Genomic DNA, 56344 nt, shown 5'->3' with positions numbered 1-56344 from the left:
CGGATGGCGCGGGCCGGTGCGTCGTTGCTCGACGGACAAGGGCGGGTACGCCCGTCCGTCGTGGCCGAACTGGCCAGGCGGAGCGCGAGTCTGGACCGGACCGAGAACATCCACCGGCTGGACGTCCTCGACACCGCGTACCGGAAACTGGGCGGCAGATACGCCGAGTTCGCCGGCCTCCTCGGGCAGCGCCGCGAACGCCTCCTGGACGAGGCACGCGGCGACATCGAGGACTTCGCCCTCCTGGTGGAGGCGTGGGAGCCGCTGGTGCGGGCGGCCGCGCTCACGTCCGTACCGCAGCGGCGGTGAGGGCGACGATGGCGCACGAGTCCGCACCGCTGCGCGCCGCGCTGGCGGGCGCCACCGAGGACCGGATCTTCTTCGACCTGACCGGAATCGAGAGCCGCTACGACACCCTCCGGCGCGAACTGCCCGGCGTCGCCGTCCGTTTCGCCATGAAGACCTGCCCGGTGGACGAGGTGCTCGCCCATCTGGCCCGCAAGGGCGCGGGGGTCGACGGGGCGAGCCCCCGCGAGCTGGAGCAGGCGCTGCGCGCGGGCGTCCCGGTCGAGCGGACGCACTACGGCAACACCGTCAAGTCCGACCGGGACATCGCCGATGCCCATCGCCTCGGCGTCCGGGACTTCGCGACCGACAGCGTCGAGGACCTGGCGGCCGTCGCGGCCCATGCCCCGGGAGCCCGCGTGTTCTGCCGGCTGGCGACGAGCGGCGACGGGGCGCTGTGGGGACTGAGCAACAAGTTCGGCTGCTCGCCCGCGGACGCGGTACGGATCCTGCAGACGGCACGGGAGACGGGACTCACGCCCTCCGGACTGTCCGTGCACGTCGGCTCCCAGCAGATGACGGCCGACGCCTGGCACAGCGCCGTCGAGTGCCTGGCGGACGTGCTGACCGCCCTCGGCCGGCGCGGGATCGTCCTGGACCACGTCAACCTCGGCGGCGGGCTGCCGGCCCTCGGCTACCTCGACCGGTACGGCCTGCCGCTGGAACCCCCGCTGGACAAGATCTTCGCCGTCATCCGCGAGGGGATGCGCCACCTCAGAAAGGTCCACGGCGAACACCTCGCGTTCGTGATGGAGCCCGGGCGCCACCTCGTCGCCGACCACGGAGCCATCCGCGCCCATGTGGCCCGCCTCGCCGAGCGCCGAGGACCCGACGGCGAGCGCCGGCACTGGCTCTACCTGAGCTGCGGCAAGTTCAACGGCCTCTACGAGATGGACGCGCTGCAGTACCCGCTCGTCTTCCCCACCCACCCCGACGCCGAGTACGTTCCCGCCGTCCTGGCCGGTCCCACCTGCGACAGCGACGACGCCTACCCCCAGGGACACGCCCTCGTCCAGGTCCCCCGGGAACTGGCGTCCGGCGACCCCGTCTGGCTGCTCTCCACCGGCGCCTACGCGATCAGCTACACGACCCAGGGCTTCAACGGCTTCGCCCCGCTCCCGTACACCTGCGTCGGCGGAGGACACCCGTGAGCGGCGACGGCGTGGGCATCCGCCCCATCACCGACGCCGACTGGGACGCCATCGCCGCCATGGAATCCCGTGCCTACACGGAACTCGGGCTCTCCGAGGGGCAGGCGGCCCTGAGGGCCAGGGCGGACGCCTCACCGGAGACCTGCTTCGTCCTGGACGTCGACGCGCGGCCGGCCGGGTACGTGCTGGCCCTGCCGTATCCGCCGTTCAGTTACCCCGGTCTCGAACGAGCGGAAGGGGTCGAACGGGCTGAGGGCTTCGTGCGGGCTGAGAGGTCCCCGGTTCCCGCGCACCGGCCGCGCAACCTGCACCTGCACGACATCGTCGTCGCGGAGCGGCTGCGCGGCGGGGGACTGGGACAGCGTCTCCTGCACCACCTGACCCTGACCGCCGGGTCGCGCGGCTTCGAGCGGATCTCGCTGATCGCCGTGGGCCGCAGTGAGCCGTTCTGGACGAGGCGCGGGTTCACCGCGTACCCGGGGATCGCTCCGGGCGGATACGGCGCGAACGCCGTCTACATGTCCCGTCCGCAGGTCCGCGGCGACGGCCGAGTCGACGAAACGAGTTGATGTGCGTGTTCCCTGTCCATGACCCCTTCCAGCGCGGCCGGCTGGCCATCGCCGCGCTGTTCTGCTCCCTCGGCTTCCAGTACGCCACCTGGGCCGCGCGGATCCCCGCGATCAAGGCGGACCTCGGGCTGACCGCGGCCGAGGTGGGGGTGCTGCTGATGGCGGCCGGTATCGGCGCGGTGGCGTCCTTCCCGCTGGTGCCGGTGCTCATGCGGCGGCTGGGCTCGGCACGCCTGGCCCTGCTGTCGGCCCTCTGCCTGGCCCTGCTGCTCCCGGCGCTCGCCCTCGCGCCGGACTATCCGGTCGCCCTGCTGGTCATGGTGGCCGACGGGGTGTGCGTGGGATGCCTGAACGTGGCCATGAACGCACAGGGAACGGCCCTGGAGACCCGGTACGAACGCACCACCATGGCCAAGCTGCACGCCACGTTCAGCGCCGGCTCGCTGCTCGCCGCGCTGCTCGCCTCCGGCATGAACGCGGCCACCTCCTCCGTCACGGCCCACTTCGGCGTGGCCGCCGCGGTCCTGGTCCTGCTGGCGGCCGTGGCGCGCACCGGTCTGCTCGTGGACGAGGCCCCGGCGGCGGAGAAGCAGAGCAGGAGCCGCACCGGCTGGAGCCTCCCGTCCCGGGTGACGCTCTGGATGTGCTGCGCCATGGCCTTCGGCACGGTCACCGAGGGCGCCATGAACGACTGGTCCGCCCTCTACCTGAGGGAAGTCGCCAAGTCCTCGGCGGAGTTGGCGCCGATGGGTATCGCCGTCTTCTCCGGCATGATGGTGCTGGCCCGGCTCTTCGCGGACGGCTGGCGCAACCGCTGGGGTGACGGGCGGGTCGTGCTGTTCGGCAGCGCCCTGGCCGCCGCCGGGCTCGCCTTCGCGCTGGTGAGCGGCGGAGTGGTGGCCGCCCTCGTCGGGTTCGCCTGTGTCGGACTGGGCTGTGCTGCGGTGACCCCGTGCGTGTATGTGGCCGCGGCGAAACAGGGCTCGGAGGCGCTGGCCCTGGTCGCCGCCATGGGCACGACGGGTCTGCTGGCCGGGCCGCCGCTCATCGGTTTCGTGGCGAACTCGAGCAGCCTGGTGTGGGGCCTGGGAGTCGTCGCGACCGCGGCGGTCGTGGTCTCCCTGTGCAGCACCCGGATCCAGTGGACACCGGCGAGCGGCTGACAGGTGTCCCGCCCCGGTCGGTCAGGCCGGCTTGCGCCACACGGAGATGTGCTTCGAGGAGTCGTGCACGAACGGGGACCCGTCCCAGTCCGCGACGCGCCGCTCCAGCTCCAGGCCGGCGAGCCGGGCCATCAGGTCCAGCTCCGCCGGCCAGGCGTACCGGTGCCGGGAGTCGTCACGGCGGTAGCGGCCGTCCTCGCCGTCGCGGGTGAGGTGGTGCGAGACGAGGATCTGCTCGACCAGGTCGAAGGTGTCGAACCCGAGATGCCCCGCGGAGACGTCGAACGGCACCGCGACCTGGCCGGGCGGCAGCAGCCGCAGCGGCGGCACCCCCAGCTCGATCACGAAGCGGCCCCCGGGCACCAGATGCCGGGCGGCGTTGCGGAAGCACTCGACCTGCTCGTCCTGGGTGAGCAGGTTCGAGATGGTGTTGTACACGAGATAGACCAGGGAGAACTCACCGGGCACGGTGGCCCTGGCCATGTCCCCGATCACGACCGGCAGCGTCTCCTCGTCGGCCTTCCGCCGCAGTACCGCCGCCATCGGCTCCGAGTACTCGATGCCCGCCACGGGCACCCCGCGCTCCCGGAGCGGAACTCCGACCCGGCCGGTCCCGATGGCGAACTCCAGCGCCCGGCCGTCTCCGGCGAGTCCGGCGAGGAAGTCGACGGTCGGCCCGAGCACCGCGGCCGAGTTCATCCCGGTCTCCTCGGCGTCGTAGCGCTCGGCCACGGCACGGCTCCACAGCTCACTGGTCGTCATGATCGCCCACTCTGCCGGGTGCCCGAGGAGACTGTCCACGCGATTCCCGGCCGTCCGGCGTTGTCAGTGGCGCCCGGTACGGTCGTGGCAAGTCGATCGCACGGCCGGATCGGCGTTCGGAGCACATCGGGCGGGGAACATGACCACAGTCGACATCTCGTACGCGGAGGGCTGGGACGCCGCGACCCGCCGGGCCCACCGGCCGCTCTCGGCGGCGGGGGCACGGCGCCGGGACACCGCCGGCGAGCCCTATGTGGAGATCCACCGCGAGCCGGGCCGCGCCGAGCCCGTGGAGGTGTACCTCGTGGCCTGGGCCGACCTGCACGTCGGGCACTGGATGTACGACGAACTGGGCCGCCGCACCCGCGAGTTCGACCTGCGCCTGCTCGAACCTGACCGCCTGTTCATACGCGAGGTCGTCGAGCGGCGCTACTCCTCACCCGACCAGCCCGACCGCGCCCGCGACGCCTGGCTGACCAGACTGACCCTCACCCCCGGCAAGAAGGCCAAGCACGTCGTCCAGGAACAGGGGGAGTTCGGCTCCAGCCGGCACGGCTGGTCGGACCTGCCGGAAGCACAGTGGTGGATCCCCCGCGCCGCGTTCGGCGTCGGCGCCGCCGACGACCAGGACGACTCCCGGGCGCCCGGCCCCGACGAGCCCGAGCCCGAGTCCGAGCCCGAGTCCCAGTCCGAGCCCGAGTCCGAGCCCGATGGCCCACCGGAGCCCGATGGCCCACCGGAGCCGCCGACGTCGCTGTGGAGACCGCCCCGGCCGCGTCGACCGGAGTTCGACGTGCAGGAACTCCTCCGGCCGGGGAACAGGTTCCACCACGACGACTGGGGCGAACTGACCGTCGACCGGGTCGAGGACGTCACCACGGTCCGGGTGCCCAGCGGCCGGCTGGTGGTCGCCGATCCGCTCTACCCGGCCGCCCCCAGGGAACTCACCGAGCCGATCCCACCGGGGGAGTACCGCCTGCAGACACCCGTACTCGTCGGCGAGGGTGACTACCACGGTGAGGGTTTCCCGGTGCAGGAGGAGCCCCTGCTGCGCCTGCTGATCTCCGACGAACCCGCGGTCACCTGGGAGATGGGGCTCGGCGCGGGTGAGGATCCCCGGCTGCTGCTCGACGGCGAGGCCTACGGCTTCGTCACCGACGCCGCGCACGGCGCCTTCGCCGACGCCTCCGGCTGGGACCCGCTGTCCGGAACGTTCCGGCGCTACTACGACGGCGAAGGCGACCACGGAGTCGAGGAGGTCAGGACCGGCACCCTGCGCGTCGCCGACCGGAAGACCGGCGGCGACCTGGTGACCTTCTGCACCGTCGGCGACGGAGCCTGGTCGGTGTGGCTGGGCCGGGCCGCGTCCGGGGACGTGGTCTCCGTGGTGGTCCTCACCGACTGGCTCTCGGACTACCAGCCGATGTGATCCCCGCCGGCCGCGCGCCGCCTGCCGCCCGGCGGGCGGTCCGGTGCGGGCACCAACCCCAGCCGCTGGGCGTGCAGGACCGTGCCGAGGCGGTCCCGCGTGCCGAGTTTGCGGTAGATGTTCTCGATGTGCTTGTGCACCGTGCGCGCCGAGATGCCCAGCCGGCGGCCGATCGCGTCGGCGGTCAGGGCATCGGTGAGCAGGAGCAGGATGGTGAGTTCCCGGGGAGTCAGCGCGCAGTCCGCCGCGCGCTCCTCCGGCGCGTCGGCCGCCGCCGACAACCGGCGCCACTGCTCCAGGAGTTGCCGCTGCTGCTCCACGGCGGCCAGCAGCGGCTGGGCGTGCTCCGCGATCCGCACCTGGTCCTCGGAGAAGTCCGCTCCGGAGCGGTACACCAGACACCCCGTGATCGGCGCGACCGTCCCGGGCAGCGGGAGCGCCAGCACCTGGTCCAGATCCAGGGCGTCGCCCAGCACCCGCGCGGTCTCGCTCGCCGACCAGGCCCGGTCGGCGATCCTGCGGGCCGTGACGGGGCTACGGCCGAGACCGGTCGCGTAGTGGTGGGCGAACGGGTAGCCCGTGCGCAGCACGCTCAGCGCCTCGTCGTCCAGCCGGCCCAACTCGACGGCCGCGGCGGGCGCCAGGCCGAGGGTGCCCTTGCCCTCGCTCCAGTCGTCCAGCTTGTAGATCAGCGTCTCGCCGCCGCACAGGCCGGTCAGCGCGTCGGCGAGCAGCGGCCACAGCCGATCGGGCTCGCGTTCGTGCAGCGCGGCCACGGCCAGCTCGGTGAGACGCTCGTAGGCCCTGTCCAGCCCGTGTAACACGTGTTCCTCTCTGCCCCTGCCCCTACGCAGTTATACGCATACCCAGGCAACGGTCAGGTGCCGCATGCTTCAACCGGGCACCGGGATCGGGTGCGACGACTCCGGTCGTGCGGGCCGCCGGCACGGGGGAGCGGCGGCCCGCGACCGGTCGTCGACGGCGGGGCCCAGCCGGTGCCGACGGCGGCCCCGGGGCCGGCCGGTACGACAACGGCCCCGGACCGCAGGCGGCAACGCCTGGACCGGAGCCGTAGGACCGTCTCGCGGGCCGGGACGTCAGTCCTGCCCCTCCTCCTTCTCCCGCTGCAGGTTCTTCAGCCGCGCGCCCTCCTTGCGGACCTCCGCCTGGGTGGTGCGCTCCTTCTCCAGCCATGCGGGCAGCTCGCGCTTGAGCTCCTCGATCTGCTCGGTGGTGAGCGCCTCCGTCACCCCGCCGCGGGCCAGCCCCGCGATGGACACGCCGAGCTTGGCCGCGACCACCGGACGCGGGTGCGGCCCCTTGGCCCGCAGTTCGAGCAGCCACTCGGGCGGGTTCGCCTGGAGCTCGGTCAGCTCGGCGCGCGAGACGACACCCTCCTGGAAGGAGGCGGGCGTGGCGGGCAGGTACACCCCCAGCTTCTTCGCCGCGGTCGCGGGCTTCATCGTCTGGGCGGTCTGGTGCGAACTCATGAGGTCAAGGGTATCGGCCGGGTGCGCGGGCCCTGACCACCGCCGGTTAACCTGGTCCGGTGACAGGCTCGGAGGAAACACCGTCGTTCCGGCTCGCGTACGTCCCCGGCGTGACGCCCGCCAAATGGGCTCGGATCTGGAACGAGCGCCTGCCGGACATCCCGCTCACCCTCCACCAGGTCACGGCCGCCGAGGCGCCCGAGCTGCTGCGGGCGGGCGACGCGGACGCCGGTTTCGTACGGCTCCCGGTGGACCGTACGTTCTTCAGCGCGATCCCCCTCTACAGCGAGACCACGGTGGTCGTCGTCCCCAAGGACCACGTGATCACGGCGGCGGAGGAGGTCACCGTCGCCGACCTCGCCGACGAGGTCCTCTTCCACCCCCTCGACGACGTCCTCGACTGGGACGCGCCGCCCGGCGAGCCCGCTTTCGAGCGCCCCGCCACCACCGAGGACGCCGTCGAACTGGTCGCCGCAGGGGTGGGCCTCCTGGTCGTCCCGCAGTCCCTGGCCCGACTCCACCACCGCCGGGACCTCACCTACCGCCCGCTCACCGACGCCCCACAGTCCACCGTCGCCCTGTCCTGGCCCGAGGAGGCCACCACGGAGCTGGTCGAGGACTTCATCGGCATCGTCCGCGGCCGCACGGTCAACAGCACGCGGGGCCGCCAGGCGGCACAGCCGTCGCAGTCGGCCCAGGCGGCACAGGGTTCGCAGGACAAGCCCAAGCGGGCGCAGAAGCCGGCGGCCGGCAAGGCGACACCGGCCGGCCGCACCGCGCGCGCCCGCGCCACCGGCGCGAAGTCCGCCAAGCCCGCGAAGCGCGGAAAGCCCCGCCGCCGGTCGTGACCGGGGCCGGGCCCCACGCCCGCTCCCGATCTGCTCCCGCGCGCCCCGATCACCCTCCCCGATCCAGGGCCCCCGCGATGTCACGATGCCTCCGGACAACCCGGACATTCACCGCTGGAGGCGCCCGTGAGCACTGAAGCAGCCCCGGACGAAGCCGTCGACCCCCGTACGTCGTCCGCGTTCCTCGTCAACGAATCGCTCGGCTACCTCGTCCCGGCCGCGCTGCGCGCCGCCGCGGTCGTCGGGGTGGCCGATCACCTGGCCGACGGGCCCCGCACCCCGGCCGAACTGGCCACTGCCACCCGCACCGACGCGCGGAACCTCCACCGGGTGCTCCGGCTGCTCGCCACCCGCGGCATCTTCGAGGAGGACGGCAACGGGCGCTTCCGGCTCACCTCCGTCGGCGACACCCTGCGCAGCGACGCCCCCTGCTCGGCGCGCACCGCCGTCCTGATGAACACCGACCGCAGCATGTGGCTGCCCACCGCGGACCTGAGCCGCTGCGTCAGCGAGGGCACGTCCGCCTTCGAGCACCTTTTCGGGCTGCCGTTCTTCGAGTACTTCGCCCAGGACGAGGAGACCGCCGACGTCTTCCACTGCGGCATGGCCGCGATGTCCGACGCGGAGAACGAGCCCATCGCCGCCGCCTGCGACTTCCCGCCCACCGGGACGGTGGTCGACGTGGGCGGGGGCCACGGCGGCTTCCTGCTGGCGGTCCTCGACCGCCACCCCGGTCTGCGCGGCATCCTGTACGACCGCCCGCACGTCCTGGCCGGCGCCCGGCTGGACACGCCCGGGACCACCGGTCGCTGGTCCACCGCGTCCGGGGACTTCTTCACCGACGTACCGGAGGGTGACGTCCTCGTGCTGAAGCGGATCACGCACGACTGGGAGGACGACCAGTGCGTGACCCTCCTGGAACGCTGCCGGGCCGCGCTGGCGCCGGGCGGGCGGATCCTGGTCGTCGACGCGGTGGTCCCGCCCGGCAACGCGCCCCATCAGGCCAAGGCCCTGGACCTGCTGCTGATGGCGGCCCTGGTGGGCCGGGAGCGCACCGAGCCGGAGTTCGCCGGGCTGTTCGAGGCCGCCGGTCTGAAGCTGTCGCGGGTGGTGCCGACCTCGACCGTGCTCTCGGTGGTGGAGGCGGTCGCCGCCTAGGACACCCGGGACCCGGTCTCCCGCTCCGACCCGGCCCCCGGTACCGGCTCGGCCTCCGGTGCCTTCGTCCGCTCCCGCAGATCGGCGACCGCCAGGCACAGGGCCACCAGGATGAACCCGACGGACGTCAGCAGACCGAGCTGGAGCGCCTCGGTGGCCGGGCCGCGGTTCGCGAGGTGGGCGAAGTACACCGAGCCCACCACGGCGATCCCGGCCGCCGAGCCGACGCGCTGGCCGGTCTGCAGCACCCCGCCGGCCGCACCGGCCCGCTTCACCGGGACCCGGGTCAGGGTGAGCGTCGTGTTGGGGGAGACCGTGATGCCGGAGCCGAGCCCACCGACGATCATGGGCACCACCGTGGCCCACCCCAGGCTCTCCATCGGCACCAGCCGCACCACCGCGACGATCCCGAGCAGCCCCAGCGCCACGCCGCTCAGACCGATGACCACCAGCTTGCGCCCGTGGCGGACCACGAGCCGGCCCCCGAGGGCGGCGCCGACGGCCGAGGCGACCGCGAACGGCAGCACCGTGACACCGGCGGCCAGCGCGCTGTATCCCGCCGCGTTCTGCAGGAACAGGGCCATGACGAAGAAGACCGTGGTGAAGCCCGCGAAGTAGCTCAGGCTGATCAGCGCGCCGAGCGTGAAGGACCGCAGCGAGAACAGGTTCAGGTCGACCAGCGGGGCCAGCCCCAGCCGGCCCTGCCGCCGCTCCCACACCCAGAACAGACCGAGCAGCAGCGCGCCCACCGGCAGCAGCGCCCACTTCTCCCGCCCGGTCCACTGCTGCTCCTGCACCAGCGGCAGCATCAGCGCGATCACCCCGCAGCCCAGGAGCAGCACCCCGATCGGGTCGAACCGCTCCCGTCTGCCCGCCGTCCCGGGGAACCGGGGCAGCAGCCGCAGTCCCGCCGCGAACGCGACCACACCGATGGGCAGGTTGACGAAGAACACCCAGCGCCAGCCGTCGGCCGTGCCGACGGCGTCGATGATCAGACCGCCCGCCAGCGGGCCCACCGCCGTCGACACCCCGATGACACTGCCGAGCAGACCGAAGGCCTTGGCCCGCTCGTCGCCCTGGAACATCTGCTGGATCAGGCCCGAGGTCTGCGGTGCGACCATGCCCGCCGCCGCGCCCTGCACCAGCCGGAACAGCACCAGCCAGTCGGGGCTCGCGGCCAGCCCGCAGGCCACCGAGGCCAGCGTGAACACGGCGAGCCCGAACAGGAAGGACTGGCGCCGCCCGCGCATGTCGCCGAGCCGGCCCGCCGGGACCAGCGCCAGCCCGAAGGCCAGGGCGTATCCGGAGACCACCCAGGACTGGGCGGCCTCCGTGGCACCCAGCCCGTGCTCCATCGAGGGCAGGGCCACGTTCACGATCGAGGTGTCGAGCAGCGAGATGAAGCCTGCCGTCAGGCAGACCCCGAGCGCCCGCCACCGCCGGTCCTCGGTGGCCGGTCGCTGCGGTTTTGCCCAGGTCGTGGTCATACGGCCACGCTATGCAGTCAGGCCTGGTCCCGCGCGGGGAGCGGGGCGATCGAATGCCTGTTTTGGTCCGACCGGGTGACGGCCGCTTCCGACGGCCGCCCCGTCCCGGCCTCAGCGCGCGTACGACGCCTGCCGCGCCGTGGCCACGATCCGCTCGCCGTCCGCCCCGGCCAGCAGCCCGCCCGCCACCCACGCGTCCACCACCGACCGCACCCGCGCCACCAGCGCCCCCTTGTCCCGGAACGGCGCCCCGGCCCAGACCTCGTCGAGCAGCGAGCGACCGTCGGCCCCGACCGGATTGGCGACCCCCGAGTCGACACCGCCGAACACCACCGTCGGCTCCGCGCGCCGGAAGTAGGCATGGGTCGGGTCCTCGGTGCCCTCGTGGAAGGGTGCGAACTCGGTCCCGTCCAGGGTGAAATGGAGCGGGGTGCCGGCCACCGGGGACAGCGACGGCAGCAGGTCGCCGGAGAGCCCCGCGTTGCGGTACAGCCCCAGCTCCAGGTACTCCGTCGCCGGGCTGCGGCCGACCAGGTTGACCGGCCCGTAGAACAGGGTCTGGACCGACGGATCGTCGAGCGCCTTCTCGACCCGCAGCCGGAACGGGACCGACACCCGCACGGTGTCCCCGGGCCGCCAGGTCCGGGACACCTCGAAGTAGCTCCCCGGCACCGGCGTGCCCGGCACCGCCCGCCCGTTGACGGTCACCCGGAACCCGTCCCTCGCCCACGCCGGTACCCGCAGCCGCAGCGCGAAGGCGGCGGACCGCGCACTCCCGCCGACGGTGAGCGTGCTGCCCTGCTCCCGGGGATAGCCGGTGCGCTGGCTGACCGTGACGCCCTTCTCGGCCCAGGTCAGCGTGGACGGGCTGTAGAGGTTGACGTACAGGGCGCCGCCGTCGTCCGCCGCGCAGTACACCGAGTCCTGGTACTTGGTGGCGGACTCCATGCCCGTGCCCTCGCAGCAGGTCGTGCCCTGCTTGGGCGTGTAGTCCCGCACATGCCCGGGCGTCAGCCCGATGAAGTACGTGACCAGCGGCTTCTCGGCGTCGGCCCGGTCCTGCTTGGAACCGAGGACCTGGTTGTACAGCGCCCGCTCGTAGTAGTCCATGTACGCCGGATCCTGCTCGTGGAAGAACAGCGACCGGCTCAGCTTCAGCATGTTGTACGCGCAGCAGCTCTCGGCGGTGGTCGCGCTGATCGTCCCGGCGATCACGTCCCGCGCCTTCCAGAACTCGGTCGTGCTCGTGCCGCCGATCCCGTACATGCGATGCGGTACGACCATGCCCCAGAAGTTCCTCGCGGCCGCGAGGTAGCGCTCCTCGCCGGTCGCGTCGTACAGCCGGACCAGGCCGGTGAAGATCGGGATGTGCTGGTTGGCGTGGAGTCCGTCGAGCGTGTCGGTGTCCGCCGCGCAGGCGTCGATGAGGCTGTCGAGGTCGAACAGCCGGGCCAGCGCGAGGTGTTCGGCCTTCCCGGTGAGTTCGTGCAGATCACAGATGGCCTCGACGATCCCGCCGAACTCGCCGCTGGAGAAGATCCCCCACATCCGCTGGCGCGTGGCGGCGGGCAGCACGGACAGCCGCGCGTACATCCAGTCGCCCATCCCGGAGGCGAGGTCCAGCGCCCGCTCGTCGCCGGTCGCGGTACGGGCGTCCAGCAGCCCCCGAAGGATCTTGTGCGCGGTGTAGTACGGCGCCCACACCTTCGTGTAGTCGCTGCCGGTCATCGACTCCAGCAGGATGAACTGCGTCTCCGGATACGCCGCGAGGAACCCGGGGTGGCTCGGCCCGCCCCAGGTGCGGCGGAGGACGGCGTCGAGCCCGCGCCCCGACCCGTCCGCGAGGTCCGGCCCCGACGTCTCGTCGAAGGCGTACGAGACGAGGTCGCCGCGCGCCCGCACGCTCCGCAGACCGGCGATCTCCTCGTCCCCCAACGCCCGCGACCACACGTCGAACCCGCCGAAGGCGCCCGCGAAGACCGGGTCGCCGGCGTACAGGGAGCGCCCGAGCCAGTGATGCGCCAGCGCCCCCAGCGCGGCCGGAGTGAGCGACATGGCCGTGTTCCGGGCCACGGCCGAGCCGTTGACGTACAGCGTGCCGGTGCCGTCGGCGATCGTCACCGCGAGGTGGCTCCACTGGTCCACGGGCAGCGCGGCCGTACCGTCGAGCCCCTGCTCGCCGCCCGCCCCGCCGGTGGTGATCGCGAAGCGCGGCACCCCTCGCGCGTTCCGCGCGGCCAGGTAGAGATACCGGCTGGTGTCGTTCCCGAAGTCGAACACCCGTGCCCAGGCGTCCGTGTGACCGGGCTTCACCCACGCGGACAGCGTGACGGCCGAGGCGCCTTCGAGCACACCGGCCGGCAACTCGACGTACTGGTACGACCCTCGCTCGTTCTCGACGGCACGCCCGCCGAGGACCCCGTCGACGCTCAGCACGGAAGGATCACCCCGCAGCGCCTCGCGCACCTCTCCCAACGCACCCACCATCGTGCGGACCTTCGCCGCGAACACCTCCTCGCCGGTGCTCGCGTACGCCTGCGCCAGCATGGTCAGGAAGTGCCCCGTGTAGTGTCCGCGCAGGTTCCCGTTGGCCTCCCCGTCCAGCCCCTCCCAGCCACCCGGCGCGACCACACCGCCCGTGTCCAGGCCCGCGTTGGCCCGGAACACCTGCAACAGCCGGTTCTCGTCGTAACCGCGCGCGTGGTCGAGCATCAACGCCCGCTTGTCGGCGAACAGCCCCGGTTCGAGCGCCACCTCCCCGAGCCCGAACGGCCGTACCGTTCCAGCCGCTTCGGCCGCGGCCGCCTCCCCTCCGACGGCGACACCGGCCCCGGCGGCGGCCAGCGCCGTCACCTGGAGGAGGGTCCTTCGGGAGAGGGAGTGCGCCATGGGCTCCTCGTTTCAGGTCTGTTTGGTATATCGAACATCGTTCGGTAAGCCGTCCAGAAGATAGGGAAGGGGCGCGGGGGCGTCAACGGTTCGGACGGGATTCGCGGTCAGGGGTGGTGGGGGCGGGGGACGCGGGCCAGTGCGGCCCTGATGGTGTCGGCGGGGTCGGGGAGGGGGACGCCGAGCCGGCGGATGAGGGCGACGACCTCGCGGATGCCGGTGCGTTTGCGCAGGGCGGTCTTGTGGAGGTATTCGAGCGGGAAGTGCCCGACGTCCGGCAGCTCGCCCTCGGGTAGTTCGTCCACTCGGAGGAGCCGCAGGGCCTCGCTGAAGACGAGACCCTTCGGGAGAGTGTCGTGCGAGGTGGGGATGTTGCAGGCGTGCAGCCGTTTGGCCACCGCCGTGGGGCTCGCGCCAACCTCGCGGGCGGCCAGCAGGACAGCGCTGAACGGTACGACCCGGCCCTTCACGGACCACCAGTTGACGGGACTGTCTGCTTGCAGAAGTTCCTTGTCCAGCCTGTTGAGGCGGATCGGCGCCTTCATGGGGACGTCGATACCGAAGGCCCGCATCCTATTGATCTTGTACCTCAACCCCGGCAGGTCCTGGACCTGATGGAAGAAATTCGCGTAGTGGGGAGCGCTCTGTGGCGTGAGCCAGTCGCGACGAACCTCGTCCCACAGCAGCCAGATGTCGTCCTGGTGGGCGTCGGCGGGAAAGGGCTTGGGCGGCGCGAACCCCAGGGATGCGAACCGGGCCAGTACTTGTCGGGGCTTCAGTCCGAGTTTCTCCGCCGCCTCCAGAACATGTCCCGCCGGCACCGATGTGCCCGTCAGCCAGGGGCGTGTGCCGTCGGCGTTGACACTGAGCAGGAGCAGGGTCTCGTCCGACGGATGCGCCGGCAGCCGGCCGGCGTCGGCCCGCAGTCCGCGGGCCGCGAGTCTGCCGCGCACCTCGGGCACGGGCAGGCCGAGCTTGACGCTCAAGTGGGCGATGTGGCCCAGGGGAACCGGTGCGTCGGGGTCCAGGCAGCCGACGGCTCTGCGCTCCGGAGCCAGCCAGAACAGGTCGTCCTTTTCGGCGGCCTCGCCCAGCGCCACGACACTGTCGGCGAGGCGATAGCCGAAGCTGCGCAGGAACGCGGCGGTCGATGTGACACCTGCGCCGGAGCGCCGGGCCGCATGTACGAGATCATCCAGCGTGAGGGCGTTCTTGCGGTTCAGGTAACCGACCGTAAACGTACGGGAGTTGCTTGTGGTGAGTTCGGCGTCTTCCGACCACTGCCGGGGGTCGCTGTCCTCGAAACCGAGATCGGCGAGGCGGCGTGCGGCCTCGCGTCCCGTGAGACGCAGCCTGCTTGCCGACCGGGCGACAGCCGGCAGGCTCGGGGCTCCCCGCCATCCTCTGCTTCTGTTCTCCGACAGCAGGAGCCACTGGTCGGACAACGTGGGCGTGTATACGGGACTGGGAGCCTCGATCTCTGGGCACACCTCGACCAGCAACCGCAGCGCCACGCGTGGTCGGCGAGCGAGGACCCGCCACAGATAGATGTGATCCAGGGCTTCGCCATTGATACTGGTCCAGCCGGGCCGCCGGGCGTACGCGCCGCCTTCCTGGTGCCGGTCGCGCGGCACCAGAAACACATCGGCCGGGAAGAAGCCCACGTGTCCGTCACCGAAGGCCATCCCTCGGTAGGTCATCTCCCGCGCCGCAGTGGCGAACGCGGACGCAACGATGTCGCCCAGTACAGGGCTGCCCTCCGCGACGTCGCAGAGCCACGCGAAGTCCGCCCAGCGGTCGTCGCCGTCGGTCAGCACGTCGGTGGCGGCGCCGAGCAGGTCCCGCACGGGCCCTGCCATGTCGTCGACGATGTTCCGGCGATCCACCGAGAGCCGCGCCGGGGCCGATTCACCGCTCAGGTTGACCACGGCGCCGACGAGGCCGGAGCCGCCTGGCGAGAGCACCCCGTCGCGCCCAGTGGGTTCCACGAGCAGACCGTCCACCAGCAGCGCGCCGCCGTGCTCGCACCAGATGACCTGGGGGTCGGCGCAGTCGCGAGGCCAGTACGCCTGACGCCCATGGGCGTTGAGCGCGAAGGCCTCGGTCCGGGTTCCGGCTTCCCGCTCCTTGAGTTCCCCCACGGTCCACGTGCTCGTCCGCCCGCCGTGCTGTGCCGACACCCGGAACTCTGCCAGGGCCAGCACCCGTTCCAGGACGTCCACGGCCGACCAGGACGCCGGATCGATGTCGGACCGCAGATACAGCCGTACCCGCGTCCCCGGTTGCCGGCCCCGGGCCGCGGTCTTCACGATCCGGAACAGATGGCCCGGGCCGCAGATCGACACCTCCAGGACCGCCCCCGGCAGGCCGTCGGTGTCCATCCGGCAGGTCGTGACGCGGATCTCCTCGGCGAGCATGAAGTAGCTCAGCACGCCGATCCCGAAACGGCTGTTGGGATACAGCTTCACCGGCGGATCGAGCGACTCCCATCTCGCCCGTTCCAGCTTGAACTCCAGTTGCTCCGCGAAGCGCGCGCCGGCATGCGAGAAGACGCCGCGGAGTTCGGCCTCGCCCATGCCGATGCCGTCGTCCACGCAGTCGAGGTAGGCCCGGCCGTCGTCGTCGAGCCCCTGGACGAAGGAGATGCTCCCCGTGTAGGGCTCGCCCGGTGAACCGGTGGTGCGGTCGAGGTACTCCTGCCGGGCGCGCCGGTAACGGCAGGCGTCGAGCGCGTTCTGGTACAGCTCGCGGACGGCGAGATCGCGGTCCTTGTACAGCTCGATCCCCATGGCCAGATCGAGGACACGGCGACCGTCGCTGCGGAAGCGCGCGTACCCGTCGAAGGTGCCGCGACTGGGTACCACGCCGTCGGCGGACAGCCGGGTCGGCAGCTCCGGCACGGGTTGGTTGACGCGTTCGCGCACGGTGCGCCGCACGGCGTGCAGCAGGACGTCGGCCCGTCCGGTGTACTCCCGCAGCCCTTCGACGACCGCCTCGTGGTGGCACTCGGCGCGGAGCACCGGGAGATCGTGCGAACCTCCCCAGTCCGCGTCGGCGAGCGTGCGGCGCAGCTCGTCCAGGTTCACCGGGTAGGGGATGGCGAGGTGTTCGGCGACGATGTCCGGCAGCGCCGTCATCTCGGCGGACATGCCGTACGCGAGAGCCAGGAGCAGGGCGACCCGCTGGAAGCGGATCTGCTGGTGGCCGGGACCGCAGCGGACCCGGTCGTCGCTGGGGAGGAGGTTCAGGAACTCCGGGTGACAGACGTCGGGTCCCCGCCGGAGCCCGTGCAGCAGGGCGGTCACCCGGTCCGCCGCGAGCGCCCCGCCCAACTCCTCGGCGGCCGGGCCCAGTTCTGCCAGGAGGCCCGGAACCGAGGTCGCGTCGGTGAACTCCTCGTGCCGGGTCAGCCAGCGGTGGCAGAGCCACCAGCCGACCAAAGGCTCGGCCGCCGGGTCCCGCAGCGCCCGCTGGACCAGCGCATCGCTCTCCTCCGTGAAGACTTCGTACGCCCGCCGCAGCGCCCCGGCGTCCGGCTCGGTCCGCAGTGACCAGGGCCGGATCTCCATCAGCTCCGCCGTCCGCAGCAGGGAGTGGACCCGGTGGAGGAAGGGGAACAGCACGAGGAGAGCGGCTTCGGCCGGATAGAGGTCGAGGCCGGCCGGCTGCGCCTGGTCCGGGCGCTGTTCCCGGGGAGGCTCGCCGAGCAGCAGGCCGATGTTGTCGAGGAACGCGGTCGCGATGCGCGCGTCGCACCAGGGATCCTGTTCCAGCCGCCCTTCCAGGTCGTCGCGCAGAGAGGCGAGACGTGCGACGGCGGCCGCGACGTGCCGGCGGTGGTGTGCGCTGTCCCGGCCGGACGGCACATGCCCCCAGACCCCGGAACCGACGGCCTTGCGCACCCAGGCGTCCGCGTCAGGTACACCCGCCTCGGCCTCGGCCTGCGGGGACGAAGCCTCCGGGTGCACGTTGATCTGGCCGATCGATCCGGCCTGGATGACCGTCGTCGCCGTCGTGTTGCCGCCCACGATGTTGTTGTGGGTGCCGCTCTGCGTCAAACCGCCGCCCCCCTCTGGCACTTCTCAGGAATCTAGACGAGCGCCCTCGTGAAATGGTCGGTTTTGGGCAGCTGGGGCCGGTACTCCGTTACGGCCGTGCCGCCCGGCCGATCGACTCCACCAGCGGCAGCAGCCGGTGCGGAACGCGTTCGCGCAGGGCCACCTCGGTACGGGTGCGGACGACGCCCGGCAGGCTGATCAGCTTCTGGATCACGTCCTCCAGATGCGCGTTGTCCCGCGCCACCACCCGGGTCAGCAGATCCCCGCCGCCCGTGATCGAGAACGCCTCGACGATCTCCGGTACGGCGGCCAGCGCGTCCCCGACGTCGTCCAGGTGGCCCTGGGTGACCTCGATGTGCACGAAGGCCAGCACCGGGTGGCCGAGCGCGGCGGGGGAGAGGGCGGGGCCGCTGCCGGTGATCACACCGTCCCGCTCCAGCCGGTCCAGCCGGGCCTGCAAGGTCCCCCGGGCGACACCGAGGACCCGGGCGTACTCGCGGACGCTGGTGCGCGGCTGCTCCAGCAGCAGCCGCAGGATGCGGGTGTCGAGCTCGTCCACGGTCATGATGTACGACTGTACCAATGGCTCACGCGGCCTTCCCTCCGACCTGGGCCATTGGTGTGCTCAGCCCTCGACCATTCGTTGCCAGAGCGGGCCAATGGCACAGTGAAATGGGTGACGGTTGAACCAGTGGGTCGCCCGATGCTCTCATGGGTACGTCGATGGCGCTGCGGATCCCCGCGGCGCCATTTCTGTGCCGTCCGTGGGAGGGGAAGCAGTGCTGAAGAGGGTGTTCGTGGCGCCGGACCCGGGGCGGGTGCGGCTGCGGTTCGCCGCGCGGGCCGTGCTGGGCATCGGCCTGGCCGTCGTGGTCTGCGGTCTGGCCGGACACTCCCTCGCGGGCGCCGTCACCGGCGGGCTCGCCGCGCTGCTCGCCCTGTTCACGGTCGCGGACCCGACGGTGCGCGGGCAGGCCGTGACCACCGCGCTGCTGCCCGCCGTGGGCCTGCCGGTGCTCGCCGCCGCGGCCGCACTGCACGCCGTGCCGGTCGCCCGCGACCTGGTCTTCCTCGCCGTGGTCGGCGTGGGCGTGTACGCGCGCCGCTGGGGGCCGCGCGGCCACAGCCTCGGTGTGTTCGCCTTCATGACCTTCTTCGTGGCCCAGTTCCTGCACGCCACCCCCGGAGAGCTGCCCGAGCTGTCCGCCGCCGTCCTGCTCTCCGTGCTCTGCGCGGCCGCCGTCCGCTTCGGACTGTGGTGCTACGAGCGTCGTCTGCCCCCGGCGCCCGTGCCCGTGCCGCCCGCCGGCACCGGCCTCGCCCGGGTGACCACCCGGCAGGCCGTGCAGGCGACGGCGGGCGCCGGTTTCGCCCTGGTCGTGGGTCAGCTGGTGTCGGGCCAGCGCTGGTACTGGGCGGTCGGCGCCACCTGGTGGATCTTCGTCAACACGGCCTCGCGCGGCGAGACGCTGGTCCGTGGCTTCCGCCGGGTCCTGGGCACGGTCATCGGCATCGGACTGGGCCTGCTCCTCGCCGTCCCCGTGCACGGGGCCCCCGTCCCCACCGCCGTCCTGGTCGCGGTCGCCGTCTTCGGCATCTTCTACTCGGCCGCCGTCTCCTACACCTGGATGATGCTCTGGGTGACCTTCCTCGCCGAACTCCTCTACGGCCTCCTCGGCGTCCTCAGCCCCGGCCTGCTGGCGCTGCGGCTCACCGAGACCGGGGTGGGCGCCCTCGGCGCCGCGCTCGCCGTGCTGTTCGTGCTGCCGGTCACCACCCACCTCACCACCGACGCCTGGATCCAGCGGGCCCTGCACTGCGTCCACGCCGGAACCGCCGAGGCCGCCGCCCGGCTCGCCGGGTCCACCACCGCCGACCCGGCACCCCGGGTGGCCGAACTGGAGCAGCTGCTCGGCCGGGTACGGCTCTCGGTCGCCCCGCTGGTCCATCCGCTCAACCCGATGCTCGGCCGCAAGCGCCGGGCCCGCCGCGTCCTCACCCTGCTGGACGACTGCGCCCGGGAGATCCGCGGCCTGGCCGCCGTCGCCGCCGACCCGCAGGCCTCGCACGACGCCCGGCTGGCCGCCGCCTGCTGGCGGGTGGAGGCCGCCGTCGAGGCGCTCACCAGGGGCTCCGCACGCATCGCGGGGCCCGCCGAGCCGCCCACGGAACCCGCCCTCGCCCATCTGCACGGCCTGGAGCGCGCGCTGGCCGAACTCGCCGAGCCGCTGCGCACCCCCTCGGGCTCTCCCCTGGTCGGCGCCTGAGCCACGCCGACCCGCGCATCCTGGTCTAGACCGCAAACTGCTACCGTCGGCCCGGGATCGGCTCGTGCCGACTCGTACCGGCTTGTGGCGGGACCTGCGGCGAGACTTGTGTCGAGGCTTGTGTCGAGAGGGGACAGCGGTGGCAGACGGCGGCAGGCGGCGGAGGGCCTTCATCGGGTCGTTCACGGCGGCGGGCGGGCCCGGGGTCGTCACGGCGGCGGTCCATCCGCACAGCGGCGCCCTGGCCCTCCTGGAGAGCGTCGACGGCGTCCCCGACCCGTCCTACCTCGCGCTCTCACCCGGCGGACGCACCCTGTACGCGGTCAGCGAGACCGCCGACGGCGCGGTGGCCGCCTACCACGTCCACGACGACAAGCCGAGGCTGGCCGGTCCGCCGGTCCCGGTCGAAGCGAGCGGCCCCACCCACCTCAGCGTCTTCGACGGCCATGTCCTGACCGCCAACTACGGCTCAGGCAGCGTCTCCGCCGTCCCCGTCCGCCCCGACGGCACCCTCGCCCCCGTCCCCTCCGGACTGCTCCAACACACCGGGTCGGGTCCGCACGAACGCCGCCAGCGCGGTCCGCACGCCCATCAGGTGCAGCCCGACCCCAGTGGCCGGTGGGCGGTCAGCGTCGACCTCGGCACCGACTCGGTCCGCGTCTGCACGCTCGACGGCGGTATGCCCGCCCTGCACCGCGAGTTCGCCCTGCGCCCCGGCTCCGGCCCCCGCCACCTGGCCTTCCACCCCGACGGCCGGTACGCCTACGTGGTCAACGAACTCACCCCGACCGTCACCGTCTGCCGCTGGGACGCCGCCAGCGGCACCCTGCGGCCCCTGAGCGAGACCCCGGTACTCCCCGGAGCCCCCGCCGGCGACGCCTACCCCTCCGGCATCGCCGTCTCGCCCGACGGCCGCTTCGTCTGGACGGCGACCCGCGGCGAGGACGTCCTCACGACGTTCACCACCGACGAGGACCGCCTCCACCTCACCTCCACCGTCCCCTGCGGCGGCCACTGGCCCCGCGCCCTCACCGAGTCCGACGGCGTCCTCTACGCCGCCAACGAGCGCTCCGGCAACATCACCTGGTTCACGATCGACCAGCAGACGGGCCAGCCCCGTTACGACGGCTCGGTGGAGGTCCCGGCGGCCTCCTGTGTGATCTTCGGCTGAACAAGCGCCCCTTTGGGGGCGCGGGGAACTGCGCGCTCAACCCCCACCGACCCGCGGTCGGGACCCGACCGCACCCCCGAAAAAACCGACGGGGCCCTCGAAGAAAGGACCCCGTCCGGAAGAAGGAACGGCACGCGTCAGCGAACCGGCGCCCCCTGCGGCTGCTGCGGAGCGATCCCCAGCGCCGTCGTGTACTTGGCCAGCGCCAGCTTCCCGATCGCCGGGTACGGCCCCAGCGGTTCCGCGGTGGCGCACCCGGCCTCCTCCGCGGCGGCGGTCAGCAGCGCCGCGTCGATCTCCGGCCCTATCAGATACGGCGCCAGCGCCAGCTGCTGCGAACCGGACCCGCGCAGCTGCTCGGCGACGGAGGCGATCGAACCCTCCTGGTCCAGCGCCGCGGCCATCACCGGCACGGCCAGGCGCGCGGCGAGCAGCATGCCGGTGATGCCGGCGGCCTGCACCGCCTCGTCGCCGCCCACGGACGCGAGGATGATGCCGTCCGCGGCCGTGGCCACGGTGAACAGCCGGGCGCGGTCGGCGCGGGCCAGACCCGCCTCCGACAGACGCACGTGCAGCGCCTCGGCGAGCAGCGGGTGCGGGCCGAGGACATCGGTGAGGTCGGCGGCGACCTTGCTCTCCATCACGGCCTGGCGGACCTGGCGCAGCAGCGCGCTGTCCGGACCGGCCAGCAGCGGCACGACCACGGCGACCGGGCCGTCGGGCGCCTTGAGCCCCTCGACACCGGCGGCGACGGCCTGCTCGTAGCGGGCGGTGCGCTCCTCGGCGGCACGGGCGAGGACGGACTGGAGGGTGGGGAACTCCGCGTCGTCCCCGTCCAGGTACCCGATCCGGGCGTCCAGGCCGGGCAGCTCGGAACGGGCGATGCTCACGACCTCTTCGGCGAGGCTGCGCGTGGCCGCGCTGGGCGTACCCGGGACCGCGAGGACGAGCGCGGGCGCGTCCTCGGGCGCCACCAGCGGCTCGGGGCGGCGGTGCCGTCCGGGCTGGCGGGGGCGCGGCATTCGTACTGGCAGGCCGGCGGGCCCAGTGGGGGAGCTCATGGCGCCGCATGTTACTGGCTTATTGGGCTCCCTTGTTCGGGGAGGGTGCAGGTGAGCGGTATCCGTCCGGTTTTGTCTGATGAGTTACGCATGATTCGGAGGTGATCCCATCAGCTGTCGGACACTTCATGTCTCCATGGGATCAATCACCTTTTGTGTGCACCACGGAGAACATCCGTTCATCACTCGGCAGAGTGAGCCGCCCGCTGACCAGGTCACTCGCGACGCGTACCGCTCCGTGCAGCGGATCGCCCTCCGCCGGGACCTGCTCGGCCCGGGGCAGCCGCCGGGCCAACTCCTCGGCCAGCGGCAGGAGAAGCGGATCGCCCAGGTATGTCAGGCCGCCGGTGAGGGCGACCCGCGGCTCTCCCGAGGTGGGGCAGACGGCCGCGGCCGACTCGGCGATGTGCCGGGCCGCCGCGCGCAGGATCCCGGCCGCGACCGGGTCGTGTACGGCGCAGTCGGCGACCTGAGGCGCGAAGGAGGCCAGTACGGCGGGCCGGTCGGTGCGCGGGTAGAGGAGCCCGGGCAGCCCGGGCAGCGGCCCGAACCGCTCCTCGGCGCAGGCCCGCAACGCTGCGGAGCCGCCGTCCCGCCCGTCGAAGGCGCGCAGCGCCGCCTCCAGTCCCGCCCGGCCGATCCAGGCACCGCCGCCACTGTCGCCCAGCAGATGGCCCCAGCCGTCCGCCCGCCGCCAGCCGGTCAGATCGGTCCCGGTCGCGATCAGTCCGGTACCGGCGGCGACCACCGCGCCCGGGCGCGGACCCAGGGCGCCGACGTACGCCGTCACGGCGTCGGCGGCCAGCACGACCGTCCCCACTCCGAGTTCCCGCGCCAGCGCGCCCGGCAGTTCGGCCCGCAGCGCGTCCCCGAGAGTGGCCAGCCCCGCCGCGCCGACGACCACCGCCGCCACCCGGTCCAGCCCGTACTCGCCGGTCAACGCCCGCGCCATGGGCAGGAGTTGCCGCATCAGATGCCCAGGGTCGATACCCCGCGTCCCCGTACGCACCGGCTCCCCCGACTCCCGCGGCACCGACGGCTCCCGCCCCGGCACCCCCACCACGGCCCGCAGCCCGGACCCACCGGAGTCGACCGCGAGAAACCCCCGCCCGGAGGCGCGGGCGCCGACGGCGGGCAACCCTGCCCCGGAGCCCCCGGAGCCCCCGGAGCCCCCGGAGCTGCCGGCGGGCAACCCTGCCTCGGAGGCATCGGAGCCGTCGGCGGGTGACCCCGCAACAGGGGCCCCGCCGCCCGCCGCGGTCACGGCAGACGCCAGTCCACCGGCTGTCCCCCCTGCTGGACCAGCAGGTCGTTGGCCCGGCTGAACGGGCGTGAGCCGAAGAAGCCGCGGTCCGCCGACATGGGCGAGGGGTGCGCGGACTCCACCGCGGGCAACTGGCCGAGGAGCGGGCGGAGATTGCGGGCGTCGCGGCCCCACAGGACGGACACCAGCGGCTTGCCGCGGGCGGCCAGCGCCCTGATCGCCTGCTCGGTGACCTCCTCCCAGCCCTTGCCCCGGTGCGCGGCGGGGCTGCGCGGGGCCGTCGTCAGCGCCCTGTTGAGCAGCAGGACGCCCTGCTGGGTCCAGGGGGTGAGGTCGCCGTTGGACGGCTGGGGCAGGCCCAGGTCGGTGTTGAGCTCCCGGAAGATGTTGATGAGGCTGCCCGGCAGCGGTCGCACCTCGGGCGCGACCGAGAACGACAGCCCCACCGCGTGCCCGGGGGTCGGGTAGGGGTCCTGGCCGACGATCAGGACGCGGACGTTGTCGAAGGGCTGCTGGAAGGCCCGCAGAACGTTCGGCCCCGCCGGGAGGTAGGTGCGTCCCGCGGCGATCTCCGTACGCAGGAAGTCGCCCATCTCGGCGATCTTCCCGGCCACGGGTTCCAGGGCCTTCGCCCAGCCCGGTTCGACGATTTCATGCAAAGGTCGTGGTGCCACGGCGTCACCCTACTGCCGTACACGGGTCGGTGATCAAGCCGCGGTCGAGGGGCGACCGAGGATGACCGGACCGTCGGCACGGATGACGGAAACACCCCTCCTTCCGGGGACCCGGAGGCGTCGGACTCAGGCGACGACCGCCGCCCGTACGCACAGCACGTCCGGCAGATGGGAGGCCAACTGGCGCCAGCTGTCGCCGTCGTCGGCCGAGGCGAACACCTCGCCGTTGCGGTTGCCGAAGTACACCCCGGCCGGATCCGCGTCGTCCGTGCAGAGCGCGTCCCGCAGCACCGTGCCGTAGTGGTCCGCGGCCGGCAGCCCCGCCGACAGCGGCTCCCAGGTAGCGCCCGCGTCGGCGGTGCGGAAGACCCGGCAGCGGTGCTGCGCGGGCACCCGGTCCGCGTCGGCGTTGATCGGGAAGACGTACGCGGTCTCCGCGCGGTGCGGATGGGCCGCCGCCGCGAAGCCGAAGGTGGACGGCAGGCCCGCGCCGATGTCGGTCCAGTGCGCTCCCGCGTCGTCGCTGCGGTACACCCCCCAGTGGTTCTGCAGGTACAGCCGGTCCGGACTGCCCGCGTCCTGGGCGATCTTGTGCACGCACTGGCCGAACTCCGGGTCGGGGTCCGGCAGGAACACCGCGGACACCCCGGAGTTGGACGGCGCCCAGCTCGCGCCGCCGTCCTCGGTGCGGAACACCCCGGCCGTCGAGACGGCGACCGTCACCGCCTTCGGGTCGCGCGGGTCCGTGACGACGGTGTGCAGGCCCTCACCGCCGCCGCCCGGCACCCACTGGCCGCGCGTGGGGTGTTCCCACAGCGGCCGGACCAGGTCGAAGCTCTCCCCGCGGTCCTCCGAGCGGTACAGCGCGGCGGGTTCCGTGCCCGCGTAGACCACGTCCGGTTCGGCGGCGGCCGGATGCAGCTGCCAGACCCGCTCCAGCGAGGCACCGGTGTCCTTGGGGAACTTCACGGCGGGCCGCGCCGGTTCGGTCCAGCTGCGGCCCAGGTCGTCGGAGTGGAACACCGAGGGGCCCCAGTGCGCGCTGTCGCCGCCCGCCAGCAGGCGGGGCCGCTCGCCCCGGGTGTCGATGGCCACCGAATAGATCGCCTGCGCGTTGAAGTACGGACTCTCGTCGAACTCCCAGGTGTCACCTCGCCGCCGCCCGAGGAACAGACCCTTGCGGGTCCCCACGGCGAGCAGTACCTCGGTCATGCCGATCACCTCCATGACGTCCTTGTCACAGCCAGCACTCAGATATCCGCCAGTCTGCACCCCACCACTGACAGCCACCCGCCCGACCGTGTCCGCGCAGGTCGGAGCCGTCGTGTCGGCGGGTCGAACAAGGCGGCGGAACGCGTTCCGGAAGACGCCTGCGCGAGCGGGGCCGGTCGTGCGACCGTCGACTCGGAGGTTCGCCGTGAGCAACGGGGCGGCCTCTCCCGTATGGGAGGGCGGTCCGGGCTGTCCGTGCGCGCGTGAGGAGGATGCCTTTGAAGGCGTTCCGTGGTCCGAAGGTCTGGCTGTGGCGCTGGCGGCGCAACCCGCTGAAGCGTCGCGCCGACACGGTGGAGGCCTGGGTGCTGCTCGGCGCCTGGCTGTTCACCTTCCTGGCCGGGGTGTTCGCCGGGCTGGCGGCGGCCCGGTCGGTCGAGGGCGGTCTGGCCCGGGAGCGCGTCGAATGGCGACCGGTGGTGGCGCACGTCGTCGAGAAGGCCCCGGGGACGTCCGGGCAGCAGGCCGGCTCCTCCGGCGGTGAGCGGGTCTGGGCGAGGGTGGGGTGGACCGTCGAGGACGGCTCCGCGCACTCCGGCCAGGCCCGGGTCGCGGCCGGCAGCAAGGTGGGCACGCCGGTCACCGTGTGGACGGATCCCCAGGGCCACCTGGTCACCCGGCCCGCCACCGTCTCCGAGGCCCACCTCCGCTCCGCGCTGATCGGCGGCCTGGTCGGGCTGAGCACGGCCGCCGTCCCGTTCGTGGCCGGGCTCGTGGTGCGCGGCCGGCTGGAGCGGCGGCGGATGGACCGCTGGGACGCCGAGTGGTCGCGGCTGGGCCCGCAGTGGGGCCGGATGACCGGCTGAGGCACGCGCCGGCCCGGGGCCGCTCGGTCACCGGCCGGCCAGCGCCGTGCGGCAGTCGGCGAGCAGCCGCTCGTCCTGGGCGATGTCGTGGCTGCCGTACCCGCCGGGGCGGGCCGTGTGCCGCCGGGCGGTGGCGAGTTCGGCCGTCAGCAGGTCGTGCAGCGGCGCGCCCGCCGGGCCCATCGCGGCCAGGCACGCGGCGATCGTGCCGCGGGTGTACGGGTTCTGCGACCAGGCGGACCGGAACACCGGCAGCACGGGTTCCGGATCCCCGGCGATCCGCCAGTACGCCTGCGCGGCCGAGGTCCGTTCCCACGCCCGGCCGGAACCGGCCGCCGCGCGCAGGGCGGGCAGCGCGTCCCGGGCGGCGGCCCCCAGCCGCCCCAGCTGCTCGGCCGCCGTCCGGGCGCTGTGGCCCCGGCCGAGCGTCAACTCCCGCATCAGCACCGGGAGTACGACGTCGGCATCGCCCTCGGCCGACCACAGGGCGCCGGCCGCCAGGGCCGCGTGCCGGGTGTCCAGGAGCCGGCGCAGCACGGGTGCCGCCGCCCGCGCGGCCGTCCCCAGGGTGTCGAGCGCCCGCACCGCCTGGCCGGCCAGGGCCTCCCGTGCCCCGAGCCCGTCCGGTGCGCCGCGCAGCAGCCGCAGCACCTCAGGCACCGCCGCCCTGTCCGCCAGGGCGGTGACCGCGGCCAGCAGCGGGGCGGCCGACTCGGCCGCCTCGGGCGCGTCCAGCGGGATCCGCCCGAGACGGTGCCGCAGCGCGGGGGCGAGCGGAGCGGCCGCCCGGCCCAGCTGGACCACCTCGAAGCCCAGCCCGCCGGGCACCACCGGCCGGGCCAGCAGCTGGGCCAGGACCGGCACCGCGCGCGGATCGCCGCTTCTGGCCAGCCCCTTGAGCGGCCCGCCCAGCGAGGGTCTGCCGCGCTCCCAGGTGTGCACCCACAGGTCGGGCCGCGCGGTCACCAGCGCGTGCAGGTCGTCGGCGGCGGGCGCCGCCAGCCGGAACAGCTCCGCGAGCACCGAGACGGCCGCGTCCCGCAACTGGTCCTCCGCACCGCCCAGCTGAGCCCCGATCAGCGCGACCGGCGCGCTGAAGTCCGCCCGCCACTCGCGGAACAGCCCGGCCGACATCCACACCGCGCTGCACCGGTCCGTCACGACGGGGCTGCCCAACTGGCCGACGAGCAGCGCGATCCGGTCGGCCACCCGGTCGTCCAGCGCCCGGTGCAGGGTGCGCAGCAGATACGCGCCCTCCTCGTCCGACGGCCGCAGCCGCCGTATCCGGCCGACCAGCGTGTCCGCCTCCGGCCGGTCGGTGCCCGCCGTGCGCCGCCCGGACCGCTCCCTGAGCAGCCGGACCGCCGTCGGCACCAGGTCGGCGGGCAGCCGCTCCGGTGCGCCGAGGGCCAGCTGGCCGAGCGCGGCGAGCCGCGTCCCCGGGGGATGTGGCGGCCCGCCCTGCGCGGCCAGCAGGTCCACCGCCCCGGCCGCCCGCGCGGGATGGCGCCGTACGAACAGGCCGAGCGCCGCCGTCAGGGCCAGCAGCACCTGCTCGTCGCGCTCGACCGCGATCCGCCGCCGCAACAGCCCCAGCACCAGCGCCGGTTCGTCGAGGAACCGGACCAGCGCCCCGGCAGCCGCCCGCCGTACCCCGGGGCACGGATCGTCGGCCAGCGGCACGAACGTGCCGGCGCCCGCGCGCACGGCGGCACGGGCCGCCGGACCCGCGCTCTCCGCGCCGATGCTGACCAGCAGTTCGACTATGGCGCCCCGGTCCGGCACCTCCGGGCGCGCGGCGAGCGCGAAGAGGAACGGGACGCAGGCGAGCGTCGAGTCGTACACGTTCCCCTGGTGATGCACCGAGCCGTACATCCCGTCGAGCGCGACCTCCCGTTCGGTCGCGTCCGGCGAGGCCAGTCCCCGCAGCAGACCGGGCACGTCCTCCGCGCTGCCGTACGCGTGCCGCAGCGAGGCCCAGTCGACCTCGTCGATCCCCGTGAACACGTTGTCCTCCCCGGGCGAGTAGCACCTGTTCAGGAGTCTGCACCACGGCACTGACAACGATGCGGAATCGGGCGGCGACTGTGTGCGATCCACAGGTGGGCACCGGCCGGTAACGCCCGATGAGGGATCAATTCCCGCCAGGCAGCGCCCGTTCGAGGATCGGGTCGAGGCCGGTCCCGGCGGGCAGGGTGCCGAAGGCGTGCCCCCAGTCGCCGCCGAGCCGGGTCGCGCAGAAGGCGTCGGCGACGGCGGCGGGGGCGTACCGGACCAGCAGGGAGGCCTGGAGGGCCAGCGCCATCCGCTCGACCAGCCGGCGGGCGCCGGCCTGATCGGTTCCGGCCAGGTCGCTCTTCAGCCGGGTCACGGCGGTGTCCAGCCGGGCGTCCGCCCCGCGCGCGTGCGCGAGTTCGCCGAACAGGGCGTCGGCGGCGCCGGGTTCCCGGGACAGCGCCCGCAGCACGTCGAGCGCGTTGACGTTGCCCGAGCCCTCCCAGATCGACAGCAGCGGGGCCTCGCGGTAGTGGCGGGGCATGCCGGAGTCCTCGACGTAGCCGTTGCCGCCGAGGCACTCCAGGGCCTCCGCCGTGAAGGCCGGACCGCGCTTGGTGACCCAGTACTTGCCGACGGCGGTGGCGATCCGCCGGAAGGCCCGCTCCTGCTCGTCCCCGCGCACCGCGCGGTCGGCCGCCCCGGCGAGCCGCAGGGTGAGCGTGGTCGCGGCCTCCGACTCCAGCGCCAGGTCGGCCAGGACGTTGCGCATCAGCGGCTGGTCGATGAGCCGGGCGCCGAACGCGCTGCGGTGGCGCACATGGTGACCGGCCTCGACGAGTGTCTTGCGCATCAGGGTCGCCGAGTTCATCACACAGTCCAGCCGGGTGCAGTTGACCATCTCGATGATGGTCTTCACCCCGCGCCCCTCCGGGCCGACCAGCCAGGCCACGGTGCCGTCGAACTCGGGCTCCGAGGAGGCGTTCGACCGGTTGCCGAGCTTGTCCTTCAGGCGCTGGACGCGGAAGGCGTTGCGGCTGCCGTCCGGCAGCACGCGCGGCACGAGGAAGCAGGACAGGCCGCCGGGTGCCTGCGCCAGCACCAGGAAGACGTCGCACATCGGCGCCGAGGTGAACCATTTGTGCCCGCGCAGGGTGTACACGCCCGGCTCGGCCGTGGGAGTGGCCGCCGTGGTGTTCGTCCGGACGTCCGAACCGCCCTGCTTCTCGGTCATCCCCATCCCGGCGAGCAGCCCCGGCTTCTCGGTGGGGGTACGCAGCGCGGGGTCGTACTCCCGGCTGGTCAGCAGCGGTTCGTACACCTTGGCCAGGTCCGGCTGGGCGCGCAGCGCGGGAACGGCCGCGTAGGTCATCGAGGTGGGGCAGCCGTGGCCGGATTCGGTGTGTCCCCACACCAGCCCGCCCGCCGTCCGCGCGACATGGGCGCCGGGCCGGTCGTCCGCCCAGGGCGCCCCCGCGAGCCCCTCGGCCACGGCCGTCCGCATCAGGTGGTGCCAGCTGGGGTGGAAGTCGACCTCGTCGATCCGGTTGCCGTACCGGTCATGGGTGCGCAGCTCCGGCTCGTGCCGGTTGGCCAGCTCGCCCCACTCCTGCGCCTCCGCGCTCCCGGCGCGCGCCCCGAGCCGCCGGATCCCCGGCTCGGCCCACTCCGCGCCCTCCCGGCGCAGCCCCTCCAGCAGGGCCGGGTCGTCGGAGGCGTCGTAGGGGGCGAGCGGCGGCGCCTGGTTGGTGACGTCGTGGGTGGCGTACTGCGGCTGCGGAAGCGCGACGGTCGAGTCCATGGCTTCCATGTTGCACTCTTCCTGCGGTCGTATCAATAATGCAACAAGAAGTCGCACGTACAGTACGTGACCATGCGCATGAACGTGTCCGCCGAGCCCGCCGGCGCCGACCTGCGGCCGCTGTCGGCCCGCTCGGTCGTGCTGAGCCTGCTGCTGGGCACGCATCCGCCGGAGCTGCCGGTGAAGGACCTGGTCCGGCTGGTCGAGCCCTTCGGGGTCGGCGGCTCCACGCTCCGGGCCGCGCTCAGCCGGATGACGGCGGCCGGCGACCTGCGCCGCACCGACGACGCCGTCTACGGCCTCAGCGAGCGGCTGCTGGCCCGCCAGAGCCGCCAGGACGAGGCGGTACGGCCGCGCACGCGCGCGTGGCACGGCGACTGGGAGATGCTGGTCGTCACGGCGACGGGCCGCGGCCCGGCCGAACGCGCCGACCTGCGCACCCGCCTGGCCGCCCTGCGCCTGGCCGAACTCCGCGAGGGCGTCTGGCTCCGCCCGGCGAACCTGGCCAGGCCGCTCCCCGGCGACCTCACCGACACCGCCCAGTCCTACACAGCCCGCCCCGACCGCCCCGCACGCGAACTGGCCTCCGCCCTCTGGCCGTTGACCACCTGGGCCGCCACCGCGCGTACCCTCCTGGCCCGAGCGGCCGTCGCCCGCCTGCCACCCGACCGTTTCACCGTCTTCGCGGCGGCCGTACGCCACCTGCTGACCGACCCGGTGCTGCCCCCGGACCTGCTGCCCGCCGACTGGCCGGGCGACGAACTGCGCACCGCGTACGCGCACTACCGCGCGGAGCTGGGAGAGGACTACCGCACGGAACCGGGCGGGCCGACGGGCCACCCGGCCGACTGACCTCCCCTACGGCGCCGTCCCGACACCACGGACCCAGACGGCCGACCGCGCCGCCGCGGCACCCTCCCCGCCATCCCGCGCCTCGGCGAGGTCCGCCCAGCCGATCACCCCGGGGCACGGTCGGCGAGGAACGCCTCGACGACGGGCCCGAGATCGTCGCACACCCCATGGGTGGCACGGAAAGGGAGGGCGTCGGCCGCCACCGAGCCGGTGGAGCAGCGCAATTGTCCGGCCTGCGGGTCGTGCCACACGTAGAACGTCGCCGCGCCACGGAAACCGGTGGCGCGGATCCGGGCCCCGATCGCGTCGGCGCTCCGCTCGAAGGCGTCCACGACGGCGGCGGCCGACAGGGCCCGGTCCGCCTCCGCCATCCCCAGCCACCAGGTGTTGGTCTCCTGCTCTGCCCGCCGGTCGGCCGGTTCCGCACCAGAGGCCCGCGGGCGATCTCCGCGATCGATGTCAGCAGCACCACGGAAGTATCCGAGGTGTCCGCGCCGGAAACGAGATGCGCCGCCCCGCGGGACCACCGCATACTCCCGACCGATGACGTTCGGCGAGGGGGGAAGACGTTGTTCGCAGCGGGGGACGGGGACTCGGGGGACGTGGACTCGGGGGACTTGGGCGAGAGCGGACTCGGCGGCCGGCTCCGGGCGGCGGTGCGGGCGGGGGACGCCGAGGCCGTGCGGGATCTGGTGGACGAGGGCGCGGATCCGGACACGCGGGACGCGGACGGGCTGCCGCTGCTGTGCGCGGCGGTCGCGGCCTACGACGGGCCGGTCGCCCAGGCGCTGGTGGAGGGCGGCGCGGATTCCGACCGGGAGCTGCCGGACGGGACCACACCGCTGTGGCGTGCGGTCGACGGCGGTTCCCTGGCGGTCTTCTCGGCCGTGCTGGGCGAGGAGCCCCGGCTGCGCCTGCCGGAGGCCGCCCGGGAACGGCTGCTCGCGCTGGCCCGGAGCTGGTACGAGACGGGTGCGGCCGAGGAACTGCGGCGCAGGACGGGCGCGTCGGGTCCGGCCGCCACGGTCCGGGTCCAGGACGACGAGTACCGCTGGGTCGACCAGGTCTCGCTCGGCGGCCTGGCCGTGCGGGCCGGGCACGGTGCCGTCCTGACCTCCCTGGAGTGGGCCTTCCGCGTCCTGACCCCCGTCGACGAACTGGTCGCCCGCGCCGTCCGGCACGCGGACGAGGACCATGTGGACTGGTCCGAGGTCTGCTGGACCCTCACCCGTCGGCGCAGCTTCGAGACCTGGTCCGCCGTGGTGGCCCATCGGCGCGCCCCGGACCGGGTGCCCCGCCGGTTCGTGGTGGACTACCTGCGCACGCGGGGGCTGGTCGACTCCAGCCGCTACTACGAGCAGCAGGAGAGCGAACTCCTGGCCGCCTGGGTGACGGAGGAGACGGACGGCGCGATACTCGCGCAGGTGCTGGAGATGTTCGCCTGGCACGACCGTCCGGACGAGGAGGCCGTCGGCCTGCGCTACGCCGCGCATCCCGACGTCCGGGTGCGCCGCGAGGTGCCCTACACCCTCTGCGCCGGCTACCTGCCGCACACGCCCGCCGCCAGGGCGGCCCTGCGCACCCTCATGGGTGACCCGGACCCCGAGGTGCGGCTCGCCGCCTGCTCGGCGAGCACCCGGGACGCGGACCTCCTCCCGGACAGCACCCGGACCCTGCTGGCGCTGACCGGGGCACCGGAAGCCGGAGTACGGGTCGCGGCCGCGGCGGAGCTGTCCCGCCCCCGCGACCGTACGCCCGCCGCCGCCGTCGCCGACGGCCTCGCGGCCCTGCTCGGCGACGACAGCCAACTCGTCCGTCTGGAGGCCGCCTACGGTCTAGCCCTGCGCGACGACCCGCGCACCGCCGAGGCGATCGAGCGGGTGGGGCCGCTCGGCGACGGCTTCGAGCACGACCACCGGGCAAACGAGCTCTGGCAGTGGAAGTGGCGCAAGGCGCACCCGGCCGACGAGTGACGGGGCCGTCGCCGTCCGGCGACGGCCCCACCGGTCACGCTCACTTGTAGGTGATGTCCGAACTCGCGTACTTGCAGTACGTCCCGTCCGGGCCGCTCCCGTTCGTAGGGGGCTCCGCGCCCGTGTTGTTGCCGATGTACTTCTGGCACGGCACGATCTTCTTGCTGCTGTCCCCGACGATCGTGATGTTCTTCAGCGTCGCGCTGTCGCCGTAGTTGGTGTTGATCCCGACGAGCGCGCTGCCCTTGTACGTCGCCTCGATGGTGTTGAGGTTGATCGTGCGCTTGTACTGCGTGGAGCAGTTGCCGCACGAGCGGACCAGCTTGCCGAAGGTCTGCACGGCGAAGTTGGACACGTTGAGCGTCCCGGCGCCGTTGAACTGGAACACCTTGTCGCTGGCCTCCTTGGCGCCGCCGCCGGAGACGGTGTAGACGTTCGACGACGAGGAGCCGCGGAAGGTCGCCGCGTCCTCGCCGACGTCCTCCCACCAGACGTTCTGCAGGGTGCAGCTGCCCTCGCAGTGGATGCCGTCCGCGGCGGGGGCGCCGATGATGACGTTCTTCAGGACCGTGCCCGCCGCCAGGTCCAGGATCGGGTCCTGGTCCTCGCTCTGGCCGCCGCTGCCCAGGTCTCCGCTGCCGTACAGGCGCAGCATCCCGTAGTCCTTGGTGCCCGACAGCTTGATGGTCGCGGTGACAGCCTTGCTGCCGGTGGCCGTCGGCCAGGTCGCGGCGTCCGCCCGGGCTCCACCTGTCATGATCATGCCAAGTGATAACCCGAGGGCGGCCAGCCCGCCCGCCAGTGCGCGCGCACCGGTCCGTGCTCGTGAAGTCATGTCCCGTATGCCTTCTTTCGAGTGGGGGGTCTTTCCGGTCTTCCGATGATCAGGTGAGTGAATGGTGTCCGTGATTCCGAACCATCGGTCACGGTGCTGAACGGAACGTAGGGTGAAAGCGCTTTCTAGTCAACGTTCCGCGCAGCATCCGTTCCGCTCGCCCGCTCGTCCGCAAAGTGTGGTGGGAGCGCTTCCACGGGTGGTCGTGGTCATGCCACGATGGCCGCGCCCAACGGCACCACCTGCACGGTCAGTCGACGACGGCTCCGCTGTCGCCCCTCGTCAGGAAGGCCCCCGTGAAGCCGAAGCCCAGCAGAACACCGCTCGCCGCGCTCCTCGGCACCTGTGTCCTCGCCCTCGCCCTGGTCGTGACCGCCGGGGCGCTGACCGCACTGGTGCGCGGCCCCCGGCAGGCCGCCGCGCACCCGGACCCGGGCAGCCACTGGGTGAACACCTGGACCGGGATGCCCCAGCTCACCGAGCCCGGCAATCTGCCGCCCGCGCCCTTCACGGGCGAGCGGTCCGTGCTGGCGGACACCACCCTGCGCCAGACCGTCCGGGTCACCGTCGGCGGCCACCGGCTGCGGCTGCGCTTCTCCAACGCGTACGGCGACACCCCGCTCCCGCTCACCTCGGTGACCGTGGCGCTCCCCGAGGGCGGCCGGGCGGGCGTCGCCGCGATCGTCCCCGGCAGCCTCCTGCCGGTCACGTTCTCCGGGCGGGCCTCGACCGTCGTCCCCGTCGGCGCCCAAGTGGTCTCCGACCCCGTGGACTTCGCGCTGACGGCCGGCGCCGACCTCACCGTCACCGCGTACACCGCGCAGGGCCAGCCCGATCTGGCGCTCACCTCGCACCCGGGCTCGCGCACCACGTCGTACCTCGTCAACGGTGACCACACGCGGGACGCGGATCTCACGGGTGCGGCCCATGTCGACCACTGGTATCTGCTCAGTGACGTCGAGGTGCGGGCCCCGGCCGGCACCCGGGCCGTGGCCGTGCTCGGCGACTCCCTCACCGACGGCCGGGGCTCCACGACCAACGGGAACGACCGCTGGCCCGACCAGTTCTTCGACCGCCTCCGGTCCCGCCCCGACACCTCGGACATCGCGGTCCTCAACCAGGCGGCCGGCGGCAACCGCGTCCTCAACGACGGCCTCGGCCCCAACGTCCTCGCCCGCCTCGACCGGGACGTCCTCTCCCGCAGCGGGGTCTCCTGGCTGATCGTCTTCGAGGGCGTCAACGACATCGGCACCGCCGCCGCCACCCCACAGGCCCAGCAGACGGTCGCCGACGACCTGATCGCCGCCTACCGGCAGATCGTCCTCCGCGCCCACGCCCAGGGCATCCGCGTCTACGGCGCCACCCTGCTGCCCTTCGGCGGCAACGCCTACGACGACGGGGCGGGCGTGCGGGAGGCGGCCCGGCAGCGCGTCAACGCCTGGATCCGGGGGCACGGCCACTTCGACGCGGTGATCGACTTCGACCGGGTGGTACGGGATCCGGCCGACCCGGCCCGGCTGCGGGCCGACCTCCAGGTGGGGGACTGGCTGCACCTCAACCCGGCCGGGTACGGGGCGCTGGCGGGAGCGGTGCCGACCGGGCTGTTCACGGCGGGGTGAGCCGGAGCCCCCTCCTCCGCACCCCGCCGACCTGGTCCGCCGGACCGGCCTAGGCGGCCTCGGCGCCGGCCGACACACTCCCCGGCGCCGGGTCCGCCTTCGCGGGCAGATGGTTGAAGAGCAGGTTCAGGGCGATCGCGGTCAGGCAGCCCGCGCTGATGCCGCTGTTCATCACCGTCTGGAACCAGTCCGGGAACTTCTCGTAGACCGTCGGCACGCCCACCGGCAGCACGCCGATCGCGACCGAGACGGCCACCACCGTCAGATTGTGGTTGTCCTTGAACTCCACCGACGCGAGGGTGCGCAGACCGCTCGCCGCGACCGTCCCGAACATCACCAGACCCGCGCCGCCCAGTACCGGAGCCGGTATCGCCGCGACCACCGCGCCCAGCTTGGGCAGCAGGCCGAGCAGCACCAGGATGCCGCCGGCCGCCGCGACCACCCAGCGGCTGCGCACCCGGGTCATGCCGACCAGGCCCACGTTCTGCGCGTACGCCGTGTACGGGAAGGTGTTGAAGACCCCGCCCAGGACGGTCGAGAGGCCGTCGGCGCGCAGACCGTCGGCGAGGGAGCGCGGCTCGACCCTGCGGCCGGTCATCTCGCCGACCGCGATCAGGTCACCCGTCGTCTCGGTCATGGTGACCAGGGCCACCACCAGCATGGAGATGATCGCGGACGCCTTGAAGGCGGGCGCCCCGAAGTGGAACGGCGTGCTGATGCCCAGCCAGTCGGCGTCCCCGACCCCGCTGAAGTCCGTGAACCCGAACGGCACGGCCACCGCCAGGCCCACCGCGATGCCGATCAGGACCGCGATCCGGGCGAGGTAGGCGGGGGCGAACCGCTGCACGCCTATCACCACCGCGAGCACGAAGGCCGCCAGCGCCAGGTTCTTCGGCTCCCCGAAGTCCTTCGCGCCGGCACCGCCCGCCGCCCAGTTGCCCGCGACCGGCAGCAGCGAGACCCCGATGATCAGGATGACCGTGCCGGTGACCAGCGGCGGGAAGAAGCGCAGCAGTCTGCCGAAGACGGGGGCGAGCAGCATGATCGCCAGGCCCGCGACGATCACCGAGCCGTAGATCGCGGGCAGCCCGCCGCCCGTCGTCCCGATCAGGACCATCGGCGACACCGCCGCGAACGTACAGCCCTGCATGATCGGCAGCCGGACGCCGAAGCGCCAGACGCCGACGCACTGGATGAGCGTCGCTATGCCGCACACGAGCAGGTCGGCGGTGATCAGATACGCCAGGTCGGCGGGCGACAGCTTCATCGCACCGCCCACGATCAGCGGGACGGCGACCGCGCCCGCGTACATCGCGAGCACATGCTGCAGGCCGAACGCGGCCAACTGCCGTACGGGCGGGACCTCGTCGACGGGATGGACGGGGGCGGTGGTGGTGGCCATGGGGACTCCAGAGCGGGGACGACATCCGGACAGCACGAGACCGTAAGCGGCTTGAACAGTTTGTTGATTTCCGACTCGTTGCCGATACGTGTCATGCCCACCGGATCGCGGTCGACTCCGCTACGACCCCGTGCGCGCCGCCGCGAGCAGGGAGTCCCAGTCGGCCAGCTTGACCACGCTCCGGCCGAGCCGCGCCCCGAGCGCCGCCTCGGCCCGCTCGATCGCCTGCCATCCCGTCCACTCGACCGGCTCGATACCGGCCGAGCGCAGCGCGGCCACCGGGTCCCCGGCCACCTCCCGGCGCAGCAGCAGCGGCGCGTCCTCCAGCAGGGAGGTCACCGTCTCCTTGGCGTCCGGCCGGTTGGTGCCGATGACGCCGGTGGGCCCGCGCTTGATCCAGCCTGCCACGTAGTCGCCCGGCACGCTGAAGCAGCCGTCCAGCACCCGGCCCGCCGCGTGCGGAACGGTGCCGGTCTCCTCGTCGAAGGGGAGCCCGTCCAGCGGCACCCCGCGATAGCCCACCGAGCGCAGCACCAGCTGTGTCTCGACCGTCTCGTACCGCCCGGTGCCCCGCACCCGGCCGCGCGTGTCGAGTTCGGTGCGCTCGAAGAGCACGCCGCCCACCCGTCCGCCGTCGTCGAGGATCTCGACCGGGCGCAGGAAGAAGCGGAGCCAGATGCTGCGCTCCGCGCCCCGGCCGCCGGTGCCGCCCCAGTTCCGCAGCACCTCGATGTTGCGCCGCTGGGCCGCGGGCAGCGCGGAGGGGTCGGCATAGGCCGGGTCGAGCGCCAACTCATCCGGATCCAGCAGGACTTCGGTGCCCGGCAGGCCGCCCAGCTCGCGCAGTTCCTTGGTGGTGAACCGGGCCTGCGAGGGCCCCCGCCGGCCCACCACGTGCACGTCTCTTATCCGGCTCGCCGCCAGCGCCGTCAGGGCCGCCTGCGGCATGTCGGTGGGGCTCAGCTCCGCCGCGCCCCGGGCCAGCATCCGCGCCACGTCGACCGCGACGTTGCCGACGCCGATGACCACCGCCGATCGGGCGTCACGCACGAACCCGGCGTCGACCGCGTCCGGATGCGCGCTGTACCAGGACACGAACTCCGTCGCCGACCAGCTGCCCGGCAGCTCCTCACCGGGGATCCCGAGCCGCCGGTCGGTGGCGGCGCCCACGCAGTACACCACCGCGTGGTAAAGCTCCCGCAGCCGCTCCGCCGGCAGCCCGCCCCGGCCCCCGACCCGGACCCCGCCGAGGAACCGCACCCGCTCGTGCTCCAGGACCGTGCGCAGGTTTCCCTGCAGCGACTTGATCTTCTCGTGGTCGGGAGCGACGCCGTACCGCACGAGACCGTACGGGCACGGCAGCCGGTCCAGGACGTCCACGACCACGGTGGGGTCGAGCTGGACCAGGTTCTGGGCGGTGTAGCACCCGCTCGGCCCGGAGCCGACGACGGCGACACGCAACACGGGGGGACTCCTTGCCCGAGGGGCTGGTGGCTCCAGCATCCCACCGGCCCGACCGCCTCGACAGGGGCCGCAGGGGTGAAGCGGACGCGTGTCCGTCCGTTCACAGTGTGATCATGAGGTTACTTTGCGTATGTGCTAGAAGCATCGTCTCTCAATCTTTCCGATCGGCGCGCGGAGGACGGCACGGTGTCCGTGTCGCCCGCCTGGGAGGTGCAGGAACACACCGGAGCCACGGCGTGGTTCCAGGTCGGGCTGGTCTTCGGCGACGGCGCGCGGGTCGACGCGCTGGCCGTGGTCGCCGACGGGCGGGTGTCCATCGAGGACGTCAAGGCGCGGCCCGCGCTCTCCCTGGCCGATCTGACGGTGCTCGCCGACTGGATCGAGGAGCCGCTCTGCAAGGCGTGCGGGATGGAGTCCTACGCGGACGAGGAGCCCGAAACGGCCGAGGAGAACGGCGAGTCGGGCGGTGCCCGGCGCGCCCGGCCGCCCTGGCCCCGGGGTATCGAGGGGCGCTGGCTGGTCGCCCAGGAGTACCGGGCCGCACAGGCGGACGGCCTCGACCCCGTGCTCGCGGTGATGTGCGCGACGGGACACAGCCGCCGCCGGTCGCTCCGGCTCATCGCGCAGGCACGCGACGCGGGCTTTCTGACGCCCGGTCACGCCCGCCGCTGACTAAGGCCGTTCGGGCTCGCCCCGGTCCTCCGTGGCGAAGAACCGGGAGATGTCCTGCCGTTCGGTGAGGGGCACGGAGCCCGGGGGCACGCCCAATTCCCAGTCGAGCCCGTAGCGTTCGAACAGCTCCGCCCGCAGCGTCGGGATCGCCATCGGCACCCCGGGCACCAGCGCCGCGTACACCGCTCCCATCAGCAGGGCGCGCAGCATCGGGTAGTCGGCCGTGACCTCCTGCGAGCCGTAGCGGGCGACGGTCTCGCCCAGCAGCTCGGCGAGCCGGCGCTGCTCCGGGCACTGCACGAAACCCTCCGCCTGCAGCAGCCCCGCCATGTGCTGGCGCATCAGTACCGGCCGCTCCCGCGCCAGTCCCAGGATCGAGTCGATGGCCCGGGCCAGCCGCTCCCGGCCGTCCTCGGTGTGCGGTTCGTGCTCCAGCGCCTCCTCCAGCGTGCGGTGCATCAGCCGGTGCACGGCGGACTGCACCAGCTGGCGCTTGCCGGGGAAGTAGTACGACACCAGCCCGCGCGCGGAACCCGCCCGGTCGGCGATGGCGCCCAGCGTGGTGGCCTCGAAACCGTGCTCGTCGACCAGCTCGACCGCGGCCTGGAGCAGCCGCTCCCGGGAACGCCTGCGCAACTCTTCATTGACCGAGGCGCTGCGCGGGGACATGCTGGAACTCCTGCGTTGACTGGCTGCCAGCCAACTATAATCGACGCAGTCGGCACCGCCCTGCGCGGGGCCTGTTCAGGGCTGCCGTCCGTCCGAGGCGACACGGGGGAGCGTCTCGGGCGGACGGCGCGACAGGTCAGGCCTGGGTGGGCGTGACCTGTCGGCGGGCCGCGCCCACCAGGTCGAGGACGGGCAGCAGCGCGTCCGGCCGTTCCGCCACCGGCAGATGGTCCACGAAGTGCACGCGGCACCCGAGCGCCGCCGCCCCGCCGTCGGCGGGCCTGCTGTCCCCGACCATCAGCGTCTTGTCCGGCTCGGCCCCGAGCGCCTCCAGGGCGACCGTGAACAGCCGCGGGTCCGGCTTCTGGACACCGTGTTCGTACGACAGCACATACGCGTCCACATGGGCGTCGAGCCCGTGCGCGCGGAAGACCGGGCGCAGGTCCCAGCCGATGTTGCTGACCACGCCGACCGCGATCCCGTGCGCGCGCAGCGTGCGGAGCACCTCCGCGGCGTCCGGGTACGGCGTCCAGGCGGCCGGGGACATGTGCCGCTCGTACAGCGCGTCGTGCAGGGCCGCGTCCGGCAGCGCCACCCGGCGGGACAGCCCGGTGTAGGCGGCCCGGTGCGCCCGCGCGCTCTCGTCCCGGACCGCCCACACCGCGGCCAGCTCCTCGGGCAGCTCGGCCGGGTTCGCCCCGCCGGGCTGCGCCCCGGCCGCCTCCAGCGCCCGCGCAGTCTCCGCCAGCTCCGCCTCGGGGAGCTCCCTTCCTGCCTCGGCGAGCACCGCCCGCAGCCAGGAGTCGGTGGACTCGATACGGAAGAGGGTCCCGGAGAAGTCGAAGAGCACGGCAGTCATGCGCCGGACTCTACCCGCGGGTCCGTCCGGCGCACGGCCGCCGTCGGATGCGGGTCAGTTCAGCTTGGCGGGCACCGGCCTGCCGTAGAAGGTGACCGCCGGCCATCCCCGGCTGACGGCGAAGTCGCTGAGCAGATCAGCGAGTTCACCTGGGCTGATCTGGTTGCCCGACGCGTTGGTGGCGTTCGTCTCGACGCTGAACCTGATCGTCAGATAGGTGTCGACGTCACCGATGCTGGAGCCGCCGGTGAAGAGCTCCCCGTCCGGGAACACCGCCGAGGCCGTCTCCGTCTCCGCGGCCTGCGCCTGCTCCGCCGATGTCGCCGTGCCGACCACCGCGCCGGCGGCCGCCGTCCCCGAGTATCCGAGCAGGGACCGTCTGGAGATGCTGGACAAAGTACCCCCTCCTTCAGCGGCTCCGCGGGAGTCTCCCGGGGCCGCCCGGCGATCGTAGGCACGTTGATCGTCCGGCCGGTCCTGAACGGGGTCGTCCGCTAGTGAGGATGCTCCCGGCCGTCCCGCTCCCACTCGTAGGCCAGCACCGCGAGGGCCACCACCAGGGCCCCGAGCAGCCAGCCGCCGACCACGTCCGAGGGCCAGTGGACGCCGAGCCAGACCCGGGTCAGGCCGACGCCGACGACCGAGACCCCGGCCGCGGTCAGGGCCGTCCGCCACAGTGTGCGGCCGGTGCCGCAGCGGTGCAGCAGCCACAGCAGCAGGCCGCAGACCACGGTGGCCGTCATGGCGTGCCCCGAGGGGAAGGCGGCGTAGTGGGCGGAGTCGACCGGGTCGGGCCACTCCGGGCGGGGGCGGCCGACGGCGGCCTTGAGGGACTGCTGGGCGGCCGTGCCCAGGGCGCAGGTCAGGGCCAGCCACAGCGCGGTCCACCATGCCGAGTGCCGCCACACCAGCCACACCGCGACCGCCGCGCACAGCAGGCGCATGGTCAGCGGGTCCCAGACCCAGTCCGTCAGTATGCGCAGCACCTGGGTGGTGCCGTGGTCCGCCACGGCCCAGCGGTGGGTGGTGTCCGCGATGCCCTCGTCCAGCGCGACCAACGGGGGCCACTCACCGGCGACGAGGGCGAGCAGCAGCGCCGAGGAGAGGGCGAGAACGGCGGTCGTCAGAAGTGGGGCGGGGCGGTCGCTGGCTGGGGGGCGCATGGCGTGATCTTTGCCGAATCATTGCCCGAAGGGCAATTCCCCTGATGGGTACGGCTTTACCCGAGCGCGCGCAGACCGGGTACGAGCGTCACCAGGACCGGGATCACCGGGACCAGGGCGGCCGTCGCGGTCAGCCGCAGCCGGTGCCGGGCGGGGAGGCGGTCCGGGGCGGTGAGCAACCGGTGGACGCGTTGCGGGACATGGGCGTGCGGGGCCGGGCCGGGCCCGAACACGCCCCGGTCCTCGTTGAGTTCGACCAGGGCGAGCGCGGTGGTGAGGCGGCCGTGCCGGCGGGAGGCCATGTCGTCGGCGGCCAGTTCGACCAGCCGGTGCATCTCGTCGCGGAACGCGGCGAACACCGGGACCTGCGGGAACCCGCCCGCCAGCGCGGCCGAGCAGTGCAGCAGCCAGTCGTGCCGGGCCTGGGCATGACCCTGCTCATGGGCGAGCACGGCGTCCAGCTGACGGCCCTTCAGGCGGCGCAACGCGGCCGTGGTGACGACGAGCCGGGGCGCCGGACCGGACAGCCACCAGGCGTCGGGCCGCTCGCCCTCCAGGACCACGAGACGGCCGCCCGCCGGTTCCTCGCCGGGCAACAGCGGTGCGCGGACCAGGAGTTCGGCCCGCTGCTGCCGTCGCCCGACCCGGGCGCGCAGGACCTCGCGCACCAGCATCGCCCCGCTCCACAGCCCGGCGCAGGCCAGGGTCACCGCGGTCGCAGCCGCCCACGGGCCGGTCGTACCGAGGGCGTAGGCGTCCATCACCCCGCTGGGGGCGCTCGCGAACACCTGCCCGCGCACCGCCTGCCAGGCCGCCGCCGCGCTCAGCGTCATCGACAGCGCGCAGCACAGGAGTACGGCCGCCACCACGCACTGCCACACCCACAGGGCGACCACCGGCTCCCGGTCCGTCCAGTCGGCACGGGCGAGCAGCCGGGGACCGGCGACGGCGGTCAGGGCGCCGAGCAGCAGCAGTGCCACAGGGACCATCATGGCCAGCACCCTATGAGCGGGTGAGTGCTCAGGGGTACAGGCCATTGCGCCAAAGTGACGCAGGCAACGTTTGCGCCGGGCGTGGCGTCAGAAGCTCACAGGGTCAGCAGCATCGCCACCATGCCGATGCCCATGGACAGCCGGCAGGCCCGCGCCAGTTCGGGCCGGTCGCCCCAGCGGGCCGCCCCGGTCCCGGCGGCCGCCACCGCGACCGGAACCAGCCGCGCACCGGACACCAGGACATAGCCGGTGAAGTAGAGCAGCAACGGCCCGGTCACCAGCGGGACTCCGGCGCCGCCGTGGTGGTGGGCGCCGGGGGAGGCCGCCATCACCACCGCCATGTAGACCATCGCCGCCGCCCCCACCAGGTGGTGCAGGTGGTGCGGGCTGCTGCGGGCGCTCCACAGCGCGCGCAGCGCCGCCGCGCCGAACACCGCCGCGTACAGCGGCCATGCCCACGCCGGTGGTGTGTAGACGGTCGCGGGCACGGCCATCGCGGCCATGCCGAACCCCATCAGCGCCTCGCCGCCCGCGGCGCGCCGCTGTTCCTCGACGCTGCTGCGCATCCGCAGCAGACAGTAGGCCCCGGTCGCCGCGCACAGCGCGACCAGCAGCCAGCCGGGCGAAGACGGTCCGTGCACGCGCACCTCCCCGCTCGACGTCGCATCGATGGATGCGATGCCCCGCCGGTGTGGCGCGCACGCGGGCGCAAGGGTGTACACGGGGAGCATTCGGCGGAGCACAGCAGGTGAGCGAGATTGTTTTACGAGTAAAACACATGCTAAGTTCATAGGTATGAGCACCGCGACCCGACCCCTTCCCCTCTCCGGGGTGCTGCGCCTCGGCCGGCCCTCCGACATCTGGTTCAAGCCCGCGCTCAGCGTGGTCGCCGCGGTCGCCCCGCCCAATCTGACGCTGTTGGCCCTCGGCCGCCTCGACCTGGCGATGTACACGATGGCCGGGTCGCTGTGCGCCCTCTACGGCCACAACCGCCCCTATCCCGCACGGGCCCGCACCCTGGCCCGGGTCGTGCTCGGCATGGTCGGCGGCCTCGCCCTCGCCCTGGTCGCCGCGTCGCTCACCACGAACGCGGTGGTCCTGGTCACCGTCGGCGCGCTCATGGCCGCCGTACAGAAGACGCTGTGCGACGCCACCCGGGTCGGCCCGCCCGGGAACGTGGTCCTCACCTTCATCACCTCCGCCTCGCTGTTCGCCCCGCAGAGCCTCGGCCAGGTACCCGCCCATGTCGGCCTCGCGCTGGCGGCGGGCGCCTGGGCCTGGCTGGTCGGCATGGCGCCCGGGCTGCTGCGCCCGCACGGCCCCGAACGCCGGGCCACCGCCCACGCCCTGAACGCCACCGCCGCCTACGCCGCCACCCGCGGCACCGGCGACGGCCACGCGAAGGCCCGGGCCGCCGCGGCCGCCGCCGTGCAGGCCGCCTGGCAGTCCCTGCTCGCCACCGGCGCCCGCACCGACCGCACCCGGCGCGCCCTGGAACACCTGGTCGTGCGCGCCGAGGTCGCCCTCGCCGCCCCCGCCGACGCGGATCCCGGGCGGCTGCGCGGCTGGGCCCGCGACCTGCGCGGCACCGGACGCGTCCCGCGGGTGGCCGGCGCCGACGACGAACTCCTCGGCATCGACGCCGAACTCGCCGTACCGCCGCGCCCGTTGTGGCACCGGCTCGGCCCGCTCACCCCCCTCGCCGCCCGCACCGCGCTCGGCTGCGCCCTCGCCGGCTACGCCTCCCTGGCCCTCGGCGTCGGCCGCCCCTACTGGGCGCTGGTCACCGCCGCCTCCCTCTACCAGGCCAATGTCACCCTCACCTGGAGCCGGGGCGTCCAGCGCGTCGTCGGCAACCTCCTCGGTGTCCTGGTCTTCGCCGCCGTCGTCCCCTTCGCCCATCTGCACCCGGCCGCCCTGGTGCTGTGCTGCCTCGCCTTCAACTTCGGCGCGGAGGCGCTGATCGGCCGCAACTACTGGCTCGGCAGCGTCTGCGTCACCCCGATGGCCCTGCTCATCACCGAGTTCGCCCGCACCCAGGACGCCGGGCGGCTGATCACCGAGCGGGTCGTGGACACCCTGGTCGGCGCGCTCGTCGGGTTCGTGACCGCGATCGTCGTCACCAACCGCCGGGCCGGCGAGGGCATCGAGCACGCCCTGACCGCCGTGGAACGGGCCCGGGAGCAGGCCGCCCGGCTGCTCGCCGAGCCGCGGCCGGCCCCGCGCGCCCTGGAGACCGTCCGGCGCACCCTGTCCGCCGCCCTGGCCGACCTGCGCGCCGCCGCCGACGCCGCGTCCGGCGAGTGGTGGCAACGCGCACTGCCCCAGGAGCGGGTCGTGCTCGCCGAGCAGTCCGGACACCGTACGCTCGCCGCGACGGTACGACGCCAGGAACCGCACTCCTGGGACGGCGCGAGGACAACGGAGGACGTACGGCCATGACGGCGACCAACGGACGACCGGCGGCCGGCAGCGACGCGGACAGAGGCGGGGGCGGGGGAGCGGGACGGGGAGCGGACCGGGAGGACACGGTCGCCGGTGTGGTCCGGCAGTGGCGGTCCGTCCACCCCGAGCTGGACACCGGGCCCATGGAGGTCATCGGCCGGATCAACCGCTGCGCCGCCCTCCTCCAGCAGGCCGAGGACGCCCCGCTGCGCCGGGCGGGCCTCAGCCGCCCCGAGTTCGACCTGCTCGGCGCGCTGCGCCGCACCGGCCACGAACTGACCCCGAGCGAACTCGCCAAGGAGACCTTCTCCTCCGGCGCCGCCGTCACCAAGCGCCTCAAGCAGCTCACCGAGCGGGGCCTGGTCGAGCGGCGCGGCGACAGCCGGGACCGCAGGGTCGCCCACCTGCGCCTCACCGACGCCGGCCGTGAGCTCGTCGACGGCATCCTGCCCGAGCAACTCGCCTACGAGACGGCCGTGCTGTCCGTCCTCGCCCCCACCGGGCAGGGCGAACTGGCCGGGCTGCTGGCCGAGTTGCTGGGCCGGCTGGAGGGCCGGATGGGCGCGCTGCGGGCCTGACGGCTGCGTTGCGGGCCTGATGGCTGCGTTGCGGGCCTGATGGCTGCGTTGCGGGCCTGACGGCCGCGGCGCGGACGCGTGGCCGTCGGCTCAGCTCCCCTCGTCCTCCGCGAAGACACCGAACAGCGCGCCCCGCGGGTCGGCCAGGACGGCGATGCGCGGACCGTCCGGCACCGTCATCGGCTCCGCCCGCACGGAACCGCCCGCCGCCACGGCCGCCCGTACCGTCGCGTCGACGTCCTCGGCCGCGAAGTACGGCAGCCAGTGCGCGGGCACCTCCGGCGGGTACCGGTCGCCCATGTCGGCCATCCCGCCGAACTCCTGCCCGCCCGCGGCGAACTCCGTGTACTGCTCGGAACCCCGGGTGTCCCAGCCGAAGACCGTGGTGTAGAAGTGCCCGGCCCGGCCGGTGTCCCGGGTCGCCAGCTCCACCCAGCCCAGCGTGCCCGGCGCGTTGAGCAGCCCGGCGCCCGGGAACGCCCGCGCCTCCCACAGCTGGAAGGCCGCGCCGGTGGGGTCGAGGGCGACCGAGAAGCGGCCCGCGTCGAAGATGTCCATCGGGCCGACGACCACCGTGCCGCCGGCCTCCTCCACCAGCCGCGCGGTCACGTCGGCGTCGGCCACCGCGAACGACACGTTCCACGCGACCGGTTGGGACTCCTGGTAGAGCGGGGTGAGCGCGGCGACCGCCGCGTCACCGAGATGCGCCACGGTGTAACAGCCCGCCGCCTGCCGCGGGTCCGTCTCCGGACGCCAGCCGAACAGCTCCGTGTAGAACCGCTTGGCGCCCTCCAGGTCATCGGTCCCCAGCTCCGTCCAGCAGGGTCCACCCGGCACCGGCTTGTCGAACTCCATGGCCCCTCCTCGCACGGGATCTCCCTTCCGACGCTAGACCCCACCTCTGACAGCGGCCATCGGGAAGCCGTGCGCTAGATCCCCGGCCGGTACCGCAGCGGATGGTCGGCCGGCACCTCCACCAGCACGATCCTGACGCCGTCCGGATCCGTGATCCACATCTCGACCAGGCCCCACGGCTCGCGGACCGGCGGACGAGCGATCTCCACGCCCCGCGCCAGCAGCTCCTCGTGTGCCGCCGTGACGTCCGGGACCTGTAGCCACAGCCGCATCCCCGGCGAGGCGGGCCCGTCCGAGCGTCCGGACACCTCCAGGAAGCCGCCGCCGAGGAAGTAGACCGTGCCGCGCTCCGGGCCCGTACCGAACTCGCGGTAGACGGGGAGGCCGAGCCGTTCGCCGTAGAAGGCGCGGCAGCGCTCGGGATCGGTGGGGTGGAGCAGGGTTCGGCTGCTCAGTACGTGCACCATGCGACGGGAGCCTAGTGCCACCTGGGGGCCGGAACCCGGAGCGGACCAGCGGCGTTAGGCTCGTCCCTGGCTCACCGCGCCCGAGATCGGAGTACCCGCCCATGGAGAACGCCGCCGCCGGCCTGACCTTCCGCGACGCCACCGACGCCGACGTGGACGTGCTCGTCGCGCTGATCGAGTCGGCGTACCGGGGCGACGCCAGCCGGGTCGGCTGGACCACCGAGGCGGACATCCTGGACGGGCAGCGGACCGACCCGGAGGGCGTCCTGGAGGTGATCAAGACCCCGGACGGCAAGCTGCTCGTCGTCGAGCAGGGGGGCCGGGTCGTCGCCTGCTGCCAGCTGGAACACCGCGGCGCCCACGCCTACTTCGGCATGTTCGCGGTGAGCCCCGCCCTGCAGGGCGCAGGCGTCGGCAAGGCGGTCATCGCCGAGGCGGAGCGCCGGGTCCGGGAGGACTGGGCCGCCGAGGAGATGCACATGACCGTGATCTCGGTGCGGAACGACCTGATCGCCTGGTACGAGCGGCGCGGCTACCGCCGTACGGGAAGGATGACGCCGTTCCCGTACGGCGAGGAGCGCTTCGGCATCCCGCTCCGCGACGACCTGGAGTTCGAGCTGCTGGTCAAGCCGCTGGTGTGAGGTACCGGCCGCGGGTCACGCGGTGAAGCGGGCGGTGCGTTTGATCTCCGGGTAGTCGGTCGTCGCGCCGTCCAGCTGCAGCGCGCGCACCAGTCGCAGGTCGTCCTGGGTGTTCACCACCCAGCCGATCACCCGCAGATCCGCCTTGCGGGCGTGCTCGACGACCTCCAGGGTGAGCCGCCGGATGTTGAGGCAGAGGGTCGCGGCTCCTGCCTCCCTTGCCCGCTCGACCACGTCGGGGCCGTAGCGGCTGGCGATCAGCGCGGTGCGCACACCCGGCACCAGCCGGGCGATCTCGGCGACGGCCTCGTCGTGGAACGACGACACCTCCACCCGGGAGACCAGGTCCCGCCGGAGCATGACCTCGGCCAGCGCGCGGGCCGCGGCCACGTCCTTGATCTCGGCCTGCAGCGGCGACCGTACGGCGTCCAGGACCTCCTCGAACACCGGCACCCGTTCGCCCCGGCCGGCGTCCAGTGCGCGCAGTTCCTCCAGGGTCTTCTCGGCGATCGGGCCGGTGCCGTCGGTCGTGCGGTCCACCTCCGCGTCGTGCATGACGACCAGGGCGCCGTCCTTGCTGAGGTGGAGATCGAGTTCGATCAGGTCGAGGCCGGCCTGCTGGGCGGCGACGAAGGAACGGAGGGTGTTCTCGGGCTCGACGCCCATGACTCCGCGGTGACCGATGGTAAGGAAGTTCAAGATTCAACTCGCTTCCGTCGACGGCGGCGGTGGGTGCACGCGCGCGGGCCGTACGACGGACGTCGCTGTCCACGCGGTTGGGCGCAGCCTAATGGCCGCCCGCCTCGATGAACCCGTACGTACACGGGGGATTGGTGTGCCGGTCGCACGGCGCCTGGCCCGTGCCCCCGTTCGCGGTCACCCGGGGGTGGGCGCGTCCCGCCGCGCATTGACCGGCCGGATCCGTCCGGTCCCACGGATCTGACGCCCCCTCACCGTTCGTAGTGGATGTGAGCGCATTCACGGTTTAGTACAGGAAAAAGCGCGGTGAAGTAGCGGTGTCGCAGGATAATTTCCTGAGGGCCCCCTTGCTGGGAGAAACCTCGTATGCATACGGTGTCCTTACGCGAGGTTCTGCTGTAGAGGATGGGTCATGACGGAAATTCTTGTGCAGGTGGGTTCGGAGGGGCAGGTTCCTCCCGTGACCAGGGTGGTCGAGCACCCGGCGTGGCCCGTGCTCAAGGAGGCCGTGGAACGGATCCGGCCATGGCAGTCCACGGACGGTTCGATCGACTTCGACGCCGAGGGCGCGCCCGCGCGGGGCGACGCCGAGACGGCCGTACGGCGTGTCGTGGAGGCCGTGGCGGAGCTGTCCCCGCTGCTCCCGCACGACGCCGAGTACCACCGCGCCCTGGTGGCCGACCTGCGGCGCTGGGCCGACGGCGGCTTCTTGGTGCCCGACTTCCTCGACTCGCTGCTGGCCTTCCAGCCCGCGGCCGGCCGTGCGGACGGCCTCCAGCACCTGGTCGTCTTCCCGATGTACACCCAGAACGGCAACCCGGACCGCAACCTGGAGGCGGTCGTGCTGCGCATGGTCTGGCCGGACTGGCTGGCCGAGCTGGAGCGCACCCGCTACGACAACCCGCTGTTCTGCGGCATCACCTTCGAGGACTTCACGGCCGGCTACGACACCAACTCCGCCGTCCTCTTCCCGGAGACCATCGCCGTGCGCGAGGCGCCGGAACGTTTCTCCTGGGGCGGTATCTTCTGCGACCGCGAGGCCGCCCGCTTCCGCCGGGTCACCGACGCGGCCGTCGGCATCCTCGGCCTCAACCTGCCCGAGGACATCGCCGCCATGGTCCACGACCAGAAGCGCTGCGAGGAGGCCTTCGTGTTGTGGGACATGGTCCACGACCGCACCCACAGCCACGGCGACCTGCCCTTCGACCCGTTCATGATCAAGCAGCGCCAGCCGTTCTGGATGTACGGCCTGGAGGAGCTGCGCTGCGACCTCACCGCCTTCAAGGAGGCCGTCAAGCTGGCGGCCGACGGCGTCCCGCAGGCCCGTGACGTGCAGTACGCGGTCCTCTTCGACCGCATGTTCCGCTTCCCGGTCACCGGCGACCGCGTCCGCAACTACGACGGGCTCGGCGGCCAGCTGCTCTTCGCCTACCTGCACAAGCACGACGTCGTCCGCTGGACCGACAACAAGCTCGCCATCGACTGGGAGCGCGCCCCGCAGGTCACCAACCAGCTGTGCGCCGAGATCGAGAAGCTGTACAAGGACGGCATCGACCGCCCGAAGCTCGTCCACTGGTTCGCCGGGTACCAGCTGGTCGCCACCTACCTGGCCCCGCACCCGGGCTCCAAGTGGGCCAAGGGTCCCGACGCCCTGGACCTGTCCCTCCCGCCGCGCAAGCTCGTGGACGACGTGCTTCCGGACGAGTTTCCGCTGAGCATGTTCTACGAGGCCCTGTCCAAGAAACTGAAGAACGTGATCGCCGAGACCAAGGGCATCACCGCGGACAGCGCCGAGCCGGTCGCCGCGTGAGCGACCGGCACCGGAACACGGCTCAAGAGGTTCAAGAGGGGAACGACATGGTGGGCAACGGGGCTCTCAGCGGTGCGGTGATCGCGGTGGCCGGCGCGGGCGGACCGGCGGGGCGCGCGACGCTGATGCGGCTGGCCGAGGCCGGCGCGACGGTGGTCGGGGCGGACAACGACCCGCAGCGCCTGTCGGAGGCCGTGGACGCGGCGCGGTACGCGTCCGGCGGCGCCAGCGTCACGGGTGACACGGTGGACCTGCTCGACCTCCAGTCCACGCGGGACTGGGCCACCCACATCGAGAAGGACTTCGGCCGCGTCGACGGTCTCGTCCACCTGGTGGGCGGCTGGCGCGGCAGCGAGACCTTCACCAAGACCAGCCTGGACGACTGGGACTTCCTGGAGCTGCTGCTCGTCAAGACCGTGCAGCACACCTCCCTCGCCTTCCACGAGGCGCTGCAGCGCAGCGAGCGCGGCCGGTACGTCCTGATCAGCGCCTCCGCCGCGAGCAGGCCCACCGCGGGCAACGCCGCGTACGCCGCGGGCAAGGCCGCCGCCGAGGCGTGGACGCTCGCCCTGGCCGACTACTTCCGCAAGGCCGGGGGCCCCGAGGGCCCGACCTCCGCCGCTGCCATCCTGGTGGTGAAGGCGTTGGTGCACGACGCGATGCGCGCCGAGCGGCCCAACGCGAAGTTCGCGGGCTTCACCGACGTCAAGGACCTGGCCGAGGCCATCGAGGGCGTCTGGAGCAAGCCCGCCACCGAAGTGAACGGAAACCGTCTGTGGCTGACCGAGAAGCCGTGAACCCTCCGAAGACCGACGCGCGTCGCCACCACGACCCGCAGGTCCGCGGTTTCGCCAGTGACAACTACGCCGGAACCCACCCCGAGGTGCTCGCCGCCCTGGCCCTGGCCAACGGCGGCCACCAGGTGGCCTACGGCGAGGACGAGTACACCGAGCACCTCCAGCAGATCATCCGCAGCCACTTCGGGGCGAGCGCGGAGGCCTTCCCGGTCTTCAACGGCACCGGGGCGAACGTCGTCGCGCTCCAGGCGGTCACCGACCGCTGGGGCGCGGTGATCTGCGCCGAGAGCGCGCACATCAACGTCGACGAGGGCGGCGCCCCCGAGCGCATGGGCGGCCTCAAGCTGCTCACCGTGCCCACCCCCGACGGCAAGCTCACCCCCGAGCTGATCGACCGGCAGGCGTACGGCTGGGACGACGAGCACCGCGCGATGCCGCAGGTGGTGTCGATCACCCAGAGCACCGAGCTGGGCACCCTCTACACGCCGGACGAGATCCGCGCGATCTGCGAGCACGCCCACGCGCACGGCATGAAGGTGCACCTGGACGGCTCCCGGATAGCCAACGCGGCGGCCTCCCTGGACGTCCCGATGCGCACCTTCACCAACGCGGTCGGCGTCGACATCCTCTCCCTGGGCGGCACCAAGAACGGCGCGATCTTCGGCGAGGCGGTCGTGGTGATCAACCAGGACGCCGTCAGCCACATGAAGCACCTGCGCAAGCTGTCCATGCAGCTCGCCTCCAAGATGCGCTTCGTCTCGGTGCAGCTGGAGGCCCTGCTCGCCAAGGACCTGTGGCTGCGCAACGCCCGGCACGCCAACGAGATGGCCCAGCGGCTCGCCGAGGGCGTCCGGGCCGTGCACGGCGTGCAGATCCTCCACCCGGTGCAGGCCAACGGCGTCTTCGCCCGCCTCCCGCACGACGTGAGCGTGCGCCTGCAGAAGCGCTTCCGGTTCTACTTCTGGGACGAGGCCGCCGGGGACGTGCGCTGGATGTGCGCCTTCGACACGACCGAGGGGGACGTGGACGCGTTCGTCGCGGCGCTCAAGGAGGAGATGGCACGTTAGCGTGTCACGCGTCAAGCGTGACATTGCATAGATATGCGGTCATCTGAAAAGTCATTGACGCTCGGGTGGCCGCATTCCTATGCTCTGCGGACATGGAGCTGATCCAGAAAACCGCCGACCTGTCCGCCTATCTGGCCGCCGACGAGGCCATCGACCACCATCATCCCGTGGTCCGGGAGACGGTCGGCCGGCTGGCCGCCGGTGCCGTGGACTCGTATGCCTATGCGCGGGCCGCGTACGAATTCGTACGGGACGCCGTCCCGCACTCCCAGGACTCCGGCGACCCGCGCGTGACCTGGCGCGCCTCGGACGTGCTGGAGCGGCGCACCGGCATCTGCTACGCCAAGGCCCACGCCCTCGCCGCCCTGCTGCGTGCCGAGGACATCCCCACGGCCCTGTGCTACCAGCGGCTGGTGCACGACGGCGGCGCCGGTCACGCCGTGCACGGACTGGTCGCCGTCCGCTTCGACGGCGCCTGGCACCGGCAGGATCCGCGCGGGAACAAGCCCGGCGTCGACGCCCGGTTCTCCCTCGACGGCGAACGGCTGGCCTGGATCCCCGATCCGCAGTCCAATGAGATGGACTATCCGGTCCTGTACGCTGAACCTCACCCGGCCGTACTCGGCGCGCTGCAGGCGGCGCCCGACCGTCCGGCCCTCTGGAACACGCTCCCCACCGCACTCTGAGGCAAGGCAGATGACTCTCACGCTCACCGTGTCCGACGAGGTGCGCGCCCTCGCGCCCGGCTTCACGCACCTCGCGATCGAGGCCCACGGACTGGTCAACGGGCCCAGCACCGAGGCGAGTTCGGCCCTCCTCGACGACGCGGCCCGGCGTCTGGCCGTACGCCTGGACGGGCGGGCTCCGCACGAGGACCCGCACATGGCTTCCTGGCGCGCCGTCTACACGGCGTTCGGCTCCAAGCCGTCCCGCACCCGCAACTCGGCCGAGGCGCTGGCCAAGCGGGCCCTCGCGGACGGCGGCCTGCCCCGCATCAACCTGCTCGTGGACCTCTACAACGCGATCAGCGTCGCCCACCTGATCCCGGTCGGCGGTGAGGACCTCGACCTGATCCAGGGCGGGATGCGCCTGGTGCGCGCCACGGGGAAGGAGGACTTCGTGACGGTGGCCGGGGGCGAGGAGAGCGTCGAGCATCCCGACGCCGGCGAGGTCGTGTGGTGCGACGACGAGGGCGTCACCTGCCGGCGCTGGAACTGGCGCCAGGGTCCGCGCACCCGCCTCACCGAACGGACGGCCTCGGCGGTCTTCCTGCTGGAGAGCATGGCCCCGATGCCGGTGCCCGAGGTGGCGTCGGCGGGCGCCGAACTCGCCGAGCTGCTGGAGAAGTTCAGCCCGGGCGCCCGCATCGAGGTGCGCGCGCCGGAGACGGCGGGCTGAGGCTCAGATCGCCTCGGCCGCCTTCAGCTGGTCCACCGTGGGGGCCGTGCCGCCCAGGTGAGCCGGGAGCCACCAGGTGTCGGTCGCGTCCTTCGGGCGGGCGGGGTAGGCGCGCTGGGCGGCGTCCAGGAGGTCCTGGACCCGCTCGCGCAGCCGCCGGGTGATCGCGCCCGCGTACTGCTCGCGCGGGGCCTCGACCGGCTCGCCGACGCGGATGGTGATGGGGAGGTGGTTGCGCTTGAAGTTGCGCGGCTGGCCCTTGGTCCAGATGCGCTGGGTGCCCCACAGCGCCATCGGGATCAGCGGGACGCCGGCCTCCTGCGCGAGCCGCGCCGCACCCGACTTGAAGCTCTTCAGCGTGAAGGACTGGGAGATGGTCGCCTCCGGGAAGACGCCCACGATCTCGCCGGACTTGAGCGAGTCCAGCGCGTGCTGGTAGGCGGCCTCACCCTGCGTGCGGTCCACCGGGATGTGCTTCATCCCGCGCATCAGCGGGCCGGAGATCCGGTGCCGGAACACCGCCTCCTTCGCCATGAACCGCACCAGCCGCTTCTGCGGAAGGGCCGCCAGGCCGTCGAAGACGAAGTCCAGATAGCTGATGTGATTGCTCACCAGCACGGCGCCGCCCGAGCGCGGGATGTTCTCGGACCCCTGGCAGTCGATCTTGAGGTCCCAGACCTTGAACAGCGTCTTGGCGAAACCGATGACGGGACGGTAGACCAGCTCTGCCATGGGTGGGACGGACCCTTTCTGCTCTGCCTGGGAAAGGGGCTCCCGGCGGGAAAGTTACGCAGCCGTAGGTTTACGGCGTCTCGCAGATCGTGCCCGAAGAACGGACGGGGAGCCAGCCCTGGTGCCCGGGCGCGGCGAGATTCTCGTCACGTTGGCCCCTTGATCCACCTCGCGCTTTTAACTCGCCTTTACTCCGGGCGGGCCGTCAATCGCCGCATGAACAGGAACATCTCGCAGCCCAGGCAGTACCCGAACGCAGCATTGAGGAAGGCCGCGGCGAGCGCGAGCCCGGTCGCCGCGAGCCCCAACCAGGCGGGGCCCAGCGCGAATCCGACCAGACCGAGTCCCGCGAAGACCAGTCCGACCGCCTGCGCGAACCGCGGCGGCTCCGGCGGCTCGAACTCCGCAGGGGGGCCGATCCGGGGCCGTACCAGGGTCCGGAAGACCCAGCCGTACGGCGAACGGTGCACACCGCCGCCCGCGCCGAGCGCGAACGCCAGTGTCTGCCAGGCGAGGATCCAGGGGCTGCGGGAGATCAGTGCGACGGCCAGCACGACCGTCGTCACGGCCGCGCCGAACCGCGGCCCACGTGCGTCGATGTCCATGAACCAAGGATTCCGTCCCGTGGGCCGTCAGGGGAGCCGGGAATCTTTGCAGTCTCGTGAACGCTGAGCCCGGTGGCCGCCGGTCTCGCCGATGCTGGTGCGATGACGACCGGACTGGTGGTGTGCCTGGCGGTGCTCGCGGCGGCGAGCGGATACGGAGTGCTGCACAAGCGGCGGAGCGGGAGGGTACGGGTGCGCGGACGGGACGGCGGCAAGCGGCTCGGAGCGGCCGAACTGGGGACCGAACTCGGCGAACGGGCCACGCTGGTGCAGTTCTCCAGCGCCTTCTGCGCCCCCTGCCGGGCCACCCGGCGGGTGCTCGGCGAGGTCGCCGGGATCGTCCCCGGGGTGGCCCACGTCGAGATCGACGCCGAGGCCCATCTGGACCTCGTGCGCGAACTGGAGATCCTCAAGACGCCCACCGTGCTGGTGCTCGACGCGGACGGGCGGGTGGTCCGCCGGGCCACCGGACAGCCCCGCAAGGCCGACGTCATCGCGGCACTGGGAGAGGCGGTCTGACGGGTATGCCGATGCCGGTGAGGCAGCTCCCATATCGCGGAACGTACTTGACTGGGCGCACCACCTATCGTCAGCCTGACCGTATGCCTCACGAAATCCTTCTCTTCGGGCGGGTCCACGTGGACCTGGCCCGCACCGCGAGCGCGCGCTGTCCGGGTCGCTGAGCACCCCGGACCCTCCTCCACGCCGCCTCCCGCAGACGAAGGACAACTCCATGACGGCCACGCCCGACCTCGGCACCCCTCAGCTCGCCTCTCCCGACCTGCTCCGCTCCGCCTTCCGGCGGCACGCGGCAGGTGTCGCGGTGATCACCGCGCGCGGCGCCGACGGCCCGGTCGGCTTCACCGCCACTTCCCTCACCTCCGTCTCCGCCCAGCCCCCGATGCTCTCCTTCGGCGTCGGCACGGGTGCCTCCAGCTGGCCCGCGATATCCACCGCCGAGCACATCGGCGTCCATGTCCTCGGCGAGCACCAGGAGGAGCTCGCCGCCACCTTCGCGCGCAGCGGCGCCGACCGGTTCGGGGCGCCCACCGACTGGCGTGAGGAGCATGCCGGGGTCCCGGTCCTGGGTGACGTCCTGGTCTGGCTGGTGTGCCGGATCGTCGCGCGCGTGCCGGCCGGCGACCACCGCATCGTGCTGGCCGAGGTGGTCCTCGGCGACTCCTCCGGCGCAGGCCGTCCACTCCTCTATCACCAGGGCGGGTTCAACGGACTGCGGGATTGATCACGCGCCCCTCGTTCTGCGAACGCGTCGAGTTCCGGTTACGCTGCGTTGCGAAGGTCACAGTTCAAAGCGCTTGCTTAGCGGGAGTGAACTGGGTGTACTGGTGAGTAATATTTCGTTCGGAGCGCGCGGCCGCCCCGACCGGGATGAGCCGCTTGAGGCGCCTATGCTGCCTGCAAGAGGCAGCCCAGAAAAGACGATGCAGTAGGAGAGCCGGCGTGAGCCTGAGGATCGTTGTCACTGTGAAGTACGTGCCCGACGCCACTGGCGACCGGCACTTCGCCGATGACCTGACCGTCGACCGTGACGACGTGGACGGTCTGCTCTCCGAGCTGGACGAGTACGCGGTCGAGCAGGCCCTGCAGATCTCCGAGAACTCCGACGACGACGTCGAGGTGACCGTCCTGACGGTGGGTCCCGAGGACGCCAAGGACGCGCTGCGCAAGGCGCTCTCCATGGGCGCGGACAAGGCGATCCACGTCGAGGACGACGACCTGCACGGCACCGACGCGATCGGCACCTCGCTGGTGTTGGCGAAGGCGATCGAGAAGGCCGGCTTCGACCTGGTGATCTCCGGTATGGCCTCCACCGACGGCACCGCGGGCATCGTGCCGGCCCTGGTGGCGGAGCGTCTGGGTGTCCCGCAGGTCACCCTGCTCTCCGAGGTCTCCGTCGAGGACGGCACGGTCAAGGGCCGTCGTGACGGGGATGCCGCCAGCGAGCAGCTGGAGGCTTCCCTGCCCGCCGTGGTGTCGGTGACGGACCAGTCGGGTGAGGCGCGGTACCCGTCGTTCAAGGGGATCATGGCCGCGAAGAAGAAGCCGGTGGCGTCCTGGGACCTGTCCGA

53 protein-coding genes (1 of these 53 cut by a window edge) are annotated in these 56344 nt (G+C 72.8%); 25 read left to right on the top strand and 28 right to left on the bottom strand.

Annotated elements, in window-relative coordinates; all coding sequences use genetic code 11:
* The 4 genes in view from ACIPSJ_RS42565 to ACIPSJ_RS42550 are tightly spaced (at most 8 nt apart) and all read left to right on the top strand, a layout consistent with a single transcriptional unit that may run on beyond the window.
* On the top strand, window positions 1-309 hold the end of the coding sequence (locus tag ACIPSJ_RS42565; protein ID WP_401354156.1) for a DUF6271 family protein. It extends 999 nt beyond the left edge of the window; the window shows 309 of its 1308 coding nt (coding positions 1000-1308); its start codon lies off the left edge, out of view; the stop codon is at window positions 307-309.
* A gap of 8 nt (window positions 310-317) precedes the next feature.
* Window positions 318-1496 (top strand): type III PLP-dependent enzyme, encoded by a 1179-nt coding sequence (locus tag ACIPSJ_RS42560; RefSeq protein WP_359219827.1) that lies wholly within the window; start codon window positions 318-320, stop codon window positions 1494-1496.
* The gene (locus ACIPSJ_RS42555; protein ID WP_401354154.1) at window positions 1493-2065 is read left to right on the top strand and encodes a GNAT family N-acetyltransferase; all 573 of its coding nucleotides are present in this window, start codon (window positions 1493-1495) and stop codon (window positions 2063-2065) included. The genes ACIPSJ_RS42560 and ACIPSJ_RS42555 overlap by 4 nt, the downstream gene beginning before the upstream one ends.
* Window positions 2065-3228 carry an MFS transporter gene (locus ACIPSJ_RS42550; protein WP_365694478.1) on the top strand — a complete coding sequence of 388 codons (1164 nt, stop codon included), beginning with the start codon at window positions 2065-2067 and terminating at the stop codon, window positions 3226-3228. The genes ACIPSJ_RS42555 and ACIPSJ_RS42550 overlap by 1 nt, the downstream gene beginning before the upstream one ends.
* Window positions 3229-3249: 21 nt before the next feature.
* On the opposite strand, the gene ACIPSJ_RS42545 is transcribed toward ACIPSJ_RS42550, so the two are convergent.
* Window positions 3250-3990 (bottom strand): class I SAM-dependent DNA methyltransferase, encoded by a 741-nt coding sequence (locus tag ACIPSJ_RS42545; protein ID WP_401354150.1) that lies wholly within the window; start codon window positions 3988-3990, stop codon window positions 3250-3252.
* A gap of 139 nt (window positions 3991-4129) precedes the next feature.
* On the opposite strand from ACIPSJ_RS42545, the gene ACIPSJ_RS42540 reads away from it, so the two are divergent.
* Entirely contained in the window at window positions 4130-5419 is a 1290-nt protein-coding gene (locus ACIPSJ_RS42540; protein ID WP_401354149.1) for a DUF4241 domain-containing protein, read from the top strand.
* Here the strand turns inward: ACIPSJ_RS42540 and ACIPSJ_RS42535 are convergent.
* Together ACIPSJ_RS42535 and ACIPSJ_RS42530 are read right to left on the bottom strand one after the other, a co-directional pair.
* Window positions 5404-6243, bottom strand: coding sequence for a LuxR C-terminal-related transcriptional regulator (locus ACIPSJ_RS42535; RefSeq protein ID WP_401354146.1), 840 nt, complete (start codon window positions 6241-6243; stop codon window positions 5404-5406). The two genes, ACIPSJ_RS42540 and ACIPSJ_RS42535, sit on opposite strands and share 16 nt — an antisense overlap.
* 273 nt (window positions 6244-6516) lie before the next feature.
* Entirely contained in the window at window positions 6517-6909 is a 393-nt protein-coding gene (locus tag ACIPSJ_RS42530) for a DUF5997 family protein (RefSeq protein WP_401354144.1), read from the bottom strand.
* Between the two features lie 59 nt (window positions 6910-6968).
* On the opposite strand from ACIPSJ_RS42530, the gene ACIPSJ_RS42525 reads away from it, so the two are divergent.
* On the top strand, window positions 6969-7757 hold the full coding sequence (locus tag ACIPSJ_RS42525) for a LysR family substrate-binding domain-containing protein (RefSeq protein WP_401354141.1): 789 nt from the start codon (window positions 6969-6971) through the stop codon (window positions 7755-7757).
* Between the two features lie 126 nt (window positions 7758-7883).
* Complete coding sequence (locus ACIPSJ_RS42520; protein ID WP_401354138.1) at window positions 7884-8915, top strand: methyltransferase; 1032 nt, start codon at window positions 7884-7886, stop codon at window positions 8913-8915.
* Here the strand turns inward: ACIPSJ_RS42520 and ACIPSJ_RS42515 are convergent.
* The 4 genes from ACIPSJ_RS42515 to ACIPSJ_RS42500 form a co-directional block, all read right to left on the bottom strand.
* A complete protein-coding gene (locus ACIPSJ_RS42515) occupies window positions 8912-10402 on the bottom strand; it encodes an MFS transporter (RefSeq protein WP_401354135.1) in 1491 nt (496 codons plus the stop codon). The two genes, ACIPSJ_RS42520 and ACIPSJ_RS42515, sit on opposite strands and share 4 nt — an antisense overlap.
* Window positions 10403-10513: 111 nt before the next feature.
* Window positions 10514-13291 carry a beta-L-arabinofuranosidase domain-containing protein gene (locus tag ACIPSJ_RS42510; RefSeq protein ID WP_401354132.1) on the bottom strand — a complete coding sequence of 926 codons (2778 nt, stop codon included), beginning with the start codon at window positions 13289-13291 and terminating at the stop codon, window positions 10514-10516.
* A 107-nt stretch (window positions 13292-13398) separates the two neighbouring features.
* Window positions 13399-17349 carry an ATP-binding protein gene (locus tag ACIPSJ_RS42505; protein WP_401354129.1) on the bottom strand — a complete coding sequence of 1317 codons (3951 nt, stop codon included), beginning with the start codon at window positions 17347-17349 and terminating at the stop codon, window positions 13399-13401.
* A gap of 88 nt (window positions 17350-17437) precedes the next feature.
* Complete coding sequence (locus ACIPSJ_RS42500) at window positions 17438-17914, bottom strand: Lrp/AsnC family transcriptional regulator (RefSeq protein WP_393666128.1); 477 nt, start codon at window positions 17912-17914, stop codon at window positions 17438-17440.
* A gap of 214 nt (window positions 17915-18128) precedes the next feature.
* On the opposite strand from ACIPSJ_RS42500, the gene ACIPSJ_RS42495 reads away from it, so the two are divergent.
* Window positions 18129-19616, top strand: coding sequence for an FUSC family protein (locus ACIPSJ_RS42495; protein ID WP_401354125.1), 1488 nt, complete (start codon window positions 18129-18131; stop codon window positions 19614-19616).
* A gap of 139 nt (window positions 19617-19755) precedes the next feature.
* Complete coding sequence (locus ACIPSJ_RS42490) at window positions 19756-20787, top strand: lactonase family protein (protein WP_401354123.1); 1032 nt, start codon at window positions 19756-19758, stop codon at window positions 20785-20787.
* Between the two features lie 137 nt (window positions 20788-20924).
* Here the strand turns inward: ACIPSJ_RS42490 and ACIPSJ_RS42485 are convergent, their stop codons facing one another.
* From ACIPSJ_RS42485 to ACIPSJ_RS42470, 4 genes are all read right to left on the bottom strand, one after another.
* The gene (locus ACIPSJ_RS42485; RefSeq protein WP_355712028.1) at window positions 20925-21848 is read right to left on the bottom strand and encodes a hypothetical protein; all 924 of its coding nucleotides are present in this window, start codon (window positions 21846-21848) and stop codon (window positions 20925-20927) included.
* A gap of 142 nt (window positions 21849-21990) precedes the next feature.
* Entirely contained in the window at window positions 21991-22986 is a 996-nt protein-coding gene (locus ACIPSJ_RS42480; protein WP_401354121.1) for an N-acetylglucosamine kinase, read from the bottom strand.
* A gap of 122 nt (window positions 22987-23108) precedes the next feature.
* The gene (locus ACIPSJ_RS42475; protein WP_401354119.1) at window positions 23109-23786 is read right to left on the bottom strand and encodes a uracil-DNA glycosylase; all 678 of its coding nucleotides are present in this window, start codon (window positions 23784-23786) and stop codon (window positions 23109-23111) included.
* Window positions 23787-23912: 126 nt separating this feature from the next.
* Window positions 23913-24998: an exo-alpha-sialidase gene (locus ACIPSJ_RS42470; RefSeq protein ID WP_359219762.1), complete on the bottom strand. Its 1086-nt coding sequence runs from the start codon at window positions 24996-24998 to the stop codon at window positions 23913-23915.
* Between the two features lie 272 nt (window positions 24999-25270).
* On the opposite strand from ACIPSJ_RS42470, the gene ACIPSJ_RS42465 reads away from it, so the two are divergent.
* Window positions 25271-25864, top strand: a complete 594-nt coding sequence (locus ACIPSJ_RS42465) for a hypothetical protein (protein ID WP_355712034.1) — start codon at window positions 25271-25273, stop codon at window positions 25862-25864.
* Between the two features lie 27 nt (window positions 25865-25891).
* Here ACIPSJ_RS42465 and ACIPSJ_RS42460 read toward each other — a convergent pair whose 3' ends face one another.
* On the bottom strand, window positions 25892-27871 hold the full coding sequence (locus ACIPSJ_RS42460; protein WP_401354116.1) for a HEAT repeat domain-containing protein: 1980 nt from the start codon (window positions 27869-27871) through the stop codon (window positions 25892-25894).
* Window positions 27872-27998: 127 nt separating this feature from the next.
* Window positions 27999-29660: a DNA alkylation response protein gene (locus tag ACIPSJ_RS42455; protein ID WP_401354113.1), complete on the bottom strand. Its 1662-nt coding sequence runs from the start codon at window positions 29658-29660 to the stop codon at window positions 27999-28001.
* A 72-nt stretch (window positions 29661-29732) separates the two neighbouring features.
* On the opposite strand from ACIPSJ_RS42455, the gene ACIPSJ_RS42450 reads away from it, so the two are divergent.
* Complete coding sequence (locus ACIPSJ_RS42450; protein WP_401354111.1) at window positions 29733-30512, top strand: PaaX family transcriptional regulator C-terminal domain-containing protein; 780 nt, start codon at window positions 29733-29735, stop codon at window positions 30510-30512.
* 104 nt (window positions 30513-30616) lie between these two features.
* Here the strand turns inward: ACIPSJ_RS42450 and ACIPSJ_RS42445 are convergent, their stop codons facing one another.
* Complete coding sequence (locus tag ACIPSJ_RS42445) at window positions 30617-30883, bottom strand: hypothetical protein (RefSeq protein WP_401354108.1); 267 nt, start codon at window positions 30881-30883, stop codon at window positions 30617-30619.
* Window positions 30884-31114: 231 nt separating this feature from the next.
* On the opposite strand from ACIPSJ_RS42445, the gene ACIPSJ_RS42440 reads away from it, so the two are divergent.
* A complete protein-coding gene (locus ACIPSJ_RS42440) occupies window positions 31115-32485 on the top strand; it encodes an ankyrin repeat domain-containing protein (RefSeq protein WP_401354105.1) in 1371 nt (456 codons plus the stop codon).
* A gap of 40 nt (window positions 32486-32525) precedes the next feature.
* Here the strand turns inward: ACIPSJ_RS42440 and ACIPSJ_RS42435 are convergent, their stop codons facing one another.
* Complete coding sequence (locus ACIPSJ_RS42435) at window positions 32526-33320, bottom strand: pectate lyase (protein WP_401354103.1); 795 nt, start codon at window positions 33318-33320, stop codon at window positions 32526-32528.
* A gap of 296 nt (window positions 33321-33616) precedes the next feature.
* Between ACIPSJ_RS42435 and ACIPSJ_RS42430 the strand changes: the two genes are divergently transcribed.
* A complete protein-coding gene (locus tag ACIPSJ_RS42430; protein WP_401354101.1) occupies window positions 33617-34939 on the top strand; it encodes an SGNH/GDSL hydrolase family protein in 1323 nt (440 codons plus the stop codon).
* Window positions 34940-34988: 49 nt separating this feature from the next.
* Here the strand turns inward: ACIPSJ_RS42430 and ACIPSJ_RS42425 are convergent, their stop codons facing one another.
* Window positions 34989-36341 (bottom strand): nucleobase:cation symporter-2 family protein, encoded by a 1353-nt coding sequence (locus ACIPSJ_RS42425; protein WP_359219776.1) that lies wholly within the window; start codon window positions 36339-36341, stop codon window positions 34989-34991.
* A gap of 120 nt (window positions 36342-36461) precedes the next feature.
* Entirely contained in the window at window positions 36462-37805 is a 1344-nt protein-coding gene (locus tag ACIPSJ_RS42420) for an FAD-dependent oxidoreductase (protein WP_359219778.1), read from the bottom strand.
* A 186-nt stretch (window positions 37806-37991) separates the two neighbouring features.
* Between ACIPSJ_RS42420 and ACIPSJ_RS42415 the strand changes: the two genes are divergently transcribed.
* Window positions 37992-38477, top strand: a complete 486-nt coding sequence (locus ACIPSJ_RS42415; RefSeq protein ID WP_359219780.1) for a DUF6214 family protein — start codon at window positions 37992-37994, stop codon at window positions 38475-38477.
* Here ACIPSJ_RS42415 and ACIPSJ_RS42410 read toward each other — a convergent pair whose 3' ends face one another.
* From ACIPSJ_RS42410 to ACIPSJ_RS42385, 6 genes are all read right to left on the bottom strand, one after another.
* Window positions 38478-39146 carry a helix-turn-helix domain-containing protein gene (locus tag ACIPSJ_RS42410; protein ID WP_359219782.1) on the bottom strand — a complete coding sequence of 223 codons (669 nt, stop codon included), beginning with the start codon at window positions 39144-39146 and terminating at the stop codon, window positions 38478-38480.
* Window positions 39147-39282: 136 nt separating this feature from the next.
* Window positions 39283-40005 (bottom strand): HAD family hydrolase, encoded by a 723-nt coding sequence (locus ACIPSJ_RS42405; protein ID WP_401354097.1) that lies wholly within the window; start codon window positions 40003-40005, stop codon window positions 39283-39285.
* Between the two features lie 54 nt (window positions 40006-40059).
* Complete coding sequence (locus tag ACIPSJ_RS42400; protein ID WP_359219786.1) at window positions 40060-40401, bottom strand: twin-arginine translocation signal domain-containing protein; 342 nt, start codon at window positions 40399-40401, stop codon at window positions 40060-40062.
* A gap of 98 nt (window positions 40402-40499) precedes the next feature.
* Window positions 40500-41168 carry a phosphatase PAP2 family protein gene (locus ACIPSJ_RS42395; protein ID WP_359219788.1) on the bottom strand — a complete coding sequence of 223 codons (669 nt, stop codon included), beginning with the start codon at window positions 41166-41168 and terminating at the stop codon, window positions 40500-40502.
* Window positions 41169-41224: 56 nt separating this feature from the next.
* Window positions 41225-42160, bottom strand: coding sequence for a M56 family metallopeptidase (locus ACIPSJ_RS42390; RefSeq protein ID WP_401354093.1), 936 nt, complete (start codon window positions 42158-42160; stop codon window positions 41225-41227).
* Window positions 42161-42255: 95 nt separating this feature from the next.
* Entirely contained in the window at window positions 42256-42801 is a 546-nt protein-coding gene (locus tag ACIPSJ_RS42385) for a DUF5134 domain-containing protein (protein ID WP_401354091.1), read from the bottom strand.
* A gap of 154 nt (window positions 42802-42955) precedes the next feature.
* On the opposite strand from ACIPSJ_RS42385, the gene ACIPSJ_RS42380 reads away from it, so the two are divergent.
* Window positions 42956-44602 carry an FUSC family protein gene (locus ACIPSJ_RS42380; protein ID WP_401354089.1) on the top strand — a complete coding sequence of 549 codons (1647 nt, stop codon included), beginning with the start codon at window positions 42956-42958 and terminating at the stop codon, window positions 44600-44602.
* Window positions 44599-45183 carry a MarR family transcriptional regulator gene (locus tag ACIPSJ_RS42375; RefSeq protein WP_359219794.1) on the top strand — a complete coding sequence of 195 codons (585 nt, stop codon included), beginning with the start codon at window positions 44599-44601 and terminating at the stop codon, window positions 45181-45183. The genes ACIPSJ_RS42380 and ACIPSJ_RS42375 overlap by 4 nt, the downstream gene beginning before the upstream one ends.
* 90 nt (window positions 45184-45273) lie before the next feature.
* On the opposite strand, the gene ACIPSJ_RS42370 is transcribed toward ACIPSJ_RS42375, so the two are convergent.
* Both ACIPSJ_RS42370 and ACIPSJ_RS42365 read right to left on the bottom strand, forming a co-directional pair.
* Window positions 45274-46038, bottom strand: a complete 765-nt coding sequence (locus tag ACIPSJ_RS42370) for a VOC family protein (protein WP_401354086.1) — start codon at window positions 46036-46038, stop codon at window positions 45274-45276.
* 74 nt (window positions 46039-46112) lie between these two features.
* Window positions 46113-46505, bottom strand: a complete 393-nt coding sequence (locus ACIPSJ_RS42365; RefSeq protein WP_401354084.1) for a VOC family protein — start codon at window positions 46503-46505, stop codon at window positions 46113-46115.
* 101 nt (window positions 46506-46606) lie between these two features.
* Between ACIPSJ_RS42365 and ACIPSJ_RS42360 the strand changes: the two genes are divergently transcribed.
* On the top strand, window positions 46607-47146 hold the full coding sequence (locus ACIPSJ_RS42360; RefSeq protein WP_401354082.1) for a GNAT family N-acetyltransferase: 540 nt from the start codon (window positions 46607-46609) through the stop codon (window positions 47144-47146).
* Between the two features lie 15 nt (window positions 47147-47161).
* Here ACIPSJ_RS42360 and ACIPSJ_RS42355 read toward each other — a convergent pair whose 3' ends face one another.
* A complete protein-coding gene (locus tag ACIPSJ_RS42355) occupies window positions 47162-47845 on the bottom strand; it encodes a glycerophosphodiester phosphodiesterase family protein (RefSeq protein ID WP_365694417.1) in 684 nt (227 codons plus the stop codon).
* 412 nt (window positions 47846-48257) lie between these two features.
* Here ACIPSJ_RS42355 and ACIPSJ_RS42350 point away from each other — a divergent pair, with 412 nt between their 5' ends.
* The 5 genes from ACIPSJ_RS42350 to ACIPSJ_RS42330 all read left to right on the top strand — a co-directional run bounded on the left by ACIPSJ_RS42350 (window position 48258) and on the right by ACIPSJ_RS42330 (window position 52917).
* Window positions 48258-49655 carry a DUF6421 family protein gene (locus tag ACIPSJ_RS42350; RefSeq protein WP_401354078.1) on the top strand — a complete coding sequence of 466 codons (1398 nt, stop codon included), beginning with the start codon at window positions 48258-48260 and terminating at the stop codon, window positions 49653-49655.
* Between the two features lie 50 nt (window positions 49656-49705).
* Window positions 49706-50452, top strand: a complete 747-nt coding sequence (locus tag ACIPSJ_RS42345) for an SDR family NAD(P)-dependent oxidoreductase (protein ID WP_359219833.1) — start codon at window positions 49706-49708, stop codon at window positions 50450-50452.
* A complete protein-coding gene (locus ACIPSJ_RS42340; protein WP_401354075.1) occupies window positions 50449-51519 on the top strand; it encodes a threonine aldolase family protein in 1071 nt (356 codons plus the stop codon). The genes ACIPSJ_RS42345 and ACIPSJ_RS42340 overlap by 4 nt, the downstream gene beginning before the upstream one ends.
* 92 nt (window positions 51520-51611) lie before the next feature.
* Entirely contained in the window at window positions 51612-52205 is a 594-nt protein-coding gene (locus ACIPSJ_RS42335; protein WP_401354072.1) for a transglutaminase domain-containing protein, read from the top strand.
* Between the two features lie 10 nt (window positions 52206-52215).
* Entirely contained in the window at window positions 52216-52917 is a 702-nt protein-coding gene (locus ACIPSJ_RS42330; protein ID WP_359219810.1) for a phenylalanine--tRNA ligase beta subunit-related protein, read from the top strand.
* 3 nt (window positions 52918-52920) lie between these two features.
* Here ACIPSJ_RS42330 and ACIPSJ_RS42325 read toward each other — a convergent pair whose 3' ends face one another.
* Window positions 52921-53649: a lysophospholipid acyltransferase family protein gene (locus tag ACIPSJ_RS42325; RefSeq protein ID WP_359219814.1), complete on the bottom strand. Its 729-nt coding sequence runs from the start codon at window positions 53647-53649 to the stop codon at window positions 52921-52923.
* A gap of 188 nt (window positions 53650-53837) precedes the next feature.
* On the bottom strand, window positions 53838-54254 hold the full coding sequence (locus ACIPSJ_RS42320; protein ID WP_401354068.1) for a DUF4395 domain-containing protein: 417 nt from the start codon (window positions 54252-54254) through the stop codon (window positions 53838-53840).
* A gap of 102 nt (window positions 54255-54356) precedes the next feature.
* On the opposite strand from ACIPSJ_RS42320, the gene ACIPSJ_RS42315 reads away from it, so the two are divergent.
* The 3 genes from ACIPSJ_RS42315 to ACIPSJ_RS42305 all read left to right on the top strand — a co-directional run.
* Window positions 54357-54773, top strand: coding sequence for a thioredoxin family protein (locus tag ACIPSJ_RS42315; protein WP_359219818.1), 417 nt, complete (start codon window positions 54357-54359; stop codon window positions 54771-54773).
* A 214-nt stretch (window positions 54774-54987) separates the two neighbouring features.
* Window positions 54988-55497: a flavin reductase family protein gene (locus ACIPSJ_RS42310; RefSeq protein ID WP_355712092.1), complete on the top strand. Its 510-nt coding sequence runs from the start codon at window positions 54988-54990 to the stop codon at window positions 55495-55497.
* A gap of 218 nt (window positions 55498-55715) precedes the next feature.
* A partial coding sequence (locus ACIPSJ_RS42305; protein ID WP_401354065.1) for an electron transfer flavoprotein subunit beta/FixA family protein occupies window positions 55716-56344 on the top strand: 629 nt, incomplete at its 3' end.

The organism is Streptomyces sp. NPDC090088, from assembly GCF_044747345.1.
In the GTDB taxonomy this organism is placed as follows: Bacteria; Actinomycetota; Actinomycetes; order Streptomycetales; family Streptomycetaceae; genus Streptomyces.
Note: the sequence above shows the minus strand (reverse complement) of the source record. Positions and strands in the feature narration are given on the sequence as shown.

Bases quoted from the DNA above. Each gene is read 5' to 3' on its own strand.
- ACIPSJ_RS42560 (WP_359219827.1), top strand. From the start codon at position 318: ATGGCGCACGAGTCCGCACCGCTGCGCGCCGCGCTGGCGGGCGCCACC.
- ACIPSJ_RS42550 (WP_365694478.1), top strand. From the start codon at position 2,065: ATGTGCGTGTTCCCTGTCCATGACCCCTTCCAGCGCGGCCGGCTGGCC.
- ACIPSJ_RS42545 (WP_401354150.1), bottom strand. From the start codon at position 3,990: ATGACGACCAGTGAGCTGTGGAGCCGTGCCGTGGCCGAGCGCTACGAC.
- ACIPSJ_RS42540 (WP_401354149.1), top strand. From the start codon at position 4,130: ATGACCACAGTCGACATCTCGTACGCGGAGGGCTGGGACGCCGCGACC.
- ACIPSJ_RS42530 (WP_401354144.1), bottom strand. From the start codon at position 6,909: ATGAGTTCGCACCAGACCGCCCAGACGATGAAGCCCGCGACCGCGGCG.
- ACIPSJ_RS42515 (WP_401354135.1), bottom strand. From the start codon at position 10,402: ATGACCACGACCTGGGCAAAACCGCAGCGACCGGCCACCGAGGACCGG.
- ACIPSJ_RS42510 (WP_401354132.1), bottom strand. From the start codon at position 13,291: ATGGCGCACTCCCTCTCCCGAAGGACCCTCCTCCAGGTGACGGCGCTG.
- ACIPSJ_RS42500 (WP_393666128.1), bottom strand. From the start codon at position 17,914: ATGACCGTGGACGAGCTCGACACCCGCATCCTGCGGCTGCTGCTGGAG.
- ACIPSJ_RS42485 (WP_355712028.1), bottom strand. From the start codon at position 21,848: ATGAGCTCCCCCACTGGGCCCGCCGGCCTGCCAGTACGAATGCCGCGC.
- ACIPSJ_RS42470 (WP_359219762.1), bottom strand. From the start codon at position 24,998: ATGACCGAGGTACTGCTCGCCGTGGGGACCCGCAAGGGTCTGTTCCTC.
- ACIPSJ_RS42465 (WP_355712034.1), top strand. From the start codon at position 25,271: ATGCCTTTGAAGGCGTTCCGTGGTCCGAAGGTCTGGCTGTGGCGCTGG.
- ACIPSJ_RS42455 (WP_401354113.1), bottom strand. From the start codon at position 29,660: ATGGACTCGACCGTCGCGCTTCCGCAGCCGCAGTACGCCACCCACGAC.
- ACIPSJ_RS42450 (WP_401354111.1), top strand. From the start codon at position 29,733: ATGCGCATGAACGTGTCCGCCGAGCCCGCCGGCGCCGACCTGCGGCCG.
- ACIPSJ_RS42445 (WP_401354108.1), bottom strand. From the start codon at position 30,883: ATGGCGGAGGCGGACCGGGCCCTGTCGGCCGCCGCCGTCGTGGACGCC.
- ACIPSJ_RS42435 (WP_401354103.1), bottom strand. From the start codon at position 33,320: ATGACTTCACGAGCACGGACCGGTGCGCGCGCACTGGCGGGCGGGCTG.
- ACIPSJ_RS42425 (WP_359219776.1), bottom strand. From the start codon at position 36,341: ATGGCCACCACCACCGCCCCCGTCCATCCCGTCGACGAGGTCCCGCCC.
- ACIPSJ_RS42410 (WP_359219782.1), bottom strand. From the start codon at position 39,146: ATGTCCCCGCGCAGCGCCTCGGTCAATGAAGAGTTGCGCAGGCGTTCC.
- ACIPSJ_RS42405 (WP_401354097.1), bottom strand. From the start codon at position 40,005: ATGACTGCCGTGCTCTTCGACTTCTCCGGGACCCTCTTCCGTATCGAG.
- ACIPSJ_RS42395 (WP_359219788.1), bottom strand. From the start codon at position 41,168: ATGCGCCCCCCAGCCAGCGACCGCCCCGCCCCACTTCTGACGACCGCC.
- ACIPSJ_RS42390 (WP_401354093.1), bottom strand. From the start codon at position 42,160: ATGATGGTCCCTGTGGCACTGCTGCTGCTCGGCGCCCTGACCGCCGTC.
- ACIPSJ_RS42380 (WP_401354089.1), top strand. From the start codon at position 42,956: ATGAGCACCGCGACCCGACCCCTTCCCCTCTCCGGGGTGCTGCGCCTC.
- ACIPSJ_RS42375 (WP_359219794.1), top strand. From the start codon at position 44,599: ATGACGGCGACCAACGGACGACCGGCGGCCGGCAGCGACGCGGACAGA.
- ACIPSJ_RS42370 (WP_401354086.1), bottom strand. From the start codon at position 46,038: ATGGAGTTCGACAAGCCGGTGCCGGGTGGACCCTGCTGGACGGAGCTG.
- ACIPSJ_RS42365 (WP_401354084.1), bottom strand. From the start codon at position 46,505: ATGGTGCACGTACTGAGCAGCCGAACCCTGCTCCACCCCACCGATCCC.
- ACIPSJ_RS42360 (WP_401354082.1), top strand. From the start codon at position 46,607: ATGGAGAACGCCGCCGCCGGCCTGACCTTCCGCGACGCCACCGACGCC.
- ACIPSJ_RS42350 (WP_401354078.1), top strand. From the start codon at position 48,258: ATGACGGAAATTCTTGTGCAGGTGGGTTCGGAGGGGCAGGTTCCTCCC.
- ACIPSJ_RS42335 (WP_401354072.1), top strand. From the start codon at position 51,612: ATGGAGCTGATCCAGAAAACCGCCGACCTGTCCGCCTATCTGGCCGCC.
- ACIPSJ_RS42330 (WP_359219810.1), top strand. From the start codon at position 52,216: ATGACTCTCACGCTCACCGTGTCCGACGAGGTGCGCGCCCTCGCGCCC.
- ACIPSJ_RS42325 (WP_359219814.1), bottom strand. From the start codon at position 53,649: ATGGCAGAGCTGGTCTACCGTCCCGTCATCGGTTTCGCCAAGACGCTG.
- ACIPSJ_RS42320 (WP_401354068.1), bottom strand. From the start codon at position 54,254: ATGGACATCGACGCACGTGGGCCGCGGTTCGGCGCGGCCGTGACGACG.
- ACIPSJ_RS42315 (WP_359219818.1), top strand. From the start codon at position 54,357: ATGACGACCGGACTGGTGGTGTGCCTGGCGGTGCTCGCGGCGGCGAGC.
- ACIPSJ_RS42310 (WP_355712092.1), top strand. From the start codon at position 54,988: ATGACGGCCACGCCCGACCTCGGCACCCCTCAGCTCGCCTCTCCCGAC.